Raw genomic sequence first — 57,671 nt, 5'->3', positions numbered from 1 at the left:
AACAGCACAGTGCTGCGCGGTGTCGCAGCGCCATCGACGCCTTCAGGAGTACCGCGTGCCAAACCCCCTCGCTGCCTCATCCCTCGCCGGAAAGCGAGCACTTGTCACCGGATCGTCTCGGGGGATCGGCGCCGACACGGCCGGCTACCTCGCCGGGGCCGGGGCGAAGGTCGTGGTGAACTACCGCAGCAAGGCGCCGCGCGCGGCCAAGGTGGTCGCCGGCATCCAGGCCGCCGGGGGAGAGGCGATCGCGATTCAGGCGGATCTCACCGACGCCGCGTCGGTGGCCGCCATGTTCGCCCAGGTGGACCAGGCGTGGGGTGGCCTGGACATTCTCGTGCTCAACGCCTCCGGCGGCATGGAATCCGGCATGGCGCCGGATTACGCGATGCAGCTGAACCGCGACGCGCAGGTGCGGGTGTTAACGGCGGCGTTGCCGCTGCTGCGCGCCGGCTCCCGGGTCGTGTTCGTCACCAGCCACCAGGCGCACTTCATCCGCAGCACACCGACGATGCCAGAGTACGAGGCCGTCGCGTTGAGCAAGCGGGCCGGTGAGGATGCCCTGCGCGAGTTCATCCCAGAACTTGAGGAGGCCGGAATCGACTTCGTCGTCGTCTCCGGCGACATGATCGAGGGCACCATCACGGCGACCCTGCTGGCGCGGGCCAACCCCGAGGCGATTGCCGCCAGGAAGGCCGAGGCGGGCCGGCTGTACAACGTCGGCGAGTTCGCGGCCGAGATCGCGTTGGCCGCGGTGCAGCCGCTGCCGAACGATCACACCAGGTACGTCGGCGACATCAGCGGGTTCGTCGCACAGTAGTGGCCCCTACCGCCGCCGACACGCTCGGCAGCAGCACCGCCGCCGCTCGCGCGTAGCCCAGCGCGGAGGGGTGGAAGTGGTCGGTGGAGAACATCAGTTTCGGCTTGTGCCAGAAGATGGGCCCGACGGTGTTCAACAGTGGAACCGGCCGACCGCCGGCGCGCAGCACCACGAGCATCTGGGCGATGGCCAGTCGACGGCTCATCCGGTGCAGGTAGTAGCGCACCGGCTGGATGGCCAGGCGCACCGTGCCCAGGTCGGGGCAGGTGGCCATGACGACCTTGCAGCCCAGTGACTTCAGATCCAGCGCGGCGCGGTACAGCTGGCGCGCGGAGGCGGCGATTCTGGCCCGGTGCAGCACGTCGTTGCCGCCGACGATGATGACGGCCAGGTCGGGCGGCTCGGGCATCGCGGTGACCCGTTCGAGCTGTTCGGGCAGATCCTTCGACTCGCTGCCGGCGATGGCGAAATTGGACAGTTCCACCGGGCGGGCCAGCATCGCCGCCAGGCTGCGGGCCAGCCGCGCACCCACCGTGTGGTCCGGGGAGCCGGCGCCGACGCCCACCGCCAGGGAATCGCCGAGCATCACCAGTCGGAGCGGCTCACCGTCGTGCTCGGCGCCGAAGACGCCGGAGTCGTGCGCCAGCTGGTCGGAGTCCTCCCTCAGCCAGCTGTCGCGGGCCCGGATCGCGCTCACGGCAACGCCGGCCGCCAAGGGTGCCGCGGCGCCGAGAGCGACCACACCGGCGCCCGCCAGCAGCTTGACGGTTTTCATCACGGTCACCTGAATCGCCACGAGACGTGCCTCTTGTCGCCCAATATAACCCCGGCAGCCGCACGAACCCCTGTGCCTGCCTCCGCACCTTCCGAAATGACGGAGACCGCAGATCTCGACCGGCTACCATAACGATCTGAAGGAGCACAATGACTACGACCACTCGCGCCAGGCCGGCGGCCCTTCATGTTGCCGACAGCCACGACATGATCCGCGTGCGCGGCGCGCGGGTGAACAACCTGAAGAACGTGGATCTGGAGATTCCCAAGCGCCGGCTGACGGTGTTCACCGGAGTCTCGGGCTCTGGCAAGAGTTCGCTGGTGTTCGGCACGATCGCCGCGGAATCGCAGCGGATGATCAACGAGACCTACAGCGCCTTCGTGCAGGGCTTCATGCCCACGCAGACGCGGCCGGAGGTCGACGTGCTCGAGGGACTGACCACGGCGATCATCGTGGACCAGGAACGGATGGGCGCGAACCCGCGTTCCACCGTCGGCACCGCCACCGATGCCAACGCCCTGCTGCGAATCGTCTTCAGCCGGCTCGGGCAGCCGCACATCGGATCGCCGCAGGCGTTCTCGTTCAACGTGGCCTCGATCAGCGGCGCCGGCGCGGTCAGCTTCGCTCGCAGCGGCCAGACCGTGAAAGAGCGGCGCGAATTCAGCATCACCGGCGGCATGTGCCCGCGCTGCGAGGGCATGGGCGCGGTCACAGACTTCAACCTGTCCGCCCTGTACGACGACAGCAAATCGCTCGCCGGCGGTGCGCTGACCATCCCCGGCTACAGCATGGACGGCTGGTACGGGCGCATCTTCGGCGGCAGCGGATTCTTCGACATGGACAAGCCGATCGGCCAGTTCACCAAGAAGGAATTGCACGATCTGCTCTATAAGGCGCCGACCAAGATCAAGGTGGAGGGGATCAACCTCACCTACGAGGGCCTGATCCCGAAGCTGCAGAAGACGATGCTGGCCAAGGACAAGGAGGCGATGCAGCCGCACATCCGGGCATTCGTGGACCGGGCGGTCACCTTCACCACCTGCCCGGAGTGCGGCGGCACCCGGCTGAACGAGGGCGCCCGCTCATCCAAGGTCGCCGGGATCAACATCGCCGACGCCTGCGCGATGCAGATCAGCGACCTGGCGCAGTGGGTACGCGACCGGCGCGAGCCGTCACTGGCGCCGCTGCTCACCTCGCTGGGGGAGACCCTCGACGCGTTTGTTGAGATCGGGCTCGGCTACCTCAGCCTCGACCGGCCGTCGGGCACCCTGTCCGGCGGTGAAGCGCAGCGCACCAAGATGATCCGGCACCTCGGTTCGTCCCTCACCGACGTCACCTACGGCTTCGACGAGCCGACGGTCGGGTTGCATCCGCACGACATCCAGCGGATGAACCAGCTGCTGCTGCAGTTGCGCGACAAGGGCAACACGGTGCTGGTGGTGGAGCACAAACCGGAGACCATCGAGATCGCCGACCACGTCGTCGATCTCGGTCCGGGCGCCGGCGCCGGAGGAGGCGAGGTGGTGTTCGAGGGCACGATCGACGAGCTCCGGGCCAGCGACACGCTCACCGGGCAGCACCTGGACGACCGGGCCCGGTTGAAGCCGTCGGTGCGGACGCCGTCCGGAGCGCTCCGGGTGCGCGGCGCCGACGCCAACAACCTGCAGGACGTGGATGTCGACATCCCGCTCGGCGTGCTCGTGGTGGTCACCGGAGTGGCCGGCTCCGGCAAGAGTTCGCTGATCAACGGCCCGTCCCGAGACGCCCCCGCCGGCGACGCCTCGACGCGCACCGTGGCAGGACGAGACGGGGTGGTCGTGGTCGACCAGGGCGCGATCCGCGGCTCCCGGCGCAGCAACCCGGCGACCTACACCGGGCTGCTGGACCCGATCCGCAAGGCGTTCGCGAAGGCCAACGGCGTGAAACCGGCGCTGTTCAGCGCCAACTCCGACGGCGCCTGCCCGAACTGCAACGGCGCCGGGGTGGTGTACACCGACCTGGGTGTGATGGCCGGCGTGTCCACCGTCTGCGAGGTCTGCGACGGGAAGCGGTTCGACGCCTCCGTGCTGGAATACCGGTTCGGCGGCCGCGACATCGCCGAGGTGCTCGGGATGTCCGTCAGCGAAGCTGAGCAATTTTTCGGTACGGGGGAGAGGCGCACGCCTGCGGCGCACGCGATCCTGGCGCGCCTCGCGGACGTCGGACTCGGCTACCTCACCATCGGCCAGCCCCTGACGACACTGTCCGGCGGCGAGCGACAACGGCTCAAGCTGGCCACCCGGATGGCCGAGAAGGGCCGGATCTACGTGCTCGACGAGCCGACCAGCGGGCTGCATCTGGCCGACGTCGAGCAGCTGCTGGGCCTGCTCGACCGGCTGGTGGACTCCGGCAAGTCGGTCATCGTGATCGAACACCATCAGGCGGTGATGGCGCACGCCGACTGGATCATCGACCTGGGGCCGGGAGCCGGCCACGACGGCGGCCGGATCGTCTTCGAGGGTACACCGGCCGACCTGGTGGCCGCGCGATCCACGCTGACCGGTCAGCACCTGGCGGCTTACGTGTCCGCGTGACGGACCCCAACGCCGACACCACGACGCGCCGACCGCTGGTAACCGGTGTCAGCAGCTCCTGTCGACGGTGCTGATAATAACGCGTGCTGATAATAACCCGCCGATAATGCACATTATGTCAGTAAGCGGACGCCGGTCAGCCCTGGCTCGGTCCCCCGAACTGTGCCGACTTTTGCCCGTTACCGCGATCCGGTCCGCTCGCGACGGGCGCGCATCGCCGGCATGTCCAGCATGCTCAGCCGCACGAACGAATCCTCCGCCGGCGCCGCGGCCGCCGGGCAATGCAGGATCGTGTCAGAGTCGGTGTGCTCGATCGCGTGATCGGTCATCTTCTCACCGCACACCGGGCACGGACCGGCCGGAATCCTCCGGTTGGCATCGAGCGGCCCGATCATGGCCGGCCCCAGGGCAGGCTTCAGTCGGCCGTTCATCCGTTCGAAGAACCGGGTGAATCGGCCGCTGTCCTGGTGCGCTATCCCTGCCATACCCCGAGTGTACGCGGGGTTTGACGAAATCGCCTGGATATGGTATGTGAATCTGTTCACCCGGTCGGATCGCCGCGTTCTCGCGCTGCGTCCGTTATGGACGGGCGGTCTATGGGCGCTGCATCTATGGGCGCTGCGTCGCCGCTACCCACTCGTCGAGCTTCGCCAGCGCGGCGCCGGAATCGACCGTCGCCGCGGCGACCGCCAGTTTGTTCCGGAACCGGGTGACGATGGATTCCAGTACCTGGGCCGGATCCAGCGCCAGGTCGTAGGCGACCAGTCCGGCCGCCGCGTTCAGCAGCACGATGTCCCGCACCGGGCCCGGCTCCCCCGCCAGCATGCGGCGCGCGATCGCGGCGTTGTACGGCGGGTCGCCGCCCTGCAGCGCCGAGATCTCGGCGTGCGGGATGCCGAGTTCCGCCGGGTTGAGATCGTGCTCGGTGACCGCTCCCCTGGACACCTCCCAAATGTGGCTGTGACCGGTGGTGGTCAACTCGTCCAGGCCGTCGTCGCCGCGGAACACCAGCGCCGTGGCGCCGCGGGTGCGGAACACGCCCACGAACAGCGGCACCTTGTCCAGTTGGGCCACGCCCAGGGCGGAGGCCTCCGGCCGGGCCGGATTGCACAGCGGCCCCAGGTAGTTGAACACGGTGGGGATGCCGAGCTCGCGCCGGGTGGGTGCGGCGTGCCCGAACCCGGGGTGGAACAACGACGCGTAGGCGAAGGTGATCCCGGTCTCGGCCAGCACCGCGGCGACACGCTGCGGGCTGAGCGTCAGATCCACGCCCAGGGCGGCCAGCACATCCGAGGATCCGGAGGCGGAACTGGCCGCCCGGTTTCCGTGTTTGATCACCGGGGTTCCGGCCGCCGCGGCGACGACGGAGGCCATGGTCGACACGTTCACCGTGCCGAACCGGTCTCCCCCGGTGCCCACGATGTCCAGCGCCATGGAATCCACACTCAGCGGCACGGCGTTCTCGAGCACGGCGTCGCGGAATCCGACGATTTCGTCGACCGTTTCGCCCTTGGAACGCAGCGCGACCAGGAATCCGGCAAGCTGAGCCGAAGTTGCTTCGCCCCGGATGATTTGACGCATCGACCAGGACGCCTCGCTGATCGACAGGTCGTTCCGCTGCAGCAGCGAGTCGAGAATTCCGGGCCAATTGGTCTCATGAGGCATACCAGCGATCTTATCGAGGCCGCGGAACTTGCCTTCGGCAAATGGGGAACCGCCGGCACGATATCGGCCATAATGGAAGACGTGACCAGCACCTCTCTCCCCCGCATCGCCGGGGCACCCCTCGTCAATCGACCGAGTACGGTAGCCGTCGGCACCATAGTCTGGCTGGGCAGCGAGGTGATGTTCTTCGCCGGCTTGTTCGCGATGTACTTCACGCTGCGCTCCACCTCCCCGGAACTGTGGTCGTCCCAAACGGTGAAGCTGGCGGTGCCGTACGCGCTGGCCAACACGGTGATCCTGGTGTTGTCCTCGGTGACCTGCCAGTTCGGTGTGTTCGCCGCCGAGCGGCTGCAGAAACGCGCAACCGGATGGAAGCCCACCCAGTGGGGCATGGTCGAGTGGATGTTCCTCACTTACGCTTTGGGTTCGGTGTTCGTGATCGGCCAGATTTTCGAGTACGCGCAACTGGTCAGCGAGCATGTCAGCCTCAGTTCGGATGCATACGGTTCGGCGTTCTACATCACCACCGGCTTCCACGCGCTGCACGTGACCGGCGGCCTGATCGCGTTCCTGTTGCTGATCAGCCGCGCCTTCAGCGTGAAGAACTTCACCCACAAAGAGGCGACAAGCGCCATTGTCGTCTCCTACTACTGGCACTTCGTCGACGTCGTCTGGATCGGGCTTTTCCTGGTCATCTACGTTCTCAAATAGAAACCGGAACACCACTTGCGTAAAAACACAGCATCCAAAGTGCGCCACGGCAAGTCCAGCAATCGCCGTTCGCCGCTGGCCACGGTCGCGCTTCTGACGATCGGCCTGATGGCCACCGGTGGCGCGTACGCGCTCTTCACGAGCACCGCATCCGCGGAAACCACCAGCGCTTCCCAGGCCACCGTGCAAGAGGGCCAAAAGCTCTTCGCCGCGAACTGCGCGACCTGCCACGGCCTCAGCGCCCAGGGCACGAAGGAGGGGCCGAGCCTGTACGGTGTCGGTGCCGCATCGGTGGACTTCCAGGTGGGCACCGGCCGGATGCCGCTGGCCATGCAGGGCCCGCAGGCCGAGCAGAAGCCGCCGCAGTTCACTCAGGAGCAGATCGACGCGATGGCGGCGTACGTCGCCTCGCTGGCGCCAGGGCCGGACGTGCCGGATGAGCAGTACCTGCAGGGCAACGGCAACGTCGCCAACGGTGCCGAACTGTTCCGCATCAACTGCGCCATGTGCCACAACGTCGCCGCAGCCGGCGGTGCGCTCACCCAAGGCAAGTTCGCCCCGGGGCTCGCAGGCGTCTCGGCCAAGCACGTCTACGAGGCCATGGTCACCGGCCCGCAGAACATGCCGGTATTCAACGACCTGAACCTGACGCCGCAGCAGAAGGCGGACATCATCAGCGCGCTGAAGTACAACCAAGAGAACGCCTCCCCCGGCGGTTTTGACCTCGGCAGCCTCGGCCCGGTCTCCGAAGGACTCTTCATCTGGATCTTCGGTCTGGGCGCCATCGTGGGCGTGACCATCTGGCTTTCCGCCAGGGCCAACTAGGCAATCCGACTTACCGCAGTAATCGAAGGGAAAAGAATGGCTCAGGACGACGAAGCAGATGTCGCCGCCACCGATTCGGCTGTTGAAGTCAGCACGTCTCCGGAACGCTCACCGGGCACGGCGGTCGTGGCATCCGATGCTTTCGTGAATCCCGGCCTGCCGCCGCGTCACCAGCGCGTCACGGATCTGGACCCCGAGAAGGAACGCACCGCGGCTCGTCGGGTGAGCGGATTCTTCGTACTGTCGATCATCGGCACGATCTTCGCCATCGCCGCCTACATCATCTTCCCGATCGAGCCCGGCGCCGCCAACGGCGAGTCGGTGCGACGGAACACGATGTTCCTGGGGATCGGCCTGTCGCTCGCGCTGCTCGGAATCGGCCTGGGCGCCGTGTACTGGGCCAAGACGCTGATGAGCAACGAGGAGATCCCGGAGAACCGGCATCACGGACACGGCGCGGCGGAGAACCGCGCCGCCGCCGTGGAGATCTTCCGGGTCAGCAACGAGGAGTCCGGATTCGGACGCCGCACCCTGATCCGCCGCACCCTGATCGGTGCGTTGGCCGTCAGCCCGCTGCCGGCGGTGGTGATGCTGCGCGATCTCGCGCCCGCCAACGCCGACCCGGTGAAGATGCTCTCCCACACGCTGTGGAAGGAAGGCACCCGGCTCACGCACGATCCGAGCGGCACGCCGATCAAGGCATCCGATGTCACCCTGGGTTCGGTGTTCCACGTGATCCCGGCCGGACTCGGTGACGCCGAGCACAAGCTGGAGGAAAAGGCGAAGGCTGCCGTGCTGCTCATGCGGCTCAAGCCGGAAGACCTGCACGAGCAGGAGGACCGCAAGGACTGGTCCTACCAGGGCATCGTCGCCTACTCCAAGATCTGCACGCACGTCGGATGCCCGGTGGCGCTGTACGAACAGCAGAGCCACCACCTGCTCTGCCCGTGCCACCAATCACAGTTCGACGTGACCAATCATTGCGAGGTAATTTTCGGGCCGGCGAAGCGCCCGCTTCCGCAATTGCCGATTACAGTGGATGCCGAAGGCTACCTCGTCGCGCAAAGCGACTTCCACGAACCCGTCGGACCGAGCTTCTGGGAGCGTTCATGACCGTCACCACCCGCCCCAAACCTGTCACCGCGAGCCGGGGCTCCCGCTTCACCGCTGCCACTGCCAACTACATCGACGAGCGCACCAGCATGTCCGGCCTGGTCCGCGAGCTGGGCCGGAAGATCTTCCCCGATCACTGGTCGTTCATGCTCGGCGAGGTGTCGCTGTACAGCTTCGTGGCGATCCTGCTGTCGGGGACGTTCCTGGTGTTCTTCTTCGACCCGTCGATGACGCAGGTGCAGTACGACGGAGCCTTCGTGCCGCTCAAGGGCATGGACATGTCCGCGGCGTACGCCTCGACTCTGAACATCTCCTTCGACATCCGTGGCGGCCTGCTGATGCGGCAGGTGCACCACTGGGCGGCGCTGCTGTTCGTGGCCGCGATCGGCCTGCACATGCTCCGCGTGTTCTTCAACGGCTCGTTCCGTAAGCCGCGCGAGCTGAACTGGCTGATCGGCTTCGTGCTGTTCATCCTGGCCATGGCCGAGGGTTTCACCGGATACTCGCTGCCGGACGACCTGCTCTCCGGAAACGGCCTGCGGATCATCGACGGCATGGTCAAGGGCATCCCGGTCATCGGCACCTGGATCTCGTTCCTGCTGTTCGGCGGTGAATTCCCCGGCGAGGTGATCATCCCGCGCCTGTTCGCGCTGCACATCCTGCTGCTGCCGGCCATTCTGGTGGCGGCGCTCGGCATCCACCTCATCCTGGTCGTGGTCAACAAACACACCCAGTACGCCGGGCCCGGCCGCACGAACGACAACGTGGTCGGCGACCCGATCCTGCCCGTGTTCGCGGGTAAGGCCGGCGGCTTCTTCTTCATCGTCTTCGGTGTGATCGTGCTGATCTCCTCGTTCTTCACGATCAACCCGATCTGGAACTACGGACCGTACGACCCCTCCCCCATTTCCGCCGGAACCCAGCCGGACTGGTACATCGGCTTCGCCGACGGGGCGCTGCGCCTGGTTCCGCCGGGACTCGAGTTCGTGCTCTGGGGACATACCTGGTCGTTCAACATCCTGATCCCGATGATCGTGCTCGGACTGTTCATCGTTCTCGTCATGCTCTACCCGTTCATCGAGGCCTGGATCACCGGCGACAAGCGTGAGCACCACGTCGCCGACCGGCCGCGCAACGCCCCGACCCGCACCGCGATCGGTGCCGCCGGCGTGACGTTCTACGCGGTGTTGTGGGCCGGCGCCGGATCCGACCTCATTTCCACCCACTTCGCGCTGTCGATCGAAGGGGTCACGCACACCCTGCAGGCCCTGATCTTCCTCGGCCCGATCTTCGCCTACCAGGTCACCAAGCGGGCCTGCATCGCCCTGCAGAAGAAGGATCGGGAGATCGCCCTGCATGGCTTCGAATCCGGACACATCGTGCGCCTGCCGGGCGGCGAGTTCATCGAGGTGCACGAGCAGCTCGACGACTTCGAACGGTGGAAGCTGGTCAGCTACCACGACTACAAGCCGTTGATGATTCGGCCGGATGCTCGCGGCCGGATCGGCGCCGGGCAGCGTTTCCGGGCCAGGATGTCGCGCTGGTTCTTCGAGGACCGGATCCAGCCGGTCACCCGCACCGAGGTGGAGCGGCTCAGCGACCACCACTAGTCCTCTCGCGCTCGAGCGATAGCATTCCGGACCAGACACCCCGCCGCGGGGGGCCGCCTGGTCCGGTTTGCTATCGGTGGCCGCGCTCCGGCCGCAGACCGGCCCCCATCAGCAGCTGCCGGAGGGCCGGCAGGCTCCGGGCGATTGCCCAGGGCCAGCGCACCATGCCGTAGTTAGTGGCCGCCCGGATCGCATCCTCGCGTTTCTTCTCAACCCAGACCACGTGCTCGGGTGAGGCGCCGTTGGTCATGCTGGTGCGGTGATACTTGCCGAATCCGTCGAACTCGCCGAACAATTTCTCGGCTTCCCAGCCGAAATCCACCTCCCAGTACCGCACCGGGCCGTTCGCCACCCGCACTTGCAGGTCGGGTTTCGGCAGGTGCAGCCGGTGGATCTGGAGCCGACTCAGGGATTCTCCCGGCGACCCGGATGCGCCGTCGGCGAAGTTCGCGACGAACAGCGCCTTGCGGCTCCCCCGCACCGGGCCCAGCGCGCGGATCGCATCCAGGATCGCCTCGCGCTCTAGAGGCGCATCGCGCTGACCGGCGACTGAGTCGCCGAACACCCGCTCCAGCGGCTCGGAGTTCCGGTTGCTGCTGCCCACGGGTGCCAGGGCCCGGTCGACGGTGGCCACCGCGGTGGCCGTGTATGCCGTCCGGGCGATGTCGCATACGGTTCGCAGCGGGTTCGTCATCACGAAGCCGCCCACCTCCATCAGCTCGTCCTGGCGAACACTCGTCACGTGACGGCTGACCGCCGGGCTCGATCGGTGCCCGCTGCCCGCGCCGACGACGAGGTGTACCGGGATCGGCCAGGTGCCGATCACGGGATAGCCGAGCAGCGCGGCCGCGGAGTAGTGCGAGTAGACCACGGCCGAGCGCCGAGTGCCCGCGACGGCGGCAATGCGCAGCAGGTACCGCTCATCGTCTTCGAGCGTGGACCACAGGGCGGCCTCCAGATAGACGCCGGGGATCACTCGCACTAAGTGGCCATGCTCCGCCGCGCGTCGCAGTACCCGATCGTTGCTGCCGGCCCAGACGAGCTCCCTCGCCAGTTCGAGCCGTGAGGCCAGTGGGATCAGAGTGTTCACCCGGCGAGGATGGCACCGCCTCGTTCACGGACACCCCGTCGCGGTGCGGCGCCGGGGAAACCCGGCGCGACGGGGTGCTGTGCAGGACAGGATGCGCGGCACCCTGCGCCCCGGTCGAGCGATACCCTTTCGGACGAGACCGCCCGCCGCGGCGGGTGGTCTCGTCCGGAAAGGTATCTGTGGCGGGGTGCCGGAGCGCGAGCCTACTCGGTGAAGTTCTTCTTGAGGAAGTCGGCCGTGGACCGGTAGTCCAGCCGCTCGTAGAACGAGGCGCCGCGACTGCTCGCCACGGTGAGTTGGCGCACGCCGCGCCGCCGGCAGGCGTCCTCGACCGCGGAGACCAGTTGACTGCCGATCCCCCGGTTTCTGGCCCGCTCGTCGACGACGAGTTCCTGCAGCTGCGCCGACTCGCCGTTGGTGTAGAGCAACCGCGCCACGGTGGTCAGCGCGTAGCCGACCAGCGCACCGGAGGCCTCTGAGGCGACGAGAAGCAGGTGTCGATCCGGATCCGCGATCGCCTCGGAGAACGCACGATCGAAGGCGGTGCGGTTGGGCTGGTAGTCCTCGCCCAACTGCTCGACGAGGGCGAATACTGCTGCAGCATCCGCTGCCGCCGCGGGCCTGAGCTCAGCGCCCTTAGCGGGCAAAGTTGCCCCGGTAGTACTCCAGCACCCAGCCGACCACGAAGATCATGGCGAGAGACGCACCGATGAAACACATCCACGCCCCCACGGCCAGTCCCAAGAAGAACAGACCGACGGCGAACGCGAGTGCGAGCGGCGACCAGCTCCAGGGGCTGTAGAACCCGAGGTCGGCCCCTTCATCGACGGTTGAGTCGGGAAGGTCCTCCACCAGTTCGCCACCCTGCGCCCGGTGCACGCGTCCGAGGTAGAACGCGATGAACGCGAACATCACCCCGAGGAGCGCCAGCGCGGGGGTTCCAACCCACTCCACGGAGCCGTGGAAGGGGTCGGCAAGGATCCACAACGTGTATCCGATGGCGGAGAGGAAGTAGAACGAACTCAAGACCCAGAACAGCTTGACGTTGGCGCCCATACTGCTACTTCACCTTCCCGTCGGCGATATCGAGTGTGGGTGCGTCGGGAGCGTCCCGGCCCGGCCCGACACCGATCGGCACGCCGGCCTCCGGGTGGTACAGGTCGAACGCCGGCGACTCGGAACGGATACGCGGGATCGAGGTGAAGTTATGCCGCGGCGGCGGGCAGGAGGTCGCCCACTCGAGCGAGCGTCCATAGCCCCAGGGGTCGTTCGAGGTGACCTTCGGCGCGTGACGGGCCGTGATGTACACGTTGAGCAGGAACGGGATCATCGAGATTCCGAGCAGCAGCGACCCGAATGTGGACAGCTGGTTCATCCAGGTGTAGTTGTCTTCCGGCTGGTACGTGGCGTACCGGCGCGGCATCCCCATCACGCCGAGCCAGTGCTGGATCAGGAACGTGGTGTGGAATCCGAGGAACAGCAACCAGAAGTGGATCTTCCCGAGCCGATCGTTGAGGATCTTGCCGGTCCACTTGGGCCACCAGAAGTAGAACCCGCTGAACATCGCGAACACCACCGTGCCGAACACGGTGTAGTGGAAGTGGGCGACGATGAAGTAGGTGTCCGAGACGTGGAAGTCCAGCGGCGGCGAGGCGATGATCACGCCGGTGAGACCACCGAACGTGAACGTGATCAGGAAGCCGATCGCCCAGAGCATCGGCGCCTCGAATGTGACAGACCCTCGCCACATCGTGCCGACCCAGTTGAAGATCTTCACCCCGGTCGGTACCGCGATCAGCATGCTCATGATCGAGAAGAACGGCAACAGCACGGAGCCGGTCACGTACATGTGGTGGGCCCACACGGTGACGGACAGCGCGGCGATCGCGATCGTGGCGAACACCAGGCTCTTGTAACCGAACACCGGTTTGCGGCTGAACACCGGGAACACCTCGGTGACGATGCCGAAGAACGGGATCGCGATGATGTACACCTCTGGATGCCCGAAGAACCAGAACAGGTGCTGCCAGAGCAGGGCTCCGCCGTTGGCCGGGTTGTAGATGTGCGCTCCGACCATGCGGTCGGCGCCCAGCCCGAACAGCGCGGCGGCCAGGGGCGGGAACACCATGATGACCAGGATGCCGGTGATCAGGACGTTCCAGGTGAAGATCGGCATCCGGAACATCGTAATTCCGGGGGCGCGCATGGTGATGATCGTGGTGATGAAGTTCACACCGCCGAGGATGGTGCCGAATCCGCTCATCGCCAGTCCGAAGACCCACAGGTCTCCGCCGAGCCCGGGTGAGAAGGTGGATGACGACAGTGGCGTGTAGGCGAACCAGCCGAAGTCGGCGGCGCCCTGCGGGGTGAGGAACCCGCCGACGGCGATCAGGCTGCCGAAGCTGTACAGCCAGTACGCGAACGCGTTGAGCCGTGGGAACGCGACGTCGGGCGCGCCAATCTGCAGCGGCATGATCACGTTGGCGAAGCCGGCGAACAACGGCGTCGCGAACATCAGCAGCATGATCGTTCCGTGCATCGTGAACAGCTGGTTGTACTGCTCCTTGGTCTGCAGAATCTGCAGCCCGGGCTCAAACAACTGCGTGCGCATGACCAGGGCCATGACGCCGCCGAGGCAGAAGTACACGAACGAGGTGATCAGGTAGAGATACCCGATCTTCTTGTGGTCGGTGGTGGTGAGCCAACTGACCAGGACGTTGCCCTTGGTCTGGACCCTCGATGCGCCGATGGTCCGGCTGGAACTGGTTCCCCCCGTGGTGGGGCGGGTCGTTGTCGTTGTCATTGCGGTGCCCTACTCGTTGCCTTCTGGCGCTTTGTTATTGGGCTGGTTCTGGTTTCGGTTGTACAGCTCGTCCAGAGATCCAGTCTGCCCCAGATCGGCCAGTTTGTTCATCTGCTGGTCGTATTCATCCTGGGAGACCACGTGCACCTCGAACAGCATCAGGGAGTGGTACTCACCGCACAGCTCGGCGCACTTGCCGCGGAAGACGCCCTCTTTCTCGGGCGTGAAGTACATGTAGTTGTCCTTGCCGGGGATGACGTCTTTCTTGTATAAGAAGTCGGGCACCCAGAAGGAGTGCACCACGTCGCGGCTGACTTCCTTGATCTCCACGGTCTTGTTCACCGGCAGGTACAGGATCGGGAGTTTGCTCTCATCGATGTACGGCGACTTCTCAAGTTCCTGCGCCTGGATGCCCAGCGAGTACACGCCCTTGTCGCCGGGTCCCTCGTTCAGGTAATTGAAGTCCCACGACCACTGCTTGGCGAACACCTCGACCGTGACATCCGGGTTGGCGGTCGGCTTCTCGATGTCGTACTGGTCGGATGCGGTGAAGGAGAAGAATCCGAAGATCAGGATCAGCGGAACAACCGTGTAGAGAATCTCGATGGGGAGGCTGTACCTCAACTGCACCGGGAGGCCGACCTGGCCCTTGCGGCGCCGGTAAACGATGGCCACCCAGATGATCATGCCCCAGACCACGAGGCCGACCACCAGGAGCACCATCCATGCGGTGCTCCACAGTCCGACGACGGAGTCGGTGTGGTTGGTGATGCCAGGTCCGCCCGGCATGTAGCCGCGCAATTGGGTCTGGGTACAACCAGCGAGGGCAATGGCAATCGTCACTGCTACCGGAATGGCAACCCATCGAAGACGGCGGTTCGAACGCACCTGAGACCTTTCGGATGACGATGACTGGCAGTTTCGGCAGTCGTATTGAGCGGTTCCCAGCCTACTCCAAACCACTCCCCGGCTCGGGCCGGAAAACGCCCGTCCGCGCCAAAGTCAGCCGCGGGCCGGCGGCGGATTCGGCGGCGGCGAACCTCAGCAGAACGAGTCGCCGCAGGCGCAGCTGCTGACCGCGTTGGGGTTGTCGATGGTGAAGCCCTGGCTTTCGATGGTGTCCTGGTAGTCGATCGTGGCGCCGTCCAGATAGGGGACGCTGGCCTGGTCGACGACCACTTCGACTCCGCCGAAGTCCACGATCGCGTCGCCGTCGAGCAGTCGCTCATCGAAATAGAGCTGGTAGTTCAGCCCGGAGCAGCCGCCCGGCTGCACGGCGACACGCAGTCTGAGGTCGTCGCGGTTCTCCAGCGCCGACAAGGATCGCACCTTGTCGCCGGCCGCCGGGGTGAGCGCCACACCGTGTGCGGGGGCAGGCTTGGTTTCGGTCAATGTCGTGTCGGACATGGTGACTCCTTCAGCGTGTCGGAATGTGTACCAGCATACGGGTCAACCCCGCTCATTGGCACGAGCCAGGAAGAGTGCTTCGGTGAGAATGGCGCGCCGGAACACGCCCAGATGCAGCGATTCGTTCGGGCTGTGCGCCCGCGTGTCGGGGTCTTCGACCCCGGTGACCAGAATCTGCGCCGACGGGAACACCTGCACCAGGTCGGCGATGAACGGGATCGAACCGCCGATGCCCGCTTCCACCGCGGCCGTCCCCCAGGCATCCGCCATCGCCTGGTGCACCTCGGCGACCGCCCAGCCGCTGGTGTCCACCTGGAACGGGTTGCCCAGGTCCACGTCCTCGATCTCGAGGTGCGCGCCGAACGGCGCGTGGCTGCGCAGGTGCCGTTCGAGGTGCTCGTAGGCATCGCTGGCGCTCTGGCCGGGGGCGATGCGGGCACTCAGCCGCACCGACACCACCGGCGACAGGGTGTTGGATGCGTTGGCGACGCTGGGCGCGTCGATGCCGGTGACGGTGATGGCCGGCTTCGACCAGATCCGGCTGAGGATGCTGCCGGTGCCGATCGGGGTGACCCCGTCCAGCAGGGCCGCCTCTTCCCGCAACCGGGACTCCGGATAGTCCGGGGTGTCGCTCTCACCGCCGGTGAGCCCAGCCACCGCGACCGAACCGTCGGGGTCGTGCAGGGTGGCCAGCAGTTGGATCATGGCGAGCATCGCATCCGGCACCGCTCCCCCGAACATGCCGGAGTGCGACGCGTGCGCCAGGGTGCTCACCGTGAGCTTGAAGGTGACATTGCCGCGGAGCCGCACGGTGAGCGCTGGCGTGTCCACGTCCCAGTTGTCCGAGTCGGCGACGACGATGACATCCGCCGCCAGGGTGTCCTTGTTGTCGATGAGGAAGTTTTTGAAGGAACGGGAGCCGAACTCCTCCTCCCCCTCGATGAAGAGCACCAGGCCGAGGTCGAAGTCCGCGCCGACGGTCTCGATCAGCGCACGGATGGCGGCGATGTGCGCGAGCACGCCGGCCTTGTCGTCGGAGGCGCCGCGTCCGTAGAGTCGATCACCGCGCACGGTGGGCTCGAACGGCGGCGACTGCCAATCCTCGTCCTTGCCCTGCGGTTGCACGTCGTGGTGCGCGTAGAGCAGCACCGTCGGCTTGCCGCCGCGCGGCGCCCGGCGCGCCAGCACGGCCGGTTGTCCCAGCGTGTCGCCGGTTCCGATGCGGGCCTCCTTGACCTCCACCGTATCGAACACGCCCAGCTGGGTGACCAGTTCGCTGACCGCGCGGGCACTGTCCGCCACGTGCTTCGGGTCGAACGCTGCCCAGGACACCGAAGGGATGCGGACCAGACGCGACAGGTCGGCGATGGCCGCAGGCATGCCCTCCTGCACGGCGTTGCTGAGGGACACGAGTAATTCCGGCCGGGTGGCCTGCGGTGAAGTCATACGGGTAATCTTAAGCGGACATCTAACGCAAGGAACCAACGTGGCGAAACCAGACAAGTCCGCGGCCGCCGTCGACTATGAGCTCAACACCGACAGTGCCAGCGTCGGGAAGGGCCACGCCACGCCCACCCGCAAGGAGCGGGAGGCGGCGAACCTGCGACCGCTGGTGAACAGCGACCGCAAGGCCGCGAGCAAGGCATCCAGGGCGAAAATGGCCGAGGCACGCGACCGCGCCAGAATCGGTATGGCCAACGGCGAAGAGAAGTATCTGGTCGCCAGGGACCGCGGGCCGCAGCGCAAATACATCCGCGATTTCATTGATGCGCGGTTCAGCGTCGGCGAGATCATGATCCCGATCATGTTCGTGGTGATCATCCTGACCTTCGTGCAAGACGACGTGTTCCAGGTGCTCGCGATCCTCGGACTGTGGCTGTTCTTCATCCTCGCGGTCATCGACTGCCTCATCGTCGGCTTCCGGATCAACCGCAAGCTCAGCGCCAAGTTCGGTGCCGACCAGTTGCAGCGCGGCAACCGCTGGTATGCGGCGATGCGCGCCTTGCAACTGCGGATGATGCGTCTGCCGAAGCCTCAGGTCAAGCGCGGGCAGTACCCGAACTGACCGATTCGCGCCGCAGGGCGCGCAGCCCGCGGTTGATCTGGTGCGCCCACAGCGGCCCCCGGTAAAGGAACGCGGTGTAGCCCTGCACCAGGGTGGCGCCCGCGCGCAACCGATCCGCGACATCCGCCGCGGTCTCCACGCCGCCGACCGAAATGACGCAGAGGTCGGCCGGCACGACACTGCGGATGATCTGCAGCACCTCCTTCGACCGGCGGGCCACCGGCGCGCCGGAGAGTCCTCCGGCGCCGGCGCGCTCCACCAGTTGAGGGTCGGAGACCAGACCCTCGCGGGAAATGGTGGTGTTGGTCGCGATGATCCCAGGCAGTCCCAGTTCCACCACGAGGTCGGCGATGCGGCGCACCGCGTCGTCGGACAGGTCGGGGGCGATCTTCACCAGCACCGGGGTGCCCGCCGCCGCGTCCCGCACGGCGGCCAGCAGCGGTGCCAGTTTGTCGAGCTCCTGCAGCCCACGCAGTCCCGGCGTGTTCGGCGACGACACGTTGACGACCAGGTAGTCCGCCTCCGGGGCGAGCAGCCTCGTGCTGGTGAGGTAGTCCGCCGTCGCATCCGCCACCGCCACGACGCGGGACTTGCCGATGTTGACGCCGATGACTGGGCGGATGCGGCGCTGCCGTTCGGCGCGCAGTCGCGGTTGCGCATCCGCCGCGCCGCGGTTGTTGAATCCCATCCGGTTGATCACGGCACGATCGGCGATCAGCCGGAACAACCGGGGGCGCGCGTTGCCGCTCTGGGCGAGGGCCGTGATGGTGCCGACCTCCACGTGGCCGAAGCCGAGCTGGCCCAGACCGCGGATGGCGCGGCCGTCTTTGTCGAAGCCGGCCGCAACGCCGAACGGCGACGGGAAGCTGAGGCCCAGCGTGTGCACGGCCAGTGACGGGTGCGGGCGGGTCAGACGGGACAGCAGCGCGCCGACGCCGATGCGCGGCAGCAGCCGGATGACAGCGAACGCCAGGTGGTGCGCGTTCTCCGGGTCCAGGCGGGAGAGGATGAGACGAAACAGGATGCGATACATGCCGTAGCCAGAGTAGCGGTCGGCCGACCGGGTCTTAGGACTGCGGTTGCCCTGGGACGGCATCCGGGGTGTGTTCGACGCGCAGCTGGTTGATGGCGCTCTCGAAGTCGTCGAGCGAACTGAACGCCTGGTACACGCTGGCGAACCGGAGGTAGGCCACCTCGTCGAGCTCGCGCAGCGGGGCAAGGATGGCCAGCCCGATGTCGTTGGCGTCCACCTGGGACGCGCCCGTGGCGCGGATCGACTCCTCCACCCGCTGCGCCAGGACGGCGAGGTCGATGTCGGTGACCGGCCGGCCCTGGCAGGCCTTGCGCACGCCGGTGACGATCTTTTCCCGGCTGAACGGCTGCACCACCCCGCTGCGCTTGACCACGTTGAGGGTGGCGGTTTCGGTGGTGCTGAATCGGCGGCCGCATTCCGGGCACTGCCGACGGCGACGGATCGACAGGCCGTCGTCGCTGGTGCGCGAGTCAACCACTCGGGAGTCCGGGTACCTGCAGAACGGGCAGAACATGGTGGCTCAAGCGTACGGCATCCGCCGCAGCGCGCTGCCCGCGCGGTTTCGGTCGGGCCGTTCCACTCAGCGCCGGTCGAACCGGGCGGTCACCGCGGCACCGTGGGCGGGTAGGTCCTCGGCGGTGGCCAGCGCCACGATCCGGGACTGCGCCTCGTGCAACGCGTCCCTGGTGTACCGCACCACCTGTTGCGGGCGCAGGAAGGTGTAGGCGCCCAGTCCGGACGCGAAACGCGCCTGCCCGCCGGTGGGCAGCACGTGGTTGGAGCCGGCCAGGTAGTCGCCGAGGCTGACTGGGGAGTTTTCGCCGAGGAAGATAGCGCCGGCACTGTCGACGTCGGCGAGCACGCTCTCGGCATCGGCGGTCTGGATCTCCAGGTGCTCCGGTCCGTACGCGTTGCTGAACGCCGCCGCCGTGGCGAGGTCGTCGACCAGCACGATGGCGGACTGCTGGCCGCTCAGCGCTGCGGCGACCCGGTCTCGATGGGCGGCGAGCGGGGCGAGGCGGTCGAATTCCGCGGTGACGGCATCCGCCAGCTCTGAGGAGTCGGTGACGAGCAGGGCCGCGGCCAACTCGTCGTGCTCCGCCTGGCTGATCAGGTCGCTGCCGACCAGGAAGGGATCGGCGGCCGCGTCGGCGATGACCATGATCTCGGTGGGCCCGGCCTCAGCGTCGATCCCGACGACGCTGCGGACGAAGCGTTTGGCGGCGGCGACGTAGACGTTGCCGGGGCCGGTGATCACCTGTACCGGGTCCAGCCCGATGGCCGGCACACCGTAGGCGAAAGCGCCGATCGCGCCCGCTCCCCCCATGGCATACACCTCGTCGACGCCGAGAAGCCCGGCCGCGCCGAGGATGGTGGGGTGCACGCTGCCGCCGAACTCGCGTTGCGGCGGGGACGCCAGTGCCACCGAGCGCACGCCGGCCACCTGCGCGGGCACCACGTTCATGACGACGCTGGAGGGGTACACGGCCTTCCCGCCGGGAACGTACAGGCCGACCCGCTTCACCGGGCTGTAGCGCTGCTCGACGATGGCGCCGTCGCCGAGCGTGGTCGTGGTGGCGGCCGGCAGCTGCGCCGTGCTGGCCTGGCGGACCCGGGAAATGGATTCCTCCAGCGCGGCTCTCACCTGCGGGTCGAGCCCGAGCACAGCGGCGGAGATCTGCTGTGCGGTCACCCGCACGCGCGGCGGCCGGATGTGGTCCAGTCGTTCGGCCTGGTCGAGCAGGGCGGCCTCGCCGCGCATCCGCACGTCGGCGATCAGCTCTTCGGCGACGGCCGTGGCGACCGAAACGTCCGTTCGGGCTCGCGGCACCAAGGCCAGCAATTCGGCTGTGGTGGTGGTGCGTCCGCGGAGGTCAATGCGCTGAATCATGGCGGGATAATCTTACCGGCGGCGGGCCGCGGCCGACGCGAGGTCAGCTGAGGCAGCGCGGCCCGAGCAGCGCCTTCAGCTCGCCGTACAGATCGGCGCTCACCGTCACCGGGAACGGGATCTCGAACATCCGGGCGCTGGCGCCCTTGAGCAGCTTCAGTCGGACCTCTGACTTGCCGGAATGCCGGATGAGCACGTCGTTGAGCGCGGTGACCACTTGAGTCGTCGCGCGTAACTCCGGAACCGAGATCACCAGCGGACCGGAGCCGAGGCTCTGCCCGGTGTCCGGGGTGAACATCGACACGGCGTGGAGGTTCACTCCGTCGTCGCGCACGCTCACCCTGCCGCGCACCACGACGATCGCATCGTTGGTCAGCGCCGGCGCGAACTCCTGGTAGGTCTTGCCGAGGAACAGCACCGTGATCTCGGCGCCGAAGTCCTCCACCTGCACCAGCCCGTACTGGTTGCCGGAGTTGCGGGCGGTGCGGTGCTGCACCGAGGTGATCAGCCCGGCGATGGTGACCGTCTCTCCGTCCTCGGCGCCCTCCCCCGAAAGCACGTCGGCGATCGTGGTGCTGGCGTGCTTGGCCAGTTGCGACTCCAGGCCGGCCAGCGGGTGGTCCGACACGTACAGGCCGAGCATCTCCCGCTCGAATGCGAGCTTGTCTCGTTTGGACCATTCCGGCCGATCCGGCACCTTCGCCGATTCCTCTTCGAAATCGAGGATGCCTTCGAACAGGTCCACCTGGCCGTTGGCCTCGTTGCGTTTGCGGCTGACGGCGACGTCGATCGCATCCTCGTGGATTTCGAGCATGGCGCGTCGGGTGGCTCCCAGGGAGTCGAACGCGCCGGCCTTGATCAGCGACTCCACGGTGCGCTTGTTGGCCACGTAGATCGGCACTTTTTTCAGGAAGTCGTGGAACGAGGTGAACCGGCCCTTCTCCTCGCGCGCCTGGCGGATGCCTTCGACCACGTGGGCGCCGACGTTGCGCACCGCCCCGAGCCCGAACCGCACGTCGCTGCCGACAGCGGTGAAGTTCACGCTGGACTCGTTGACATCCGGAGCGAGCACGCGGATGCCCATCCTGCGACACTCGCTGAGGTACAGCGCGAGTTTGTCCTTCGAGTCGCCGACGCTGGTGAGCAGCGCGGCCATGTAGTCGGCCGGGTAGTTGGCCTTCAGGTAGGCGGTCCAGTAGCTGAGCACGCCGTAGCCGGCGCTGTGGGCCTTGTTGAACGCGTAGCCGGCAAAGGGCATCAGGGTGTCCCAGAGCACCTTGGTGGCCTCGTCGCTGTAGCCGTTGGCCTTCGCGCCGGCCGAGTAGGCCGCGTACTGCTTGTCCAGCTCGGACTTCTTCTTCTTGCCCATCGCCCGGCGCAGAATGTCGGCCTGGCCGAGGGTGAAGCCGGCGATCTTCTGCGCGACGGCCATCACCTGCTCCTGGTAGACGATGAGGCCGTAGGTGCCGCCGAGGATGTCGCGCAGCGGCTCTTCCAGCTCCGGGTGGATCGCCTCGATCTCCTCGAGCCCGTTCTTGCGCAGCGCGTACTTGATGTGCGAGTTCATGCCCATCGGCCCGGGCCGGTACAGGGCGATCAGCGCCGAGATGTCCTCGAAGTTGGTGGGCTTCATCTGCTTGAGCAGGGCCCGCATGGCGCCGCCGTCGAGCTGGAAGACGCCGAGGGTGTCGCCGCGGGCCAGCAGGTCGTAGGTCTTTTGGTCGGCGTCGAGGTCGAGGTCCTCGATCGGCAGCGGGCTGCCGGTGTTCTGTTTGATCGACTGCAGCGCATCCTCGATCAGGGTGAGGTTGCGCAGGCCGAGGAAGTCCATCTTGATCAGGCCGAGCTTTTCCAGCGGCGGCTGGTCGAACTGCGTGATGATCGCGCCATCATCCTCGCGTTTCATGATCGGCAGCACATCGAGCAGCGGCTCGGCGGACATGATCACACCGGCCGCGTGCACGCCCCACTGCCGCTTCATGTTCTCGATGCCGCGCGCCGTCTCGAACACCTTGGTGGCATCGGCATCCGTTTCCAGCACGGCCCGGAAGTCGGCGCCCTCCTTGTACCGTTCGGCGTCGCGGTCGACGAGATCGTTGAGGGACACTTCGTGGCCGAGGATGGCGGGCGGCATCGCCTTGGTGAGCTTCTCGCCCACCGAGTAGGGCATCCCCAGCACCCGCGAGGAGTCCTTGAGCGCCTGCTTGGCCTTGATCGAGCCATAGGTGATGATCTGCGCGACCCGGTCGTAACCGTACTTGTCGGTGACGTAGCGGATCACCTCACCACGGCGCCGATCGTCGAAGTCGACGTCCACGTCGGGCATCGACACGCGCTCCGGGTTGAGGAACCGCTCGAAGATGAGTCCATGCTTGATCGGGTCGAGTTCGGTGATCCCCATGGCGTAGGAGGCCATCGAGCCGGCGGCGGAGCCACGGCCCGGTCCGACGCGGATGCCTTGGCTCTTGGCCCAGCCGACGTAGTCGGCGACCACCAGGAAGTACCCGGGGAAGCCCATCTGCTTGATCACGTCGACCTCGTACTGGGCCTGGGCGAGGTGTTTCTCGCTCGGGCCCTCGGGGAAGCGACGCTGCATCCCGCGGGCGACCTCTTTTTCGAACCAGCTGGCCTCGGTCTCGCCCTCGGGCACCGGGAAGCGCGGCATCAGGTCGCGGTGCTCGAACGCCACGTCGCAGCGCTCGGCGATGAGCAGCGTGTTGGTGACCGCCTCCGGATGCTCGGGGAACAGCTGGCGCATCTGGTCGGCGCTCTTGAGGTAGAACTCATCCGACTCGAAGTGGAACCGGTTCGGGTCGTCCAGCGTCGAGGCGGACTGCACGCACAACAGGGCCGCGTGCGCGGACGCGTCGTGCGCGTGGATGTAGTGCAGGTCGTTGGTGGCCACCAGCGGCAGGTTCAGGTCCTTCGCCAGTCGCAGCAGCTCGCCGATGACGCGGCGCTCCACGTCGATGCCGTGGTCCATGATTTCGCAGTAGAAGTTCTCGGCACCGAAGATGTCCCGGAACTCCGCCGCGGCCTTGCGTGCCTCGTCGTATTGGCCAAGGCGCAGCCGGGTCTGGATCTCGCCGCCGGCGCATCCGGTGGTCGCGATCACGCCTTCGGCGTACTTGCTGAGCAGTTCGCGGTCCATCCGCGGTTTGAAGTAGAAACCCTCGATCGACGCGAGCGAGGACATCGTGAACAGGTTGTGCATGCCGACGTTGTTCTCGGCGAGCAGGGTCATGTGGGTGTAGGCGCCGCTGCCGGACACGTCGTCCTGGCCGCCGTTGCCCCAGCGGATGCGGGTACGGTCGCCGCGCGCCGTGCCGGGGGTGATGTACGCCTCGGTGCCGATGATCGGTTTGACGCCGGCGGCGGTGGCGACGTGCCAGAAGTCGTAGGCGCCGAACATGTTGCCGTGGTCGGTCATCGCCAGAGCCGGCATGCCCTGCTCCACGGCGGCATCGACGAGGGGCTTCACCCGTGCGGCGCCGTCCAGCATGGAGTATTCGGAGTGCACGTGCAGGTGCACGAAGGAATCCTTGCTGGGTGCCACAACGTCTCCGACTGTTCGAGGGGTCCCATCAGTTTAAGTCAGCAGCGCTCCGCCACCGTGTCAGGCCTTCGGAGCGTCCCCGCCGCATCCCGTTTCACGGAGATTTTGACTCCGACCCAGCCGGATGCCGGTCCGCAGTTGCCTCAAGTACAGAAACTCCGTGAAACGGGATGGGTGGGCGGGGTCAGTCGGCGCGGAGAATGTCCAGTGCGTGCTGCAAGTCGGCCGGATAGTCGGTGCGGAAGGCCACCGGCTCGTGGGTCGACGGGTGCCGGAAGCCGAGCTCGACGGCGTGCAGCCACTGGCGGGTCAGCCCGAGCCGGGCGGTGATCTTCGGATCCGCCCCGTACATCGCGTCCCCGACGCAGGGGTGCCGTTGCGCGGCCATGTGCACCCGGATCTGGTGGGTGCGGCCGCTCTCCAGGTTGATCCGCAGCAGCGTCGCGGTGCGGAACGCCTCGAGCGTGCGGTAGTGCGTCACCGACGGCTTGCCGCCCTCGGTCACGGCGAACTTCCACCGCGCGCCCGGATGCCGGCCGATCGGCGCGTCGATCGTCCCGGCCGACGGGTCGGGATGCCCCTGCACCACGGCATGGTAGATCTTGGTCACCTCGTGGTCGTGGAAGGCGCGTTTGAGTGCCGAATACGCCGACTCGCTCTTGGCGACCACCATCAAGCCGCTGGTTCCGGCATCCAGCCGGTGCACGATGCCCGCGCGCTCCGCCGCCCCGGAGGTGGCGACCCGGAAGCCCGCCCCGGCCAGCGCCCCGAGCACCGTCGGTCCGTCCCAGCCCACCGACGGATGCGCGGCGACCCCCACCGGCTTATCGATGACCACCAGGTCGTCGTCGTCGTACACGATGGTGAACCCCGGCACTCGAATCGGGATCACCGTCGGCTCCTGCCGCGGAGTCCACGACACTTCCAGCCACTGCCCGGATTTCAGCCGCTCGGACTTGCCGACCGGCTGGCCATCGACGACGACGCCGCCGTCGTCGATGACGGTCGCTGCGAAGCTTCGGGAGAACCCGAGCAGCTTGGCAATCGCGGCGTCCACACGTTCGCCGGCGAGCCCGTCGGGCACCGGGAGGCTTCGGGTTTCCATGCCGTTACTGCTGCGCCGGCGGCTGATGGTCGACTGGCGGCGTATCCGACGGCGGCGTGGCGGAGCGGGCGACGCGTTTGCCGTCCAGGCCGATGCCGCGCAGGGTCAGGATGATGAACAGGCCCATGCTGGCCACGATGAACGAGTCCGCGACGTTGAAAATGGCCGGGAACCCCCAGACCTGCAGAAAGTCGATCACGTGCCCCTGGCCGAAGGATGGTTCCCGGAAGAGCCGATCGGTGAGGTTGCCGGTGGTACCGCCCAGCAGCATCCCGAACAGCACCGCCCAGCCCAGCGACCGGATGCGGCGTGCGAACCAGACGATGAACACGGTCACACAAATGGCCGCGACGGTGAAAAACCAGGTGTACGCCCCGGCGATGGAGAACGCGGCGCCGGAGTTCTTGACGAAGTGGAACTGCAGCACCTCGCCGAGCACCGGGACCTGCTCCCCCACGGTGAGGTGGGCGACGATCTGGAGCTTCGCGAACTGGTCGAGGCAGTACACGGCCACGGCGACGAGCGCCACGACGACCAGGGCCCGCGTGCTGATGCGGGCTCGACTAGTCGTGTGAACCTCCGCCGGTTCAGCGACCGCCAAAGTCCTGGTAGCCGGTTGACGCGCTCACTGACGCCGAGCTGCCGACCGCAGAACTGCTGGTCGACGACGACTCAAGGTCGTGCAGCAGCCCCTCGATGTGGCCCTTCAGCTTCTGGCGGTACTCCCGCTCGAAGGTGCGGAGGTCGTCGATGCGCTGCTCGAGCGCCGTGCGCTCCTTCTCCAGGGCACCGATCTGCTCGCGCTGCTTGACCTCGGCGTCGCCGACCAACCGATCCGCCGTGGCCTGAGCTTCGCTCAGGAGACGCTCGGCGTTGGCCTGGCTCTCACTGGTCAGGCGCTCGGCATTGGCCTGGCTCTCGCTGGTGAGGCGATCGGCGGTGGCCTGGCCCTCGGCGATCAGAGCTTCCTTCTTCTGGATGCCATCGCGCACGTGTTCCTCGTGCAGTCGGCGCGCGAGCTGGAGGAGGTTGTTGGTGCTGTTGTCGTCGCTGGAGTCGTCGACCCGAGCCGGTGCCACGACCGGAGCCGGTACCGCCACGGGCTCGGCGACGACGGGGGCGGCCTCCACGGCGGCCGGGGTCACCGGAGCCGGGATCTGCGGCGGCTGGTAGCCGGCGTAGCCCTGGGCCCCTCCGCCGCTGCGCTGCAGTTCGTTGATCCGTGAGTCGCTGGCGATGAGACGCTGACGCAGTTCCTCGTTCTCCTGGCCCAAGCGCCGCAACTCGACGACTACCTCGTCAAGGAAGTCGTCGACCTCATCCTGGTCGTATCCTTCGCGGAACTTCGTCGGCTGGAAGCGCTTGTTAACCACGTCTTCTGGCGTCAGGGCCATGTGCTCACCTCAAAACTCGTTAGAACGCCACGTGCGACGTTCGGTTAACGCTAGCAAAGTTTAGGAGCGGGATGGGCCCCCGCTCCGGGTGACCTGCGGTCACCATCACAGATTACACACCGATGTACGACTCGCTCAGCGCGAGGGTGATGTAAATCAGGATGATGACCACGAGCATGACGATGCTCCAGGCGAAATCGAGCGCGGCTCCGCCGACCCGTACCGGTGGGATCACCCGTCTGAGCATCCGGATCGGCCGATCCGTGAGTGAGAACACGATCTCGGCGAGCACCAGGCCGAGCCCGCGCGGGCGCCAGCTCCTGGAGAAGTTGCGGAGCAGATCCAGGATGAACCGGGCCCAGAGCACGAAGAAATACATCAGCAGCAGGTAGTACAGGATCGTCGCGACGATCGATACCAGCATCACAGTGTCATACTCGCGTTCCGTGCGATACCGGCGTTCAGTATCAGACCCGCGTTCCGGCTGAACTGCCGTGCGGCCGCTGGCAGCGCGATGAAGTGCGCATCGCGGTCAGGAGTGACCACCGCGATCAGGAATGCACGAAGAACGATGCGTCGACATCCGAGCCGACGTCGACGCCTTCGCCGCTCACCGCGACGTTCGCCGGCGAAAGCAGGAACACCTTCGAGGTCACGCGCTCGATCTTCCCGTAGAGTCCCTGGGACAGCCCGCTGGCGAAGTCGATGAGGCGGCGTGCGTCGGCCTCGCTCATCTGGGTCAGGTTGATGATGACCGGGATGCCCTCCCGGAAGCTTTCGGCGATGACTTGGGCGTCGCGGTACTGGCGCGGATGCACGGTGAGGATCTCGTTCATCTGGGCGGGCGGTGCGGTGCGGGGCGTCGACGAGCGCCGCAACGGCGTAACGGGCGCACGGTTCGACATCGCGGCCGGGGATTGGTGAACCGGCTGCGGCGCGGGCGCCGGGGCGGCGGGCGTGTGGGCAGTGGCGTCCTCGTAGTCGAGATCCTCGTCGGCGAGCCCCAGATAAACCATGGTCTTGCGTAGCGGATTGGCCATTTCTTGCCTCCTGTGGTGAAACACGTATCTTCAGATTAACCGGCCGCGGGCCGGTTTCCGGTGATTGCGGTGCCGATCCTCAGGTGTGTCGCACCTTCGAGGATCGCCTCGCGGTAGTCGCCGGACATGCCGGCGGAGATCCAGGCCGCCGCCGGGTCGATCGCGACCACGCGCTCCGAGGCGGCTCGCACCGCGGCGAACGACCGGCGGGGGTCGGCACCGAGCGGTGCCACTGCCATCACCCCGAGCAGTCGCAGGCCCGGCGCGGCGACCACCCGCTCCACCAGCGGTTCGAGGTCCGCCGTGGCGACCCCGCCGCGGCCCGGGTCAGCCGTGAGGTTCAGTTGCACGAAACAGTCCAGGCGCTGCGTGGCGTCGGCAAGCGCATCAACGAGCGCGACCCGATCGACCGAGTGGATCACGCTTGCATAGCTGCTCACCTGGCGCGCCTTCTTGGTCTGCAACTGTCCCACGAAGTGCCAGGTGAGCGGCAGTTCAGCGAGCTCGGCGGCCTTGGCGCGCGCCTCCTGATGCCTACTCTCACCGAAATCCCGGATGCCGAGCTCGAACAGTTCCCGTACCAGCGTGGCCGGCTGGAACTTGGTGACGGCGATCAGGGTGATCTCCGCCGCGCTGCGGCCCGCCGCCGCGGCGGCATCCGCGACCCCCGAGCGCACCGCCTCCAGTCGTTCCGCCAGCATCTACCTGAGGAAGTCCGGGATGTCCAGGTCGTCGGCCTCCCCGTCGAAGATCGGGTCCTTCGGTGCCGCGGGCGGCTCCGCCTCCCCCGACCACTCCGCTGCCGGCTCGCGCGCTTCTTGTCCCTGGGCGAACGCCGGCTCCGGCGCCCCTGCCATGACGAAGGTCGAGCGACGCTCCTGCTTCTTGGCCGACGGCTCGCCGCCGTCGAACCCGGCGGCGATCACGGTGACCCGCACCTCGTCGCCGAGGGTGTCGTCGATCACGGCGCCGAAGATGATGTTGGCCTCCGGATGCACCGCCTCCTGCACCAGACGCGCCGCGTCGTTGATCTCAAAGATGCCGAGGTTGGAACCGCCCTGGATCGACAGCAGCACGCCGTGGGCGCCGTCGATGCTCGCTTCCAGCAGCGGTGACGCGACGGCCAGTTCCGCGGCCTTGATGGCCCGGTCGGCGCCGCGCGAGGAGCCGATGCCCATCAGCGCGGATCCTGCGCCCTGCATCACCGACTTCACGTCGGCGAAGTCGAGGTTGATCAGGCCGGGGGTGGTGATCAGGTCGGTGATGCCCTGCACGCCGGCGAGGAGCACCTGGTCGGCGGTCGCAAAGGCTTCCAGGAAGCTGATGCCCCGGTCGCTGATCTCCAGTAGCCGGTCGTTCGGCACCACGATGAGCGTGTCGACCTCGTTCTTCAGCGTGGTGATGCCCAGCTCGGCTTGTGCCGCCCGGCGCTTGCCCTCGAAGCCGAACGGCCTGGTCACAACGCCGATCGTCAACGCGCCGATCGATCGGGCGATGCGGGCGACGATGGGAGCGCCACCGGTGCCGGTTCCGCCGCCCTCCCCCGCCGTGACGAACACCATGTCGGCCCCAGCGAGGGCCTCTTCGATCTCCTCGGCGTGGTCCTCCGCGGCGCGTCGACCCACCTCGGGATCGGCGCCAGCGCCCAGGCCCCTGGTGATCTCACGACCGACGTCGAGCTTGACGTCCGCGTCGCTGAGCAAGAGGGCTTGCGCGTCGGTGTTGATGGCGATGAACTCGACCCCACGCAGGCCGAGTTCGATCATCCGGTTGACAGCGTTCACGCCGCCGCCGCCGATTCCGACGACCTTGATCACTGCTAGGTAGTTCTGGTTCGATGTCACGTCGGGCCTCCGCTGGAAACTGTCAACCTCAGGTAGAAGCTTAAAGTTATGCTCAGTATGCATTTCTGATTAGAAAGCTACGGGCGAGCGGCCTGCTGCTGCGGCAAGCGCTCCCGCGTGTCGCGACATGCGGCGGATTCTCAGCCCACCGGCCGGAGCACCGGGCTCAGCGGCGCGGTCACGTCGTACTCCACGCGGTGCGCCGGATCCTGGGTCGCGATGAGCTCCTGCAGCACGCGGGACTTGAGCGCGGAACGGTCGGCGCTGCCCCAGACCACGCGCTGCCCGACACCGGCGAGCACGAAGGTGACATCGTCCTTGGTCTGCGCCGTGGCGCTTTCGACGGTGGCGAGCATCGAGTCCGGCAGCGCCAACAGCACCTCGACCACCGCCTTGAACGCCGGGCTGTCGGAGGAGGCGCCGCCGATATCGATCAGCGGCATACCGGCCGGACGCTCGGCCGCCGATTGGATCACAACGCCGGCGGGGTCGACGACGTCGTAGCCGGAAGAGGTGGCCAGCGATCCGACCGGCTGCCGCTCGACGATGTGGATCACCAGGGTGTCCGGCGGAACCGTTTCGGTCACGAAACTCCTGATCAGCGGGAACGCGGACAGTTCCTTCCTGATCGTGCCGTAGTCCACCAGCGCGAGCGGGGTGCCCAGTTGCCCGTCGATCGCCGAGTGCACCTCGCTGGCCTTCACCCGGGAGGCACCGTCGATGGTGATGGTGCGCAGCGCCAGCAGCGGGGAGTAGACCGCCACCGCCACCAGGGCCGCCAGCAGCAGGATCAGCGAGCCGGTGGTCAACCAGGCCGCCCTGCGATGCCGGGACCGCCTGGTGAAGCGCCGTACCTCGCTTTTCTCGTAGCGGCGGCGCTGTCTGGCGATCTTGGCCAGCTCGCGGCCGGGCCGCTTGGCGGCGGCCAGCTTCGTCTGTATGTCGGCGGCCACCGTCGTGTCGTCGGCTGGCGCCTGGGCGCCGGCCGGTGCGGTGAGCTTCGGCAGGGTGAACTTCGGCACGGTGAGTTTGGCGGGCGTGCGTCGTTTCGCCTGGCGGGGTTCCGGCGTGTCTGCCGGTGTCGTGGCCGCCGGCCGATCGAAGCCCTGTGGTCGCTTCATCGAACGCTCCGTCAGTTCCGCGGGCCCTGGCCGCGCTCCTCGAGCGCGTGCAGCACATCTGGGACGATTCGGTAGATGTCTCCGCCGCCCATGGTGAGCACGATGTCGCCATCGCGGGCGACGGATGCGGCGTGCTCGGCCGCCTGACGCCAGTCGGCCAGGTAGCGCGCGCCGTCGGGGTGCTCGAAGCGGTCGGTGATCAGCTGCCCGGTCACTCCGGGCTCCGGGTCCTGCCTGGCCCCGTAAATCGGCACCACCGTGGTGTGGTCGGCCAGGGTTTCGAAGGTGTGCGCGAAGTCGGCGGCCAGCAGCCGGGTGCGGCTGTAGAGATGCGGCTGGAAGATCGGCAGCAGCCGGCCGGCGCCGACGACGCCGCGGGCAGCGGACAGCGCCGCGGCGATCTCGGTGGGGTGGTGCGCGAAATCGTCGTAGACGCGCACGCCGCGCACCTGACCTTTGAACTCGAACCGGCGATGCGTGCCCTCGAATTCGGCGATCGCGGCCAAGGCCTCGCGGGGCGGATAGCCCAGCCCGACCAGCACGCCGAATGCCCCGGCGGCGTTGAGCGCGTTGTGCAGCCCGGGCACGGTGAGGGTTGCCGGGTAGTCGGTGCCGAGATAGCGCAGCACGAACGACACGGAGTCGCCGGAGACCACGGAGTGCAGCCGCACGTCGGCGCCGGATGCCTGGCCGAACGTGATCACCTGTGCGGCGTGCAGCCGCTGCGTGGTCTGCACCGCTCCGGGGTCGTCGCTGGAGATCACGACCAGTTCGGAGGCGTTGCCGGCGAACCGCACGAACGCGTCCTCGAAGGCCTCGCGGGACCCGTAGTGGTCCAGGTGGTCGGGGTCGACGTTGGTCACGAGGGCGACGGCGGTGTTGTACAGCAGGAACGACCCGTCGGATTCGTCGGCTTCAACCACGAACAGGTCGCCCGCGCCGACGGCGGAGCTCACGCCGAGAGCGCTGAGCACACCGCCGTTGACGAAGCTCGGATCGGCGCCCAGCCGCAGCAGGGCGGTGACGATCATCGCCGTGGAGGTGGTTTTGCCGTGGGCGCCGGCGACCGCCACCACGCGGTGCCGCTCGGTCAGCCACGCCAGTGCCACGGCGCGGTGCACCACGGGGATGCCGGCGGCGCGGGCCGCAAGGTATTCCGGGTTGTCCTGCGCGATGGCCCCGGTGACCACCACGGTATCTGCGGCGAGAACGTTCTCTGCAGCGTGGCCGATGGCCACCTTCACGCCTTCGGCTCGCAGCGCGCGCACCGCGTCGGTGTCGCGGATGTCCGACCCGCTGACCGAGATGCCCGCCGCGACGAAGAGGTGGGCGATGCCGCTCATCCCCGCGCCGCCGATGCCGACGAAGTGCGCCGTGCCCACCTGCTGGGGCATAGCCTGCGAGAAGTCCGATTTGATCACTGTCGCTGCTTTCGAGTGCCGCGAAGGGCATCCTGGATGAGGTCGACGGTGCGATCGGCACCGTCGCGCGTGCCGATCGCGCTGGTGCGGGCCGCCATGTCGGCGATGCGTGGGCGGTCCAGCAGCAACGGCACCAGCTGCGAAGAGACCCACTGCGGGGTGAACTGCGAGTTCTTCACGATCAGTGCGCCGCCGGCGGCGACCTGGGATTGTGCGTTGCGGCGCTGTTCGCCGTTTCCGATGGCCAGCGGCACGTAGACGGCGGGGAGTCCGAGGCCCATCAGTTCGCTCACCGTGGCCGCGCCGGCCCGCGACACCACCAGGTCCGCGGCGGACAGGGCCAGCTCCATCCGGTCGCAGTAGCGCACCATCACGTAGCCGGGCAGTTCCGAGGCCGGCAGGTCCGACCTCTCGCCGGTGATGTGCAGCAGCTGCCATCCGGTTCCGAGGATCGATGCCGCGGCCGCGTAGATCGTCTCGTTGAGTTGCCGGGCGCCCTGCGATCCGCCGGTGACCAGGAGGGTCAGCCGCTGCGCGTCCAGCCCGAAGAACGCCATCGCCTCGCGCCGGGTGGCGTGCCGGTCGAGGCGTTCGATCTCGCGGCGCAGCGGCATGCCGACCAGGCGTGCCCGCGCCAGCGGGGTGCCGGAGAAGGCGACGCCGACGTGACCGGTCATCACGCTGCCGAGCCGGTTGGCCATCCCGGGCTTGGCGTTCGCCTCGTGGATCACGATCGGCACCTTTTCGGCGCGTGCCGCCAGGTAGGCGGGAGCGGACACGTAGCCGCCGAATCCGACCACCACATCGATGGCGTGTTCTGTGATCAGGTTGCGCACGCTGCGCACGATGGCGCGGAAGCGTCCCGGGAACCGGGCGACCGATGCCGACAGGCTGCGCGGGAAGGGCAGCCGGTCCACGACCAGCAGCCGGTACCCGCGGGCCGGGACCAGCCGTGACTCCAGGCCCTGCGCCGTGCCCAGCACCAGCACGACGGCCTCGGGTTCGCGGTCCCGGATGCGATCGGCCACGGCCAGCAACGGGTTGACGTGACCGGCGGTTCCGCCGCCGGCCAGAAGATAGCGGGTCACCGGCTGCGCGGCTTTCCGCCGGCCGGCTGGTACTGGTCAACGGCCCCCTGCACCACCGGATGCCGGGCGAACGACAACACGATCCCGATCGCGACGAGGGAGGTCACCAGGGCCGAGCCGCCTGCCGAGATCAGCGGCAGCGGCACCCCGAGCACCGGCAGCATCCCCAGCACCACGGCGATATTGACGAACGCCTGCCCGATGATCCACATCATCACCACGCTCACCGCCACCCGCGCGAACGGGTCGGTGTTGGCGCGGATGATCCGCACGAACGCGATGGCCAGCACGATGAACAGGACGAGCACGAGCACGGCGCCGATCAGCCCGAGTTCCTCGCCGACGATGGCGAAGATGAAGTCGTTGTCGGCCTCCGGCAGCCAGGACCATTTCGCCTTCGAGTTGCCCAGTCCGACGCCGAACAGCCCGCCGGAGGCCAGAGCCCACCAGCCGTGCAGGGTCTGCCAGCACAGGCCGGAGTAGTCGGCGTCGGAGGAGCATCCGCTCAGCCAGGCCGAGATCCGGTCCTGGCGCGAGTTGGTGGCGCTACCCAGTGCGAGCCCGACCGCCCCAATCACTACCAGCGGGATGAACAGGTGCCGCAGTCGCACGCCGGCGAAGAACAGCGCGCCGAACACCATGGCGATCATGATGATCGACGTGCCGAGGTCTTGCCCGAGCAGCACGAAGCCGATCGCCGCTCCGGCGACGGGCACCAGCGGGAACGCCAGTTCCCGCCAGTCCTCCAGCACATCGCGTTTCCTGGCCAGGATCATGGCCAGCCAGATGACCAGGGCTACCTTGGCCAGTTCGGACGGTTGCACGCTGACCGAGCCCAGGCTGATCCAGTTGCGGTTGCCGCCGTGTTCGACGCCGAGCGGCGTTGCCACGACGAGGAACTGCAGCCCGACCGCCACCACCATGGCGATGCCGGCCCACTTGCGCCAGAACACGGCAGGCATCCTGGAGGCGATCAGCATCAACGGCACCCCGAGCATAGCGAACATACCCTGCCGGGCGAAGCCGCTGAAGGAGTCCTCGGTGTCCTTGTACGACGACACGGCGGAGGACGACAGCACCATCACCAGCCCGAAGGTGACCAGGAACAGCGTCGCTCCCAGCAGCAGGAAGAAGTTGCCGGTCTCGGCGGCGAAGATCTTCTTGACGGCGACGACGGCGGCGCCGGTGCCGCGGTGCGGGCCGGAAATCAGCGAGGCGGGCGGTTCCGTGGTGTCGCGCCCGCGTGCCCTCGGCTTACCGCTGCGGCGAGGCTGCTGGCGAGGAAGGCTTGTCGTCATCCGCCCCACCTCCCAACATCTCGTTCACAGCCGCCGCGAATCTGGATCCCCGGTCGGCGTAGTTCTTGAACTGATCCATGGATGCGGCAGCCGGGGCCAAGAGCACCGTGTCCCCGCTGCGGGCCACAGCAGCCGCCAGCCTCACGGCGGTCGGCATCACTTGATCAGTGTCAACGGTGTCGACCTCGAACACCGGGAGCGCCGGCGCGTGTCGCTTGAATGCCGCGAGGACCTCGCCGCGCTCGGCGCCGATCAGCACTGCGGCGCGCAACCGGCCGGCCTCGCTTTCCACCAGCTGCGCCACATCCACGCCCTTGAACAACCCACCCACGATCCAGACCACCGAAGGGGCTGACTTCAGGGCGGCGCGGGCGGCGTGCGGGTTGGTGGCCTTGGAATCGTCCACCCAGCGGATTCCGCCGTGTTCGGCCACGACCTGGGTGCGGTGGTGGTCGACGTGGAAGCCACCGAGGGCGGTGCGGATGGCGCTGGGCGGCGTGCCGAGGCTGAGAGCGAGCCCGGCGGCCGCGAGCACGTTCTGCACCATGTGTGCACTGTCCAACCCGGCCGCGGCCAGCCGGTCGATGGAGATCAGTTCCACCGCCGAACGCTGGTAATCCTTGTGGAACGCTCGCTCGCAGAGGATGCCGTCGACCACGCCCAGGTCGCCGGGCGCGGGAATCCCCAGGCCGAACCCCACGGCCCGGGCGCCCTCGACAACGTCGGCCTCCTCCACCATCGCTCTGGTGGCGTCGTCCGCCCGGTTGAACAGGCACACCGCTTCGGTGTTCCGGTAGACCTTGGCCTTCGCGGCCCGGTAGGCCTGCGCCGAACCGTGCCAGTCCAGGTGGTCGTCGGCGATGTTGAGGCACACGCTCGCGTGCGGGGAAATGCTGTGGATGTAGTGCAGTTGAAAGCTCGACAGCTCGACCACCAGGGCGTCGAACCCGGCCGGGTCGCGGATCGCGTCAAGCACCGGCATACCGACGTTCCCGCACGCGGCGATCCGGCGGCCGGCGGCAGTGAGCATCGCGGCGGTGAGTTGCACGGTCGTGGTCTTGCCGTTGGTGCCGGTGATCGCCAGCCACGGCGCCGCGGCGGTCTTGTCGCGCAGCCGCCAGGCCAATTCCACGTCGCCCCAGACCGGAACGCCGTGGTCGGTGGCCCAGGCCACGAGCGGATGCCGCGGCGGGAAGCCCGGCGAGACGACCAGCAGCTCGGGGGCGAACGTCTCCAGATCGCTCTCCGCGTGCCCGTCCGGACTCTGCAGGTCGGCCAGGACCAGCGGGACCCCGATCACCTCGAGCAGGTCGGCCGTCTTCTCGTCCGCGGATGACGCGAACACCGTCGCATCGGCGCCGAGTTCGGCGAGGGTGTCTGCCACCGAGAAACCGGTGACCCCGAGCCCGAGCACCGCCACGCGCAGTCCCTGCCACGGCGCGCTCCATCCGGTGAGGGATTCTACTTCGCGCGCCTGTCTCACGGTGCGACTCGCGAGACCCATTCGAGATAGAAGATGCCGACGCCGGCGGCGACGAACAATCCGGAGATGATCCAGAACCGCACGACGATCGTGACCTCCGGCCAGCCCTTCATCTCGAAATGGTGGTGGATCGGGGTGGCCCGCCAGATGCGCTTGCCCTTGGTGAGCTTGAAGTATGCGCGTTGCAGGATCACCGATCCGGTGACCATGACGAACAGGCCGCCGATGAGCATCAACAGCAGTTCGGTGCGGGACAGGATCGCCAGCGCGGCGAGGGCGCCGCCGAGGGCGAAGGCCCCGGTGTCGCCCATCATCACCTGGGCTGGGGAGGTGTTCCACCAGAGGAACCCGATCAGCGATCCGACGATGGCGGCGGCGATGGTGGCCTGGTCGAACGGTTGGGAGACCGTGTAGCACTTGAACACGTTCTCCTCGAGAACTTTCCCGAGGCAGTTCTGCTGGTTCTGCCAGAACCCGATGATGATGTACGAGCCGATGGCGAAGATCGACGCGCCGGCCGCCAGGCCATCGAGGCCGTCTGTGAGGTTGACGGCGTTCGACACGCTGGTGGTGATGAACGCGATCCAGGCGACGAAGACGATGACGCCGATGCTGCCGCCGAAGATCACGACGAAGTCGAACGGGAGGTCCCGCACGAACGACACTGCCGTTGAGGCGGGGGTGACGCCGGTGGAGTCTTCGTGGGTGAGCGCGAGGATGGCGAAGACGATGGCCACGATGACGGTGCCGAGAATTTTGAACGGCCCGGCCAGGCCGAGGCTGTTGTGCCGGCTGACCTTCATGAAGTCGTCGACGAACCCGATGAAGCCGACGCCCACCATCATCAGGATGACCAGCAGCGCGGAGGCGCTCGGGCGTCCGCCGCCGAGGAGGTGTCCGCCGAAATAGCCGACCAGGGCGCCGGTGATGAAGATCACCCCGCCCATGGTGGGGGTGCCGCGTTTGAGCACGTGCGTCGTCGGCGTGTCTGCCCGGATGAACTGGCCCAGATTCATCCGCCGGAACGACCGCGCGAAGACCGGGGTGAGGGCCAGGGTGAAGATCATCGACAGGCCGGCGGCGAACAGGAGCGCGAGCACTAGCTGACCCCGCCCAGACGATCACCGAGGAAGCGGAGTTTCGCGGAGTTCGACGACTTGACCAGCACCACGTCGCCGCTGCGCAGTTCGGTGTGCAGGAAGTCCAGCGCGGCATCGGCGTCGGGCACGAGCACCGATTCGAAGTTCCAGGATCCCTCGAGCCCTGCGGCGTTGTGGATGTGGCGGGCGCGGTGGCCGACGACGACGAGCTTGGCGATGTTCAGGCGCACCACGAGCCGTCCGATGCGGTCGTGTTCCTCGTCGGCGATGTCGCCGAGGTCCGCCATCTCGCCGAGCACGGCGACCGAGCGCTGCTGCGGCCCGGTGATTTGGGCGAGGGTCTTCAGGGCGGCGGCGGTGGAGTCCGGGCTGGCGTTGTAGGCGTCGTTGATGACGACGATGCCGCCGCCGGGGTGCAGCACCTCCATTCGCCACCGCTCCGCCTTGACCATGTCTTCGATGGCGCCGATTGCCTCCGCCACCGGAACCCCGAGCTGGTCGGCGACGGCCAAGGCGGCCAGGGCGTTCATCACGTGATGTTCACCGAGGATGCGCAGGCTCACCCGGTGGGTGGCGCCGTGTCGACTGACGGTGAAGGAGGTGCCGTCGATGCTGGCGTCGATGCGATCGGCTCGGACGTCGGCTCCCTCACTGAGCCCGAACCAGACGACGCGGGCGGCGGTCATCGACGCCATCTGGGCGACCAGATCGTCGTCGATGTTGAGCACCGCGACGGCGTCGGCGGGCAACGCGGTCACCATCTCCGCCTTCGCGCGCTGCGTGACGGCGAGCGAGCCGAAATCCCCGGCGTGGGCGAAGCCGACCTTGAGCACGACGGCGACGTCGGGGGTGACGATGGAGACCAGCTTGGCGATGTCCCCCACATGGTTGGTACCCATCTCGACGACCAGGTACCGGGTGGTGTGATCGACGGCGAGCATCGACAGCGGCGCGCCGACGTGGTTGTTGTACGACCCCTCCGGAGCCACGGTCGGGCCGGAGCGTTCCAGGATGGCGCGCACCATGTTCTTGGTGGTGGTCTTGCCGTTGGAACCGGTGATTCCCACCACCGACAGGGAACCCTCGGCCCGTACGCGGGCTACGACGGTGTGCGCCAGTGCCGCCAGCGCCGCAACTCCGGAGGCGACCACGATCTGCGGCACCGCGACGTCAAGGTGACGTTCGGTCACCACGAGGGCGGCACCGGCGTCGATGGCGGCGGGGACGAACAGGTGTCCATCGGTGGTCTCCCCCGGCAGTGCGAAGAAGATCGACCCGGGTGTCACCCGCCGCGAGTCGGTCTGCACGGTGCCGCTCACAACGGTGCCGTCCACGGTGGCTGAGGACCCGTCGGGCAGGTGCAGGGCGCCGTCGGTCGAGGCCGCAATCTCGGCCAGCGTCAGTGCGATCACGGCCTACGCCCAGCCGGCTTCACACAGCGCATCGCGGGCTTCCTGCCGCGCCGAGTATGGGGTGCGCACCCCGCGGATGTCGCGGTAGTCCTGGTGTCCCGGCCCGGCCCAGAGAATCGAGTCCCCCGGCCCGGCCAGCGACACCGCGTAGCGGATCGCCTGTTCCGGTTGGGCCACTTCGTGCAGTTGCGCCTGGTGCTCGGCTAAACCGGCTCCCTCGATCAGCGTCGACCGGATCGATTGCGGGTCCTCGAAGCGCGGATGGTGGTCGGTGATCACCAGGATGTCGGAGCCCTCGGATGCCACCCGTCCCATCTCGTGGCGTTTGGTGGCGTCCCGGTCGCCGTCGGCGCCGAACACCATGATCAGGTGGCCCGAGGTGACCTTGCGGACCGCGGCGAGCGTGTTGAGAAACGCGTCGGGGCTGTGACCGAAGTCCACGTACACCGACGGTCCGGTGTCCCCGGAGACTCGCTCGGTGCGGCCGGGCAGATAGGCGTCGATGCCGCCCTGCAGGGCGTGGTCGAGCGCCTCGAGTTCGAATCCGGCTTCCACGAGCATCACGATGGCCAGTGCCGCGTTGGCGGCCATGTGCCAGCCGATCAGCGGAACCTTCGTGGTCAGGGACTTGCCCTCCGGTCCGGTGAGCCGGAACCGGGTGTATGCGGCATGCTCGTCCAGGATCTCGACGTTCCACTCCCCCACGATGCCGCTGGTGGCGGAGATGGTGGTGACCGGGATCCGGGACTCGTCGACCACGCGCGCCCCCCATATGGAATCCAGCGACACCACGCCGCGTTTGCCGTGCTCTGGTTCGAAGAACCTCAGCTTGGCCGCGAAGTATTCGTCGAGGTCCGCGTAGTCGTCCAGGTGGTCGTGGCTGAGGTTGGTGAAGGCCACGACGTCGAACATGAGGCCGTCGATGCGGTTGCTGCTGAGCGCCTGCGCGCTGACCTCGATGGCGGCGGCCCGCACCTGGTTCTCGCGCATCCTGGCCAGCAGGGCGTGCATCTCGCTGGCTTCGGGCGTGGTCAGTCTGCTGACCACATTGAGGTCGCCGATGTGGCGTTCCGCCGTCGAGCTGAGACCGGTGACCAGGCCGAGCTGTTTGAGGATCGCCTCGAGCAGGTACACCGTCGAGGTCTTGCCGTTCGTGCCGGTGACGCCGAGCAGCAGCGGCGGGTGGTCCGCGGTCTGGTAGACCCAGGCGGACACCTCGCCCAGCGCACTGCGCGGCGCATCCACGATCACGATCGGCAGTCCGCTGTCGGCGGCCAGCCGTGAACCGTCTTCGTCGGTGAGGATGGCCACCGCGCCGCGTTCCTTGGCCTGGGCCGCGTACCGGGCCCCGTGCTCGTGGGTGCCGTGTATCCCGACGAACAGATCGCCAGGCTGCACCTCGCTGGTGCGCACGGTGATGCCGGTGATGTCGATGCCCTCGAGGGCACCGCGATGGTCCAATCCGAAGTCAGCGGCCAATCCGGCGAGCGATCTGGCGGACGGATGCTCCGGTCGGAGCACCGGAGGAATCCGAGCAGTCAAGACGATCTCTTTCTCACCATGTCGCCGGTGGGCTGGTCGATGGTGTTGTCGACGGGGGGACACGGTGCGTTTTGAGCACTTGCGTCATGATTTTTCTGAAGGTCGGGGCCGCTGCGGCCGACGTCTTCATGATACGCGGCTTGACATAGGAGACGAGAACGACGTACTCCGGGTTCTCGGCCGGCGCGATGCCCACGACCGAGACGACGCGCTCGCCGGTGTAGCCGCCGGGGCCGGGAACCTCGCCGGTTCCGCTCTTGGCCGCCACCCGGTACCCCGGGATCTGCAGTTGCGGGGCCAGCTCGCCGCGGGTCGCGACGCTCTCCAGCATGTTGACCGTGGTCTTCGCCGCCTGCTCGGAGACCACCCGCACCCCGGCGGGCCGCTCCGGCGTCACCACGGTGCCGTCGGGCTTGGTGCAGCTCTGCACCAAGGTCAGCGGCAGACGCATCCCGCCGTTGGCGAGCGTCTGATAGATGTCGATGACCTGCGCATCGCTGGCGGACACGCCCTGCCCGTAGGTGACGTTGTACTTGGTCTGGGCGTCCCAGGTCTTGTGCAGGATGCCCGGTGTCTCGCCCTGGAAGTCGACGGCCGTCTTCTCCCCCAACCCGAACTTGCGCATGTAGTCATACCGCACGGCCGGTGAGAGCCGGTTGCCGAGGATCGAGATGCCGATGTTCGAGGACATCTGCAGCACGCCGGTGAGGGTGAGGTTCAAATCCGGGTGGTAAAACGCGTCGTGCACCACACCGCCCTCCGGGGTATGGAAGACGCTCGGCACGACAATGCCCGTGGTCGGGCTGGCCACGCCCTTGTCGATGAGCATGGCCGCGGTCATGCCTTTGAAGGTCGACCCCTGTTCGTAGGCACCGGTGAACGACAGGGCGCCCAGGTTCCCCACCGGGGTGCCGTCGACGTTGTTCGGATCGACACTGGGCCAGTCCGCCGCGGCCAGCAGGTGGTTGTCCTTGACCCGCACCACCAGCGCCGACGCGGATTGGGCGCCGATGGCGATGGCCTGCTCGGCGATCGCCTGCTGCACGAAGAACTGCAGGTCGCTCTCGAGGGTGAGCGTCACAGTGCCGCCAGGGACCGCCGGTTTCGTCGTCACCGTGCTGCCCGGAATCCGAACGCCGTCGGCACCGCGCTCGTAGGTGGAGGAACCGTCTTTGGCGGCCAGACAGGAGTTCTCCACCGTCTCGATACCGTTTTGCGGACCGTCGGTGCCGACGAACCCGACGATGTTGCCGGCCACGGCACCGTTCGGGTAGGTGCGGATCGGGTGATTCTGAAAGTACACCCAGGGGATCCCGAGATCGCGCACGGCCCGGTAGGTGGCGGTGTCAACACTCTTGGTGAGGTAGGTGAAGTCGGAGGTGCGATCCTTGGTGACCGCGAGCAGCATGGCGCTCGGGTCCCCTCCGGTGATCGTGGCGATCTCGGTGACGGCCTTGAACACCGAGACACTGCTGGTCACCTTGTTCTTGTCGGTGCGCTCGAACGCGTTCGCGTTCTTCGGCGACGCGGTGATGTCGTAGCGGATGACACTGTCCGCCAGCACCACCCCGTTCGTGTCGACGATGTTGCCACGGGCGGCATACACGGTCTGCGCGACCGCGCGCTTGTTCAGCGAGGCCGTATTGAGTTCATCGGCGCGCACCAGCTGGATGTCCACCAGCCTCACCACGAACACCGCGACGATGGCGACGGTCATCAGCACGGCCAGCACCAGCCTGCGGCGGGTTCTTCGTGGGCTGTTCACCGGGTCGGGGTTCCTCTGTACTGATTCACCTGTATTGGTTCACCGAGTGATCGGCGCGGGTATCTGTGCCGACGCTACTGAACCGGATGCCGCGCCGTCGGCAGGCGCGCCCACGCTCGCATCCTGGGTCGCGGCCTGGCCGATCACCGCGGGCTGACCGATCAGGGCGGGCTGGCCCGCCGTGGCGGCGGTGGTCGCCGGCTGGGCGGCCAACGTCACATCCTTCAACAGGGAGTCGGGTACCAGCAGCGCACCGTCGGAGCCGATCACGCTTCCGCCGCTGGCGGTGGCGGCGGTCGCCGCGCCGATCACCGCTCCGTCAGCCAACCGCAGGAACGCCGTGCTGGTGTTGGCCACCATCCCCAGCGCCTGCGCGTTCGCCGCCAGGTGCTGCGGCGACTGCAGCACGTGCAGTTGTTCCGTGAGGGTCTGCTGATCGCGGCTGAGTTCCCGTTGCACTCCCTGCAGCGCGGCGATCCGGTAGGCGCCGTCCGAGACGGCGATGCTGAGCAGGAGCTGGGCGATGAGGATGGCGAACAACCCGGCGACGGTGACCGCCGCGTACACCGTGCGCGGCCTGGCACGCCGCTGGCTGCGGCTGGAGACGATCTCGATGTGCCGCGGCTGAAGCGGAACCTCATCGAGGTCCGCGGCGCGCGCGGACAACGAGTATGCGGCGGCGCTCATGCTGCCCTCCTCAGGCGCTCTGCGGCGCGAAGTCGTACCGAAGCCGACCGCGGATTGGCGGCCTTCTCGTCGTCGCCGGCCTGTTCTGCCCCGTGGACGAGCAATCGGAGCTGGGGACGGTGCTCGGGAAGTTCGACGGGCAGCCCGGCGGGGGCGCTGGAGTGGGAGCCGGCCGCGAAGGCCTGCTTGACGATCCGGTCTTCCAAGGAGTGGTAGGCCAAGACGACGATCCGGCCTCCCACGGCCAGGCTGTCCAGCGCGGCCGGGATGGCCCGCTCGAGCACGGCCAGTTCCTGATTGACCTCGATGCGCAGGGCTTGGAACACCCGCTTGGCCGGGTGGCCCTTGCGGTGGAGGGCCGCGGGAGTCGCGGCGGCGATGAGATCGACCAGTTGCGCCGAGCTGGTCAGCGGGCTCGTTGCCCGGTGCTCGACGATGCGCTTCGCGTAGCGGGGCGCCAGCCGCTCTTCCCCGTATTCGAAGAAGATCCTGCGCAGGTCGCCCTCGCTGTAGGTGGCGAGCACGACCTCGGCGGTGAGCGGCGACTGCGCGTCCATCCGCATGTCCAGCGGGGCGTCGTGGGAGTAGGAGAAGCCGCGTTCTGTGCGATCCAGCTGCAGGGAGGAGACGCCGAGGTCGAACAGGATGCCGGCGACCTCCGCGATGCCCAGCGAACGGAGCACCTCGGGCATCTCGTCGTAGACGGCGTGCACCAGGTGCACCCGGTCGCCGAACTGAGCCAGCCGGCGGGCGGCGATCTGAAGCGCGTCGTTGTCGCGATCCAGTCCGACGAACCGCAGCTGCGGCATCCGGGTCAGGAACGCCTCGGCGTGCCCTGCCATGCCGAGCGTGGCGTCGACCAGCACCGAGCCGGGCGTCTGCAGCGCCGGGCTCAGCAGCTCGACGCAGCGCTCGAGCATGACGGGGGTGTGGATATCGGAGTCGGCCATGAGCATCGGACACAAAGTTCCTTGATCCTGATCCCCATCCGCTGCGACCTGGCACCGGGGAAGTGTGCCAGGGCGTACGGCTGGGAGTCAGGGTCAAAGACCTAGAACAGTCCGGGAATCACCTCCTCGGTCGTCTCGGCGAACTTGCTTTCCTGCTCGGCGTAGTAGCTGTCCCACGCCTCGCTGTCCCAGATCTCAGCGCGGTTGCCTACGCCGATCACGGTGAGGTTGCGGTCTAGGCCGGCGTAGCTGCGCAGTACCGCGGGGATCGTCACCCGGTGCTGCTTGTCCGGAACTTCCGATCCGGCCCCGGAGAGGAACAGGCGCATGAAGTCGCGGCCCTCCTTGCTGGTGATCGGTGCCTGGCGGACCTTGTCGTGCAGCTGCTCGAAATCACGGACGCTGAACACGTAGAGGCACCGTTCCTGCCCGCGGGTGATCACGATGCCCGCTTCGAGTTCGTCCCAGAACTTCGCCGGCAGGATGATGCGGCCTTTGTCGTCGAGTTTGGGTGCGTAAGTGCCAAGGAACACCGAACAAGTCCCCTCACTCTCCGGCCCGGATTCAGGTAACCACCACTTTACTCCACTTCCATCCACAAACCTATGAAATCGGCAAAATTACCCCTGTTTGTGTGTCGTGAAGCCCCAGAATACGGGTCTTTGCCAGGTGGAGGGACTTCGTCAAAACCGACCTGGGCGAGGCCGGTCAGGGCACAAAAAAAGACCGGCCCGAAGGTCGGTCTTCTTAGCGGTTGCCTCTCGGCGTCGGGGTCGGGTCAGCTGTCGTGGTCGTTCTGTCGTTTTTCCCATCGATCGTTCATCCGGTCCATGAATCCGGCCTTCTGCTTCGTGCGCCCCTGCGCGGGTGCGTCGCCGACAGCTCCCGAGTGCTTCGGGTGCGACATCGCGAGAAGCACGCCACCGAACATGACGACGAATCCTGCGACGCCGATCAGCGGCACGTGCACGACGACGCCGGTGACGATAGTGGCGATACCGAGGATGCCAACCAGGATTCCGACCACGATGGAGCGGTAATTCGGCTTGCCCACGCGGCTGCTCACCGTCGTAACGATGTCACCATCGTTGTGATAAAGACTGCGCTCCATCTCATCGAGAAGGTGCTGCTCTTGCTCGGATAGCGGCACGGTGGCTCCTCTCATGACTAGAACCGACTAGTGATAAACCTCAATTGTATGCTGCCGCCGCTGGCTAGGCTATATGCGTGGCTGAGAGTAAGCGGTTAGTTGATCTGGTTCAAGCACGCATCGATCAGTTCCTCGGTGACCGTGAACCGTTGCTCTCCTCCATCGCACCGGAGCTCGAGCCCTTCATCGAGTATCCGCGCGAGTTGCTGCGAGGGGGAAAAAGGTTTCGAGCCCTGTTCTGCTACTGGGGCTGGCAGGCGGTGTCCGGGCTGTCGCGATCTGCGGTGCACCAGGACGCGCAACCCTCGAACCCTGATGCGGGTGATCTGGGCGCCGTCGTGCTGGCCGCCAGCGCGCTGGAGATGTTCCACGCTGCCGCGCTCGTCCACGACGACATCATCGACAACTCCGACACCCGGCGGGGCCTGCCCGCCGCGCACCGACGCTTCCTGGCGGTGCACCGCGAGTCCGGGTGGAACGGCAGCGCCGCCGAGTTCGGGTCGTCCGCGGCGTTGCTGCTCGGCGACCTCCTCCTGGTCTGGAGCGACGAGCTCTTCGACTCCGGGTTGCGCCGCGTCGCGGATGCCGACGCAAACCGTGCCGCCCGCGCCGAGTTCAACCGGATGCGCACCGAGGTCGCGCTCGGGCAATACCTCGACATCCTGGACGAGCAGTCCTGGCAGAACTACCCGGAAGCAGAGTTGCTCAGCAGGGCGCACCGCGTGATCGTCTACAAGTCGGCGAAGTACAGTGTGGAGGCACCGCTGGCGATCGGGGCGGCCCTGGCCGGCGGCAGCCTGGCCCAGGTGGCGGCGTTGCGCGAGTTCGGGCTGCCGCTGGGCATCGCCTATCAGTTGCGGGACGACCTGCTCGGAGTGTTCGGCGACCCGGAGGTCACCGGGAAACCTTCGGGCGACGACCTGCGCGAAGGAAAACGTACCGTGCTCATCGCGTTGGCGAGGACAAAGCTGCCGCCGAACGCCACGCGGTTGGTGGACGAGCTCCTCGGCGACCCCGAGCTGACCCCGCAGCAGGTGCGGATGCTCCAGGCATCGATCCGCGACAGCGGCGCCGTCGACCAGGTGGAGCGGATCATTGCACACAACGTCAAGCTGGCCACCGACGCGATCATGTCGGCGCCGGTGAGTACCGCCGCCCGCGACCAGCTCGTGCAGCTTGCGGACACCGTGAGCCGTCGCGCGGCCTGATCAGAGCGCGAAGCGCCGTCTAGATGGCGAGGGCCGTTATGGCGTGGGCGGGGCTAGATGGCGAGGGCCTGGGCGACCCGGCGCACTTCCGCCTTGCGGCCGTCCAGTAGCGCGTCGATCGGCGCCTTGCCGAGGCTCTCTTCGTCGGACAGCAGCCAGTTCATGGCTTCGTCATCGGTGAAGCCGCTGTCGGCGAGCACGATGAGCGTGCCGCGCAGTTCGGGCAGCGGCGCACCGTCACGGAGGAAGAGGTCGGGAACGCGCAGCACACCGTCGACCCTGACGGCGAGCAGGCTTTTGTCTTCGATCAGCCGGCGCACGCGACTGGGGGTGATGCCGAGCAGGGCGGCGAGGTCGGGAACGGTTAGCCAGGTCAGTTCACGGAGTGTCACAACTTCAAGACTGCCAGAAACCGCGCATCCGGTTAAGTCAACACGGCTGGGTCACTCAAATCCCACCAGTCACATCTGTCCCACTAATTGACAGGAAACTATATCTGTGTCAGTTTTATCTGGTGTATTGCGCGGCTGGTGTGCCAGCGGCGCTCTTCTCGGGGGATCGAGACTGAAACGGGGAACAACATGACGGGTCTTGTCGAACACGACCGCGCGCGCCACGTGGCGAAGCCGAAACGCAGCCGCGCCGCGAAGAACCTGCTGAACACCATTCCCATCGTCCTCGTCGGCTCCATGGCCATCGGGCTCGGCCTCGTCGGTCCCGTGGAGTCGGCCAGTGCCACCAAGCGCATCGATAAGCCGAAGGTCTCCCCTACCGATCTCGGCAAGGTGGTCAAAGAGGCCCTCGCACACGCCGGGTCCCACATCACCTCCCATGTCATCGCGGCCGGTACCATCAGCACCGCATCGGTGCCCAGCACTTATCGCGTGACCGCCGGAGACACCGTGAGCGGGATCGCCGGCCGGTTCGGACTGGCCACGGCCTCGGTGCTCGCCCTCAACGGATTGGCGTGGAAGTCGATCATCTTCCCCGGTCAGGTGCTCAAGCTCACCGCAGGCGGTGCCTCCGCCCCGGTGGCGGCACCCGCACCGCGGACCAGCGCACCGAGCTCCAGCGCCGGCCGGTACACCATCGTGCGCGGCGACACGATCGGCGCGATCGCCGCGAGGTTCCACGTGTCGACGGCATCCGTGCTCAGTGCCAACGGCCTCAGCGCCAGCAGCATCATCTACCCCGGCCAGACCGTCGCGATTCCTGGCCAACCGGCGGCCACAGCATCCAAACCGGCTGCTCCCGCCCCAGCGGTGGCTCCCATCGTCCGCACGGTGGCCACGACGCCGACCGCCAGCGCCGACCGCTACACGATCATGCCAGGAGACACGATTACCGCGATCGCGGGAAAGTTCGGCGTGAGCATCCAGTCGATTCTGACCGCGAACGGCCTGAACTGGTCCAGCATTATTTACACCGGCAGGACGCTGGTGATCCCCAGTACCGTCGTCGCCGCGGCGGGTGGCTCGATGACGGTGGCGCTCACCTCCGAGATGGCGGCGAATGCCAGGACCATCATCGGCGTTGGCAAGTCCCTCGGCGTGAACGACTACGGCTTGGTCATCGCGCTGTCCGCTGCCATGCAGGAATCGTCGCTGCGCAACCTGAACTACGGCGACCGCGACTCGCTCGGCCTCTTCCAGCAGCGGCCCAGCACCGGCTGGGGCAGCCCTGCCCAGGTCACCGACACGACGTACGCGTCGAAGTTGTTCTTCGGCGGTCCGAGCAACCCCAATGCGGGCATCACCCGCGGACTGCTCGAGATTCCCGGCTGGCAGTCGATGACCGTGACCCAGGCAGCACAGGCCGTGCAGCAGTCGGCGTACCCGGACGCGTACGCGAAATGGGAGACCTCCGCCCGCCTCTGGCTGGATCAACTGACCTAAACCGGCCCGGCCGGTGTTTTACGGCCTGCCTTCTCTGCTTCGTTCTTTAGACTGCCTTGGTGGGCACCAACAGCACTGATCCTCTGATCGGCCGTCTGATCGACGGGCGCTATCAGGTGCGCTCCCGCATCGCCAGGGGCGGCATGGCCACGGTGTACCTGGCGACCGATCTGAGGCTCGAGCGGCGTGTCGCGATCAAGGTGATGCACAGCCACCTCGCCGACGACACGCAGTACAAGGCGCGGTTCATCCAGGAGGCCCGATCCGCCGCCCGGCTAGCGCACCCCAACGTGGTGAACGTGTACGACCAGGGTCAGGATGCCGAGACCGCGTACCTGGTGATGGAGTACCTCCCGGGGATCACGCTGCGCGATCTGCTCCAGGAGCATCGCATCCTCACCACCGATCAGACCCTCGACATCATGGAGGCGGTGCTGTCCGGCCTCGCCGCGGCACACCGCAACGGGATCGTGCACCGCGACCTCAAGCCGGAGAACGTGCTCCTGGCCGACGATGGCCGGATCAAGATCGGCGACTTCGGGTTGGCCCGGGCGGCCACCGCCAGCACCGCGACCGGTAACGCGCTGCTGGGCACCATCGCCTACCTCTCCCCTGAGCTGGTCACCCGCGGTGTCGCCGACACCCGCAGCGACATCTACTCGGTCGGCATCATGCTGTATGAGATGCTCGCGGGCGAGCAGCCATTCAAGGGTGAGCAGGCGTTCCAGATCGCCCAACAGCACGCCACCGACACGGTGCCCACTCCGAGTACGAAGAACCCCAGGGTGCCCGCCGAACTCGATGAACTGGTGCTCTGGGCGACGGCGCGCGACCCGGATCAGCGACCCCGGGATGCCTCGGTCATGCTGGAGCAGTTACTGGAGACGCAGGAGATCCTGCGCTCGCCGGCCGGGGGCACCGCCACCGCCGTGCAGCGCACCATGGTGCTGCCCGCCGCGGCGACGTCCGCCACCGCGAAGACGCAGGTTCTGGCGCCGGCATCCCGGCACCGCACCGGACCGGTGATCCCAGACAAGTCCGCGGCCCTGTCCGCGGCCAGCGACCGACGCAGGCACCGCGGGTTCTGGCTGTTCGCGCTGGTGATCCTGCTCGCCGCGCTCGGCGGCGGCACCGGCTGGTACTTCGGTGCCGGGCCCGGCGCGATGGTGGCGGTCCCCAGCGTCACCGGTGCCAGCGTGTCTGCCGCAACGGCGCAGTTGGAGAAGGCCGACCTCACGGTCGCGACGGCGACGACCACCGGATACTCCACCGAGATCGCCAAGGGGCTGGTGCTGGGCACCACCCCCGCCTCCGGTACCCGGGTGGCGCACAATGCCACGGTCACGCTGGTCACCTCGCTCGGCCCGAAGCCGATCGCCCTGCCGCCGCTGGTGGGGCAGACCGAAGAGGTGGCCCTGGCCGCCATCGCCCCCAATTTCACCGCGCAACCGTCGCAGCAGCTCTTTGACGGCAAGGTGCCCCAGGGCACGGTGATCGCCGCGTTCGGGGCCGACAAGCTCGATCTCACCACGGTCAAGGAGTACGGCGAGAAACAGCCGATCACCCTCGTGGTCTCCCTCGGTCCGATCCCGGATGTCGCAGGCCTCTCGGTGAAGGACGCGCAAGACAAGCTCGCCGCCGCCGGGCTTACCGGCGTGTCGTCGCTCAGCGACTGGAGCGACACCATCCCGGCGGGAAATGTGATCCGGGCGCAGCTGCAGAACGGGGCGACCTCTCTCGCCAAGGGCGGCACAGTGGACCTGGTCGTCTCGAAGGGCGTGCCGCAGGTGCCGGTGCCCGACGTCGTCGGTAAATCCTGGCAGGAGGCGAAGCACGCGCTCACTAATGCCGGCTTCAAGATTGATTACGACAAGCGAGCTGACCTCCTTCCCTCGGCCGTCGAGGTCCGCAAGACCACTCCGAAGGCAGGGAGCCTCGTCGACAAGGGGTCATCCGTCCATGTCAGCTTCAAAGGATTTGGCGACTAGCTCCCGGTGATGGAGCCCGGGCCTGCGGGCGAGCGGACGTAGCCGAGGGGATTCGGTGGACACGCCGCGTTCTGGGCCCGGTTTACCCGGCGTGTTGCAATCCACCCTCGTCTATGTACCCGCGACCGGGGAAGCTAGCGGGCGCCCAACTCCTCGGCCACCAGGAACGCCAGTTCCAGGGACTGCATGTGGTTCAGGCGCGGGTCGCACAGCGACTCGTACCGGGTCGCCAGGGTCGCCTCGTCGATCTGCTCGGACCCGCCGAGGCACTCGGTGACATCGTCACCGGTCAGCTCGATGTGGATGCCGCCGGGGTAGGTCCCCACCGCGCGGTGCGCCTCGAAGAAGCCCTTCACCTCGTCGACGACGTCGTCGAAGCGACGGGTCTTGTAGCCGGTGGGAGTGGTGAGACCGTTGCCGTGCATCGGGTCGGTCACCCACAGCGGCATCGCATCCGACGCCTTGATCGCCTCCAGAAGCGGTGGCAGCGCATCCCGCACCCGCTCCGCGCCCATCCGGGTGATGAAGGTGAGCCGCCCTGGCTCGCGGTTCGGGTCCAGCTTGTCCACCAGCTCCAGCATGTCCTGCGGCGTGGTCGTCGGGCCGAGCTTCACCCCGAGCGGGTTGCGCACCCTGGACAGGAAGTCCACGTGGGCGCCATCGAGGTTTCTGGTGCGCTCCCCGATCCATAGGAAGTGCGCGGAGGTGTCGTACGGGGTGCCGGTGCGGGAATCGATGCGGGTCATCGGCCGTTCGAAGTCCATCAGCAGCGCCTCGTGCGAGGTGTAGAACTCGGTGCGCCGCAGCGCCTCGAAATCGGCGCCGCAGGCGATCATGAACTTGATCGCGCGGTCGATCTCGCGGGCGATGTGCTCGTACCGCACGTTCGCGGGGTTGCGGGCGAAGCCCTGGTTCCAGCTGTGCACCTGCCGCAGGTCAGCGAAACCGCCCTGGGTGAACGCGCGGATCAGGTTCAGCGTGCTCGCGGAGGTGTGGTAGCCGCGCACCATCCTGGACGCATCCGGCGTGCGCGCCTCTGGGGTGAAGTCGTAGCCGTTCACCACGTCGCCGCGGTACGCGGGCAAGGTCACGTCGCCGCGGGTCTCGGTGTCGCTGGATCGCGGTTTGGCGAACTGGCCCGCCATCCGGCCCATCTTGATGACGGGCATGGAGGCACCGTAGGTGAGCACGACGGCCATCTGGAGTATCGTCTTGACCCGGTCGCGGATCTGGTTCGCCGTCGCCGCGGCGAACGTCTCGGCGCAGTCGCCGCCCTGGAGCAGGAACGCCTCTCCCCTGGCGGCGCTGGCCAGCCGAGCACGCAGAAGGTCGGCCTCCCCGGCGAAGACCAGGGGCGGGAGGGTGGCGATCTCCGCGGAGGCGGCCTCCAGCGCATCCGGGTCCGGCCAGACCGGCTGCTGCCGGATCGGCAGGCTCCGCCAATAGTCGAGCCCCTCGATCACATCAGGATCGGCAAGCACGACAGGTTCGGTCGGATCAACCACGGATTTTCCTTGGGGATTGGGGCGGATAGAGGCACGCTGCGACGGCGCAGCCGAAGGCACAGCACCGGGATGACGGGCGATGAGCTCCTTCTCCCACCTTAACGGTTGGAGACGGCCTTAACGGTTGGCGACGGCCCGCTTCTCCTTGGCCGCGGATGCCTTCTCCTTGACTGAAGACGCGTACACGTCCACATATTCCTGACCGCTGAGCCGGCTCAGTTCGTACATGATCTCATCGGTGATCGACCGGAGAATGAATCGGTCGCCTTCCATCCCCGAGAAGCGAGAGAAATCGAGCGGCTTTCCGATCACCACTCCAATGCGTCGCACCTTGGGCAAGCGGGCACCGATCGGCATGACCTTCGCGGTGTCGATCATCGCCACCGGCACAACCGGCACCGTGGCCTCGAGGATCATGCGGGCCACGCCGGTGCGGCCGCGGTACAGTTTGCCGTCCGGGCTTCTGGTGCCCTCGGGGTAGATGCCCAGGACATCGCCGGCGGCGAGCACCCCGAGCCCGGTACGCAGCGACGCTTCGGAGGCCTTGCCGCCGGAACGGTCGATCGGCAGCATCCCGGATGCCTTCAGGAAGGTCTTGATAAACCAGCCCTTGAAGCCGGTGGCGGTGTAATAGTCACTCTTGGCGAGGAAGCTGATCTGGCGATCCATGACCAGGGGCAGGAACACCGAGTCGATGAACGACAGGTGGTTGCTGGCGAGGATCACCCCTCCGGTCGTCGGGATGTTCTCGTGGCCGGTGACCCAGGGACGGAAGGCCGCCTTGACGATTGGCCCTACGACCCAATTCTTCATGAGCCAATAAAACATCAGGACCTTCCTCGATGGACTTTCCAACTCTACTCGGCGCCCCCCACTGGGGGCGCTGTCAGGCCGATTTTCCGGGGCGAACAGTTAGAGTGGAGGCACCAAACCATACCGGTGTCAAAGGAGTTGCCGTGGAACAGTACGACATGCCTGCCCTCGTGAAAGCCGATCCCGACGCCAACGCGACGGACCTTCTGATCGAGCGGGCGGCCGAGACTCCCGACCTCGCGTTGTTCGCGCTGCCGACCGCCGACGGCGGCTGGACGGATGTCACCGCGGCGGAGTTTCTCCGCCAGGTCCGCGCGCTGGCCAAAGGTTTCATCGCCGCGGGCATCCAGCCCAGTGACAAGGTGGGCCTCGTGTGCAGGACCCGCTTCGAATGGACGCTGATCGACTTCGCCATGTGGTTCGCCGGCGCCGTGCTCGTACCGGTGTACGAGACCTCCTCGCCCGCGCAGATGCTCTGGAACCTCACCGATTCCGGCGCAACGGGCATTATCGTCGAAACCGCTGACCATTTCGCGCGCTTCGACGAGGTGCACCCCGACCTGCCGCTGATCAGGAATGTCTGGCAGATCGACCTCGGCGACCTGGACAAACTCGCCGCATCCGGCGCCGATGTCTCCGACGAGGAGGTGGAGCGCCGTCGCAGCCTCGCAAAGGGGTCGGACCTGGCTACCCTGATCTACACCGCGGGAACGACCGGGCGGCCGAAGGGCTGCGTACTCACGCACTCCAACTTCGTCGAACTGTGCCGCAACTCCCGGTTGGCGATCCCCGAGGTGGTGCAACCCGGGTCCTCCACGCTGCTGTTCGTCACGCTGGCCCACATTTTTGCGCGGTTCATCGAGGTGCTGTGCATCCACGGCGGCGTCAAGGTCGGACATCAGGCCGACACCAAGCAACTGCTGCCGGCGATGGCGAGCTTCAAGCCGACCTTCCTGCTGGCCGTGCCCCGGGTGTTCGAGAAGGTGTACAACTCGTCTGAGCAGAAGGCGGAGGCCGGCGGCAAGGGCCGCATCTTCCGCGCCGCAGCCGAGGTGGCGATCGCGCACTCGAAGGCCGTCGACGCCGGAACTGTCCCGCTCGGGCTGCGGGTCAAGTTCGCCGTGTTCGACCTGCTCGTGTACAGCAAGATCAAGGCGGCGCTGGGCGGACGGGTCAAGTACGCCGTGTCGGGCTCTGCCCCGCTCGGACTGCGGCTCGGGCACTTCTACCGCAGTCTGGGCATGACCATTCTCGAAGGCTACGGCCTCACCGAGACGACTGCGCCGATCACGGTGAATCTGCCGTCGAACTTCAAGATCGGCAAGGTGGGGCCGCCACTGCCGGGTTGCTCGGTGCGGCTCGCCGAGGACGGCGAGATCCAGGCCAAGGGGGTGAACATCTTCGGCGGTTACTGGAAAAACGACGCGGCCACCGCCGCCGTGTTCGACGGGGAGTGGTTCAAGACCGGCGACATCGGCAGCATCGACGATGATGGCTACCTGGAGATCACCGGCCGGAAAAAGGAGATCATCGTCACCGCCGGCGGTAAGAACGTGGCCCCGGCCGCGCTGGAGGATCCGATCCGGGCCAACCCGATCGTCGACCAGGTCATCGTGGTCGGCGACCAGAGGCCGTTCATCGGCGCGCTCATCGCCCTCGATCCGGAGATGCTCCCGGTGTGGCTGAACAACAACGGCGAAGACCCGAATATGCCGTTGGCACAGGCGGCCGAGCATCCGAAGGTGCTGGCGGAGCTGCAGCGCGCGGTGGACGCCGCCAATGCCGCGGTGTCCCGGGCCGAGTCCATCCGCAAGTTCGTGGTCCTCCCGGTGAACCTGTCAGAATCCAGCGGTCACTTGACGCCGAAGATGAGCATCAAGCGCAACGTGATCCTTGCCGACTTCACGGACGTGATCTCGAACATGTACGAAGATGCGCCGGCCACCGAGGGGCACTCGTTGCGGCACTAGAACCAGTCGGATTCGCGGATCTGCCGCATCGCCTCGCGTTTGCGGTCCCGGTCGAGGCCCTCGATGAACAGTGTGCCGTCCAAATGGTCGGTTTCGTGCTGCAGCGCCTGCGCCATGAGACCGGTGCCGCTCAGTTCGACCGGATTGCCGTCCAGGTCGATGCCGGTGACCCGGGCGAACGGGTACCGTGTCCGGGAAAAATAGAAGCCGGGCACGGACAGGCAGCCCTCGTCGACGAGCGTCGGCTCGCCCGACACCTCGACCAGCACCGGGTTGAGGATGTAGCCGATGTCACCGTCGATGTTGTAGCTGAAGGCGCGCAGGTTCACGCCGATCTGCGGGGCGGCAACCCCGGCCCGCCCCGGCAGCGTCACGGTGTCGATCAAGTCGGCGACGAGTCCGGCGACCCGCTCATCACCGATGGTGATCGGATCGGACACCGTCTTGAGTACCGGATCACCGAAGATCCTGATCTGACGTTCCGCCATCGGTTCAGGCGCCCCGCCGGGCAGGCAGCCCGTCGATCACGAGTGCCGCCAACTCGCGGGCCGAACTCTTGGTGAGCTCCTTCAGTCCCTCGTAGTCGATGACAGAACCGGCAGCCAGCTGCGGGTCGTAGGGAATGCGCACGATCTCTCGCACCCTGGACCTGAAGTGTGCTTCGATCTCCTCGAGCTTCACCAGGTTGGTGCCCTGCGTCGCCGTGTTGAGTGCCACGATCGCGTTGCGCACCAGATCGCCGTAGCCGTTGGCCTCGAGCCAGGTCAGCGTCTCGGAGGCCAGTCTCGCCTCATCGACACTGCCGCCGGAGACGATCACCACAGAATCGGCGCGCTGCAGGGTCGCCCGCATCACCGAGTGCACGATTCCGGTGCCGCAGTCGGTGAGCACGATCGAATAGAACCGCGCGGTGAGGTCCGCGACCACGTTGTAGTCGTTCTCATCGAACGCCTCCGACAGCATCGGGTCGGTGTCCGAGGCCAGGATGTCCAGCCGGGTCTCGTCGTGGGACACCAACGGGGTGAGGTCGCTGAAGCTGGTGATCGACGCGGCCTTGGTCACCACGTTGCGCACCGTGAAGCGGGTCTGCTTGCTGACTCGTTCCGCCAGGGTGCCGCGGTCGGGGTTCGCGTCGATGGCGATGACGCGGTCCTCGCGGGTCGACGCCAGCGCCATCCCGAGCAAGGCGGTCACCGTGGTCTTGCCAACGCCGCCCTTGCGGGTGAGCACCGGCACGAAGCGGGTTCCACCTTCGAATGCCTTGTCGATGCGCAGGTCGAGGCGTTTGCGTTCCCGTACCTTCGCGGAGTCGCCCAGGTTCACGATCCCAAAAGTTGCCAGGTAGACGAATTCGTTCCAGCCGCCTTCCGGCTTGGGGCGCTTGCGCTTCCTCGAGTCGAGCAGGCGGTCCGCGGTGAGCATGGCGGCCGGTTCAGGTGTGTCCGATACCTCGCCGCGGAGTCTGTCCCGGCGGCTGTACACCGAAGGTCCTGCGGTGGTGTCGGCGCTGTTCGCAGCGTTATTCCCCGCGGCGTTGTTCCCGGCGGCGTTGTCGGCCGGGTGGTCGTCCTGTTGCACCACCGGTCCGGTGACGACCTCGATGGACATCGTGCTGGGGCCGGGTCCGGCGAGCCGTCCAGGGTCGACCGGCACGTCGTCGATGGCCACGGCCAGTTCGTCGGCCGGTGCGGCGCGCACCGGTGCCGGCAAGCTGACCGCAATGGTCAGACTCTCGGGCAGGTCGGCGGGGTCGGTGGACTCCGGAGCATCCGGTAGCTCCGCAACCTCATCCAGATGCGGCTCCGCGTGCTCCTCGGTATCGAGAAGCTCGCCTGCCTCGTCCGTCTTATTGCGTTTGGCTATCACTTACGGCAACGCCTCTCCTGATGCGACGCCCTAGTTTATCCCGGTAATTGCTGGATACCCAGGCTAGCGTGACTGAATCTCCACTAACAGATCGCCGGCGTCCACCTGTTGGGTGGTGGGGATGGCCAGCCGCAGCACGGTACCGGCGATGGTGGCGGTGATCGCCGCCTCCATTTTCATCGCCTCGATCGACGCGACCGGTTGTCCGGCCACGACGACGGCGCCTTCCTCGACCTGCAGGGTGACCACTCCGGCGAACGGAGCGGCGACATGTCCCGGCTTGGCGGCATCCGCCTTTTCCGCAGACTTCACCTGCACGCTGATGCCGCGGTCGCGCACGGACACCGGCCGCAGCTGCCCATTGAGGACCGCCATGACGGTGCGCATGCCTTTCTCGTCCGGTTCGCCGATCGCTTCCAATCCCACGATGATGCGCACGCCGGGGCTGACTTCGACCACGTGGTCCATGCCGCGCTTGAGACCGTAGAGGTAGTCGACGGTGTCGATCACCGACAGGTCGCCGTACACCTCCCTGGCGTCGTCGAAGGACTTGGTGGGCCCGGGGAACAGCAGCCGGTTGAGGGTCGCCCTCCGGATCGCCGGATCCCCGTCCAGGGCGACGCGGTCCTCCTCGGTGAGGTCTTTCATCCCGTCCCGCACCGTGCGTCCGGCCAACACCTTGGTTCGGAACGGCTCGGGCCAGCCGCCCGGAGGGTTGCCCAGCTCCCCCGCCATGAACCCGATCACCGAGTCCGGGATGTCGTACGAGCCGGGGTTCGCTTCGAAGTCGGCGGGGTCGGCATCCGCCGCGGCCATCGCCAGCGCGAGGTCGCCCACCGCCTTGGAGGACGGGGTCACCTTCGGCGGTCGGCCGAGGATCGCGTTCGCCGCCGCGTACCAGTTCTCGATCTTCTCGAACTGGGCGGCCAGGCCCAGCGCGATGGCCTGCTGGCGGAGATTGGACAGCTGGCCGCCGGGGATCTCATGGTGGTAGACCCGGCCGGTCGGCGACGGCAGACCGGATTCGAACGGCTTGTAGACGCGGCGCACCGCCTCCCAGTAGGGCTCGAGGTCGGACACCGCCTTCAGCGACAGACCGGTGTCACGCTCGGTGTGAGCGAGGGCGGCCACCAAAGCCGATGCGGACGGCTGGCTGGTGGTACCGGACATCGGGGCGCTCGCGACGTCCACCGCGTCGGCGCCGGCGCGGCTCGCGGCGAGCAGGGTGGCCAGCTGGCCGCCAGCGGTGTCGTGGGTGTGCACATGGATGGGCAGGTCGAAGTGGCCGCGAAGGGCTTCGACGAGCTTTTCGGCGGCGCCGGCACGCAGCAGTCCGGCCATGTCCTTGATGGCGAGGATGTGGGCGCCGGCCTGCACGATCTGCTCGGCCAGCCGCAGGTAGTAGTCTAGCGTGTACAGGTCCTCGTCCGGGTCGAGCAGGTCGCCGGTGTAGCACAGCGCCACCTCGGCAACGCTGGTGCCGGTGGCGAGCACCGCATCGATGGCCGGCTTCATTTGGGACACGTCATTGAGGGCGTCGAAAATGCGGAAGATGTCCACGCCGGTGGCGGCAGCTTCCCGCACGAACGCGTCCGTCACCTCGGTGGGGTACGGCGTGTACCCCACGGTGTTGCGGCCGCGCAGCAGCATCTGGATCGCCACGTTGGGCAGTGCCTCGCGCAGGTCCGCCAGGCGGTCCCAGGGGTCTTCGGAGAGGAACCGCAGCGCCACGTCGTAGGTGGCGCCGCCCCACGCCTCCACCGACAGCAGCTGCGGAGTGAGCCTGGCCACGTGCGGGGCGACGGTGAGCAGGTCCTTGGTGCGCACCCTGGTGGCCAGCAGCGACTGGTGGGCGTCGCGGAAGGTCGTTTCGGTGACGGCCAGCGCGCGCTGTCGACGCAGCGCCGCCGCAAAGCCCTCTGGACCAAGTTCGAGCAGCCGCTGGCGGGACCCGGCCGGTGCGGGCTGGGCCAGATCGATCACCGGAAGTTTGAACGCGGGCCGGACGATGCCGGCGCCGTCGCCGTACGGCTGGTTCACCGTGACGTCGGCCAACCAGGTGAGGATCTTCGTGCCCCGGTCCTTGGAC

General features: G+C 67.2%; 51 protein-coding genes. 11 read left to right on the top strand and 40 right to left on the bottom strand.

The genetic code is table 11. The annotated features are described in order from the left end of the window. The first annotated feature begins 55 nt into the window (after positions 1-55). Positions 56-820, top strand: a complete 765-nt coding sequence (locus ABFX56_RS15045) for an SDR family oxidoreductase (RefSeq protein ID WP_346234174.1) — start codon at positions 56-58, stop codon at positions 818-820. Here ABFX56_RS15045 and ABFX56_RS15040 read toward each other — a convergent pair. Beyond that, on the bottom strand, positions 798-1,595 hold the full coding sequence (locus ABFX56_RS15040; protein WP_346234173.1) for an SGNH/GDSL hydrolase family protein: 798 nt from the start codon (positions 1,593-1,595) through the stop codon (positions 798-800). The two genes, ABFX56_RS15045 and ABFX56_RS15040, sit on opposite strands and share 23 nt — an antisense overlap. Positions 1,596-1,744: 149 nt before the next feature. Between ABFX56_RS15040 and ABFX56_RS15035 the strand changes: the two genes are divergently transcribed. After that, on the top strand, positions 1,745-4,168 hold the full coding sequence (locus tag ABFX56_RS15035; protein WP_346234172.1) for an ATP-binding cassette domain-containing protein: 2,424 nt from the start codon (positions 1,745-1,747) through the stop codon (positions 4,166-4,168). A gap of 179 nt (positions 4,169-4,347) precedes the next feature. On the opposite strand, the gene ABFX56_RS15030 is transcribed toward ABFX56_RS15035, so the two are convergent. Both ABFX56_RS15030 and trpD read right to left on the bottom strand, forming a co-directional pair. Next, positions 4,348-4,653, bottom strand: a complete 306-nt coding sequence (locus ABFX56_RS15030; RefSeq protein ID WP_346234171.1) for a hypothetical protein — start codon at positions 4,651-4,653, stop codon at positions 4,348-4,350. A gap of 124 nt (positions 4,654-4,777) precedes the next feature. Next, positions 4,778-5,833 (bottom strand): anthranilate phosphoribosyltransferase, encoded by a 1,056-nt coding sequence (gene trpD, locus ABFX56_RS15025; RefSeq protein ID WP_346234170.1) that lies wholly within the window; start codon positions 5,831-5,833, stop codon positions 4,778-4,780. A 72-nt stretch (positions 5,834-5,905) separates the two neighbouring features. On the opposite strand from trpD, the gene ctaE reads away from it, so the two are divergent. From ctaE to qcrB, 4 genes are read left to right on the top strand one after another with little or no spacing between them, the layout of a single operon-like run. After that, positions 5,906-6,544 carry an aa3-type cytochrome oxidase subunit III gene (gene ctaE, locus ABFX56_RS15020; RefSeq protein ID WP_346234230.1) on the top strand — a complete coding sequence of 213 codons (639 nt, stop codon included), beginning with the start codon at positions 5,906-5,908 and terminating at the stop codon, positions 6,542-6,544. A gap of 15 nt (positions 6,545-6,559) precedes the next feature. After that, positions 6,560-7,369, top strand: a complete 810-nt coding sequence (gene qcrC, locus ABFX56_RS15015) for a cytochrome bc1 complex diheme cytochrome c subunit (protein WP_346234169.1) — start codon at positions 6,560-6,562, stop codon at positions 7,367-7,369. 36 nt (positions 7,370-7,405) lie between these two features. Then, positions 7,406-8,482 carry a cytochrome bc1 complex Rieske iron-sulfur subunit gene (qcrA, locus tag ABFX56_RS15010; RefSeq protein WP_346234168.1) on the top strand — a complete coding sequence of 359 codons (1,077 nt, stop codon included), beginning with the start codon at positions 7,406-7,408 and terminating at the stop codon, positions 8,480-8,482. Further along, positions 8,479-10,092, top strand: a complete 1,614-nt coding sequence (gene qcrB / locus ABFX56_RS15005) for a cytochrome bc1 complex cytochrome b subunit (protein ID WP_346234167.1) — start codon at positions 8,479-8,481, stop codon at positions 10,090-10,092. Before qcrA ends, qcrB begins: the two co-directional genes overlap by 4 nt. Positions 10,093-10,162: 70 nt before the next feature. On the opposite strand, the gene ABFX56_RS15000 is transcribed toward qcrB, so the two are convergent. From ABFX56_RS15000 to ABFX56_RS14970, 7 genes are all read right to left on the bottom strand, one after another. After that, positions 10,163-11,182, bottom strand: a complete 1,020-nt coding sequence (locus ABFX56_RS15000; protein ID WP_346234166.1) for a hypothetical protein — start codon at positions 11,180-11,182, stop codon at positions 10,163-10,165. 203 nt (positions 11,183-11,385) lie between these two features. Next, a complete protein-coding gene (locus tag ABFX56_RS14995; protein ID WP_346234165.1) occupies positions 11,386-11,829 on the bottom strand; it encodes a GNAT family N-acetyltransferase in 444 nt (147 codons plus the stop codon). Next, complete coding sequence (gene ctaF, locus ABFX56_RS14990) at positions 11,819-12,238, bottom strand: aa3-type cytochrome oxidase subunit IV (RefSeq protein WP_346234164.1); 420 nt, start codon at positions 12,236-12,238, stop codon at positions 11,819-11,821. The genes ABFX56_RS14995 and ctaF overlap by 11 nt, the downstream gene beginning before the upstream one ends. 4 nt (positions 12,239-12,242) lie before the next feature. After that, positions 12,243-13,985 carry an aa3-type cytochrome oxidase subunit I gene (ctaD, locus tag ABFX56_RS14985; RefSeq protein ID WP_346234163.1) on the bottom strand — a complete coding sequence of 581 codons (1,743 nt, stop codon included), beginning with the start codon at positions 13,983-13,985 and terminating at the stop codon, positions 12,243-12,245. A 9-nt stretch (positions 13,986-13,994) separates the two neighbouring features. Continuing rightward, on the bottom strand, positions 13,995-14,873 hold the full coding sequence (gene ctaC / locus ABFX56_RS14980; RefSeq protein ID WP_346234162.1) for an aa3-type cytochrome oxidase subunit II: 879 nt from the start codon (positions 14,871-14,873) through the stop codon (positions 13,995-13,997). A gap of 153 nt (positions 14,874-15,026) precedes the next feature. Beyond that, positions 15,027-15,392 carry a HesB/IscA family protein gene (locus tag ABFX56_RS14975; protein ID WP_346234161.1) on the bottom strand — a complete coding sequence of 122 codons (366 nt, stop codon included), beginning with the start codon at positions 15,390-15,392 and terminating at the stop codon, positions 15,027-15,029. A 42-nt stretch (positions 15,393-15,434) separates the two neighbouring features. Beyond that, the gene (locus ABFX56_RS14970; RefSeq protein WP_346234160.1) at positions 15,435-16,838 is read right to left on the bottom strand and encodes a dipeptidase; all 1,404 of its coding nucleotides are present in this window, start codon (positions 16,836-16,838) and stop codon (positions 15,435-15,437) included. 40 nt (positions 16,839-16,878) lie between these two features. Between ABFX56_RS14970 and ABFX56_RS14965 the strand changes: the two genes are divergently transcribed. Next, a complete protein-coding gene (locus ABFX56_RS14965) occupies positions 16,879-17,457 on the top strand; it encodes a DUF3043 domain-containing protein (RefSeq protein ID WP_346234159.1) in 579 nt (192 codons plus the stop codon). On the opposite strand, the gene ABFX56_RS14960 is transcribed toward ABFX56_RS14965, so the two are convergent. The 24 genes from ABFX56_RS14960 to ABFX56_RS14845 all read right to left on the bottom strand — a co-directional run bounded on the left by ABFX56_RS14960 (position 17,432) and on the right by ABFX56_RS14845 (position 44,337). Then, the gene (locus ABFX56_RS14960) at positions 17,432-18,490 is read right to left on the bottom strand and encodes a quinone-dependent dihydroorotate dehydrogenase (RefSeq protein ID WP_346234229.1); all 1,059 of its coding nucleotides are present in this window, start codon (positions 18,488-18,490) and stop codon (positions 17,432-17,434) included. The two genes, ABFX56_RS14965 and ABFX56_RS14960, sit on opposite strands and share 26 nt — an antisense overlap. Positions 18,491-18,524: 34 nt before the next feature. Then, on the bottom strand, positions 18,525-19,004 hold the full coding sequence (gene nrdR / locus ABFX56_RS14955; RefSeq protein WP_346234158.1) for a transcriptional regulator NrdR: 480 nt from the start codon (positions 19,002-19,004) through the stop codon (positions 18,525-18,527). A 66-nt stretch (positions 19,005-19,070) separates the two neighbouring features. Then, complete coding sequence (gene hisD, locus ABFX56_RS14950; RefSeq protein WP_346234157.1) at positions 19,071-20,381, bottom strand: histidinol dehydrogenase; 1,311 nt, start codon at positions 20,379-20,381, stop codon at positions 19,071-19,073. Positions 20,382-20,424: 43 nt separating this feature from the next. Next, complete coding sequence (dnaE, locus tag ABFX56_RS14945; protein WP_346234156.1) at positions 20,425-23,937, bottom strand: DNA polymerase III subunit alpha; 3,513 nt, start codon at positions 23,935-23,937, stop codon at positions 20,425-20,427. Positions 23,938-24,121: 184 nt separating this feature from the next. Next, entirely contained in the window at positions 24,122-25,042 is a 921-nt protein-coding gene (locus ABFX56_RS14940) for an RluA family pseudouridine synthase (protein WP_346234155.1), read from the bottom strand. Between the two features lie 4 nt (positions 25,043-25,046). Then, entirely contained in the window at positions 25,047-25,595 is a 549-nt protein-coding gene (gene lspA / locus ABFX56_RS14935; RefSeq protein ID WP_428834461.1) for a signal peptidase II, read from the bottom strand. Between the two features lie 34 nt (positions 25,596-25,629). Next, entirely contained in the window at positions 25,630-26,436 is an 807-nt protein-coding gene (locus tag ABFX56_RS14930) for a DivIVA domain-containing protein (protein WP_346234153.1), read from the bottom strand. 112 nt (positions 26,437-26,548) lie between these two features. After that, positions 26,549-26,860 (bottom strand): YggT family protein, encoded by a 312-nt coding sequence (locus ABFX56_RS14925; RefSeq protein ID WP_346234228.1) that lies wholly within the window; start codon positions 26,858-26,860, stop codon positions 26,549-26,551. A 127-nt stretch (positions 26,861-26,987) separates the two neighbouring features. Continuing rightward, on the bottom strand, positions 26,988-27,476 hold the full coding sequence (locus tag ABFX56_RS14920; protein ID WP_346234152.1) for a cell division protein SepF: 489 nt from the start codon (positions 27,474-27,476) through the stop codon (positions 26,988-26,990). Between the two features lie 35 nt (positions 27,477-27,511). Next, positions 27,512-28,177: a YggS family pyridoxal phosphate-dependent enzyme gene (locus ABFX56_RS14915; protein WP_346234151.1), complete on the bottom strand. Its 666-nt coding sequence runs from the start codon at positions 28,175-28,177 to the stop codon at positions 27,512-27,514. Beyond that, positions 28,178-29,320, bottom strand: coding sequence for a cell division protein FtsZ (ftsZ, locus tag ABFX56_RS14910; RefSeq protein WP_346234150.1), 1,143 nt, complete (start codon positions 29,318-29,320; stop codon positions 28,178-28,180). A gap of 140 nt (positions 29,321-29,460) precedes the next feature. Beyond that, entirely contained in the window at positions 29,461-30,441 is a 981-nt protein-coding gene (locus ABFX56_RS14905) for an FtsQ-type POTRA domain-containing protein (protein WP_346234149.1), read from the bottom strand. A gap of 11 nt (positions 30,442-30,452) precedes the next feature. Further along, positions 30,453-31,862 (bottom strand): UDP-N-acetylmuramate--L-alanine ligase, encoded by a 1,410-nt coding sequence (gene murC, locus ABFX56_RS14900; RefSeq protein ID WP_428834460.1) that lies wholly within the window; start codon positions 31,860-31,862, stop codon positions 30,453-30,455. Then, positions 31,859-32,950: a UDP-N-acetylglucosamine--N-acetylmuramyl-(pentapeptide) pyrophosphoryl-undecaprenol N-acetylglucosamine transferase gene (locus ABFX56_RS14895; RefSeq protein WP_346234148.1), complete on the bottom strand. Its 1,092-nt coding sequence runs from the start codon at positions 32,948-32,950 to the stop codon at positions 31,859-31,861. Before ABFX56_RS14895 ends, murC begins: the two co-directional genes overlap by 4 nt. Beyond that, positions 32,947-34,248, bottom strand: a complete 1,302-nt coding sequence (gene ftsW / locus ABFX56_RS14890; protein ID WP_346234147.1) for a putative lipid II flippase FtsW — start codon at positions 34,246-34,248, stop codon at positions 32,947-32,949. Before ftsW ends, ABFX56_RS14895 begins: the two co-directional genes overlap by 4 nt. Next, positions 34,205-35,752, bottom strand: coding sequence for a UDP-N-acetylmuramoyl-L-alanine--D-glutamate ligase (murD, locus tag ABFX56_RS14885; protein WP_428834459.1), 1,548 nt, complete (start codon positions 35,750-35,752; stop codon positions 34,205-34,207). Before murD ends, ftsW begins: the two co-directional genes overlap by 44 nt. Then, positions 35,728-36,831: a phospho-N-acetylmuramoyl-pentapeptide-transferase gene (mraY, locus tag ABFX56_RS14880; protein ID WP_346234145.1), complete on the bottom strand. Its 1,104-nt coding sequence runs from the start codon at positions 36,829-36,831 to the stop codon at positions 35,728-35,730. The genes murD and mraY overlap by 25 nt, the downstream gene beginning before the upstream one ends. Continuing rightward, positions 36,831-38,243: a UDP-N-acetylmuramoyl-tripeptide--D-alanyl-D-alanine ligase gene (locus ABFX56_RS14875; RefSeq protein WP_346234144.1), complete on the bottom strand. Its 1,413-nt coding sequence runs from the start codon at positions 38,241-38,243 to the stop codon at positions 36,831-36,833. The genes mraY and ABFX56_RS14875 overlap by 1 nt, the downstream gene beginning before the upstream one ends. Positions 38,244-38,246: 3 nt before the next feature. After that, on the bottom strand, positions 38,247-39,785 hold the full coding sequence (locus ABFX56_RS14870) for a Mur ligase family protein (protein ID WP_346234143.1): 1,539 nt from the start codon (positions 39,783-39,785) through the stop codon (positions 38,247-38,249). Positions 39,786-39,798: 13 nt separating this feature from the next. Next, the gene (locus tag ABFX56_RS14865; RefSeq protein WP_346234142.1) at positions 39,799-41,550 is read right to left on the bottom strand and encodes a peptidoglycan D,D-transpeptidase FtsI family protein; all 1,752 of its coding nucleotides are present in this window, start codon (positions 41,548-41,550) and stop codon (positions 39,799-39,801) included. Between the two features lie 39 nt (positions 41,551-41,589). Beyond that, a complete protein-coding gene (gene ftsL / locus ABFX56_RS14860) occupies positions 41,590-42,237 on the bottom strand; it encodes a cell division protein FtsL (protein WP_346234141.1) in 648 nt (215 codons plus the stop codon). Next, a complete protein-coding gene (gene rsmH, locus ABFX56_RS14855) occupies positions 42,234-43,187 on the bottom strand; it encodes a 16S rRNA (cytosine(1402)-N(4))-methyltransferase RsmH (protein ID WP_346234226.1) in 954 nt (317 codons plus the stop codon). Before rsmH ends, ftsL begins: the two co-directional genes overlap by 4 nt. Before the next feature lie 101 nt (positions 43,188-43,288). Beyond that, positions 43,289-43,720: a division/cell wall cluster transcriptional repressor MraZ gene (gene mraZ / locus ABFX56_RS14850; protein ID WP_346234140.1), complete on the bottom strand. Its 432-nt coding sequence runs from the start codon at positions 43,718-43,720 to the stop codon at positions 43,289-43,291. 245 nt (positions 43,721-43,965) lie between these two features. Continuing rightward, the gene (locus ABFX56_RS14845) at positions 43,966-44,337 is read right to left on the bottom strand and encodes a DUF3040 domain-containing protein (RefSeq protein WP_346234139.1); all 372 of its coding nucleotides are present in this window, start codon (positions 44,335-44,337) and stop codon (positions 43,966-43,968) included. A gap of 77 nt (positions 44,338-44,414) precedes the next feature. Between ABFX56_RS14845 and ABFX56_RS14840 the strand changes: the two genes are divergently transcribed. Continuing rightward, entirely contained in the window at positions 44,415-45,545 is a 1,131-nt protein-coding gene (locus tag ABFX56_RS14840; RefSeq protein ID WP_346234138.1) for a polyprenyl synthetase family protein, read from the top strand. 53 nt (positions 45,546-45,598) lie between these two features. On the opposite strand, the gene ABFX56_RS14835 is transcribed toward ABFX56_RS14840, so the two are convergent. Further along, positions 45,599-45,937 (bottom strand): Rv2175c family DNA-binding protein, encoded by a 339-nt coding sequence (locus ABFX56_RS14835; RefSeq protein WP_346234137.1) that lies wholly within the window; start codon positions 45,935-45,937, stop codon positions 45,599-45,601. A 189-nt stretch (positions 45,938-46,126) separates the two neighbouring features. Between ABFX56_RS14835 and ABFX56_RS14830 the strand changes: the two genes are divergently transcribed. Both ABFX56_RS14830 and pknB read left to right on the top strand, forming a co-directional pair. Further along, positions 46,127-47,440: a muramidase family protein gene (locus ABFX56_RS14830; RefSeq protein WP_346234136.1), complete on the top strand. Its 1,314-nt coding sequence runs from the start codon at positions 46,127-46,129 to the stop codon at positions 47,438-47,440. A gap of 59 nt (positions 47,441-47,499) precedes the next feature. Then, on the top strand, positions 47,500-49,428 hold the full coding sequence (gene pknB, locus ABFX56_RS14825; RefSeq protein ID WP_346234135.1) for a Stk1 family PASTA domain-containing Ser/Thr kinase: 1,929 nt from the start codon (positions 47,500-47,502) through the stop codon (positions 49,426-49,428). 134 nt (positions 49,429-49,562) lie between these two features. Here pknB and ABFX56_RS14820 read toward each other — a convergent pair whose 3' ends face one another. Both ABFX56_RS14820 and ABFX56_RS14815 read right to left on the bottom strand, forming a co-directional pair. Beyond that, entirely contained in the window at positions 49,563-50,933 is a 1,371-nt protein-coding gene (locus tag ABFX56_RS14820; protein ID WP_428834458.1) for a class II 3-deoxy-7-phosphoheptulonate synthase, read from the bottom strand. Positions 50,934-51,050: 117 nt separating this feature from the next. Next, on the bottom strand, positions 51,051-51,761 hold the full coding sequence (locus tag ABFX56_RS14815; RefSeq protein WP_346234134.1) for a lysophospholipid acyltransferase family protein: 711 nt from the start codon (positions 51,759-51,761) through the stop codon (positions 51,051-51,053). A 128-nt stretch (positions 51,762-51,889) separates the two neighbouring features. Between ABFX56_RS14815 and ABFX56_RS14810 the strand changes: the two genes are divergently transcribed. Beyond that, positions 51,890-53,716, top strand: a complete 1,827-nt coding sequence (locus tag ABFX56_RS14810) for an AMP-dependent synthetase/ligase (RefSeq protein WP_346234133.1) — start codon at positions 51,890-51,892, stop codon at positions 53,714-53,716. Here ABFX56_RS14810 and def read toward each other — a convergent pair. The 3 genes from def to ABFX56_RS14795 all read right to left on the bottom strand — a co-directional run. Continuing rightward, positions 53,713-54,204 (bottom strand): peptide deformylase, encoded by a 492-nt coding sequence (gene def, locus ABFX56_RS14805; RefSeq protein ID WP_346234132.1) that lies wholly within the window; start codon positions 54,202-54,204, stop codon positions 53,713-53,715. The two genes, ABFX56_RS14810 and def, sit on opposite strands and share 4 nt — an antisense overlap. 4 nt (positions 54,205-54,208) lie before the next feature. Further along, on the bottom strand, positions 54,209-55,582 hold the full coding sequence (locus tag ABFX56_RS14800; protein WP_346234131.1) for a MinD/ParA family ATP-binding protein: 1,374 nt from the start codon (positions 55,580-55,582) through the stop codon (positions 54,209-54,211). A 63-nt stretch (positions 55,583-55,645) separates the two neighbouring features. Beyond that, positions 55,646-57,671: pyruvate carboxylase subunit B (locus ABFX56_RS14795; RefSeq protein WP_346234130.1), on the bottom strand; the 2,026-nt coding region annotated here is incomplete at its 5' end.

This window comes from Parafrigoribacterium mesophilum (assembly GCF_039652555.1).
Lineage (GTDB): Bacteria > Actinomycetota > Actinomycetes > Actinomycetales > Microbacteriaceae > Parafrigoribacterium > Parafrigoribacterium mesophilum.
Note: the sequence above shows the minus strand (reverse complement) of the source record. Positions and strands in the feature narration are given on the sequence as shown.

Bases quoted from the DNA above. Each gene is read 5' to 3' on its own strand.
- ABFX56_RS15040 (WP_346234173.1), bottom strand. From the start codon at position 1,595: ATGAAAACCGTCAAGCTGCTGGCGGGCGCCGGTGTGGTCGCTCTCGGC.
- ABFX56_RS15035 (WP_346234172.1), top strand. From the start codon at position 1,745: ATGACTACGACCACTCGCGCCAGGCCGGCGGCCCTTCATGTTGCCGAC.
- ABFX56_RS15030 (WP_346234171.1), bottom strand. From the start codon at position 4,653: ATGGCAGGGATAGCGCACCAGGACAGCGGCCGATTCACCCGGTTCTTC.
- trpD (WP_346234170.1), bottom strand. From the start codon at position 5,833: ATGCCTCATGAGACCAATTGGCCCGGAATTCTCGACTCGCTGCTGCAG.
- ctaE (WP_346234230.1), top strand. From the start codon at position 5,906: ATGGAAGACGTGACCAGCACCTCTCTCCCCCGCATCGCCGGGGCACCC.
- qcrA (WP_346234168.1), top strand. From the start codon at position 7,406: ATGGCTCAGGACGACGAAGCAGATGTCGCCGCCACCGATTCGGCTGTT.
- qcrB (WP_346234167.1), top strand. From the start codon at position 8,479: ATGACCGTCACCACCCGCCCCAAACCTGTCACCGCGAGCCGGGGCTCC.
- ctaF (WP_346234164.1), bottom strand. From the start codon at position 12,238: ATGGGCGCCAACGTCAAGCTGTTCTGGGTCTTGAGTTCGTTCTACTTC.
- ctaD (WP_346234163.1), bottom strand. From the start codon at position 13,985: ATGACAACGACAACGACCCGCCCCACCACGGGGGGAACCAGTTCCAGC.
- ABFX56_RS14975 (WP_346234161.1), bottom strand. From the start codon at position 15,392: ATGTCCGACACGACATTGACCGAAACCAAGCCTGCCCCCGCACACGGT.
- ABFX56_RS14970 (WP_346234160.1), bottom strand. From the start codon at position 16,838: ATGACTTCACCGCAGGCCACCCGGCCGGAATTACTCGTGTCCCTCAGC.
- ABFX56_RS14960 (WP_346234229.1), bottom strand. From the start codon at position 18,490: ATGTATCGCATCCTGTTTCGTCTCATCCTCTCCCGCCTGGACCCGGAG.
- nrdR (WP_346234158.1), bottom strand. From the start codon at position 19,004: ATGTTCTGCCCGTTCTGCAGGTACCCGGACTCCCGAGTGGTTGACTCG.
- hisD (WP_346234157.1), bottom strand. From the start codon at position 20,381: ATGATTCAGCGCATTGACCTCCGCGGACGCACCACCACCACAGCCGAA.
- ABFX56_RS14940 (WP_346234155.1), bottom strand. From the start codon at position 25,042: ATGGAAACCCGAAGCCTCCCGGTGCCCGACGGGCTCGCCGGCGAACGT.
- ABFX56_RS14930 (WP_346234153.1), bottom strand. From the start codon at position 26,436: ATGGCCCTGACGCCAGAAGACGTGGTTAACAAGCGCTTCCAGCCGACG.
- ABFX56_RS14925 (WP_346234228.1), bottom strand. From the start codon at position 26,860: ATGCTGGTATCGATCGTCGCGACGATCCTGTACTACCTGCTGCTGATG.
- ABFX56_RS14920 (WP_346234152.1), bottom strand. From the start codon at position 27,476: ATGGCCAATCCGCTACGCAAGACCATGGTTTATCTGGGGCTCGCCGAC.
- ABFX56_RS14915 (WP_346234151.1), bottom strand. From the start codon at position 28,177: ATGCTGGCGGAACGACTGGAGGCGGTGCGCTCGGGGGTCGCGGATGCC.
- ABFX56_RS14905 (WP_346234149.1), bottom strand. From the start codon at position 30,441: ATGAAGCGACCACAGGGCTTCGATCGGCCGGCGGCCACGACACCGGCA.
- ftsW (WP_346234147.1), bottom strand. From the start codon at position 34,248: ATGACGACAAGCCTTCCTCGCCAGCAGCCTCGCCGCAGCGGTAAGCCG.
- murD (WP_428834459.1), bottom strand. From the start codon at position 35,752: ATGGGTCTCGCGAGTCGCACCGTGAGACAGGCGCGCGAAGTAGAATCC.
- ftsL (WP_346234141.1), bottom strand. From the start codon at position 42,237: ATGAGCGCCGCCGCATACTCGTTGTCCGCGCGCGCCGCGGACCTCGAT.
- rsmH (WP_346234226.1), bottom strand. From the start codon at position 43,187: ATGGCCGACTCCGATATCCACACCCCCGTCATGCTCGAGCGCTGCGTC.
- ABFX56_RS14830 (WP_346234136.1), top strand. From the start codon at position 46,127: ATGACGGGTCTTGTCGAACACGACCGCGCGCGCCACGTGGCGAAGCCG.
- ABFX56_RS14815 (WP_346234134.1), bottom strand. From the start codon at position 51,761: ATGTTTTATTGGCTCATGAAGAATTGGGTCGTAGGGCCAATCGTCAAG.
- def (WP_346234132.1), bottom strand. From the start codon at position 54,204: ATGGCGGAACGTCAGATCAGGATCTTCGGTGATCCGGTACTCAAGACG.